This window comes from Desulfurobacterium pacificum, assembly GCF_900182835.1.
GTDB classification, from domain to species: Bacteria; Aquificota; Aquificia; order Desulfurobacteriales; family Desulfurobacteriaceae; genus Desulfurobacterium_B; species Desulfurobacterium_B pacificum.
In genome coordinates this window covers 221,643-279,313 of the sequence record NZ_FXUB01000002.1, presented here as the reverse complement: position 1 = coordinate 279,313, position 57,671 = coordinate 221,643, and the positions used below count along the sequence as shown (strand labels likewise).

At 38.4% G+C, this 57,671-nt stretch carries 55 protein-coding genes and 6 tRNA genes (2 of these 61 cut by a window edge); 22 read left to right on the top strand and 39 right to left on the bottom strand.

The features are described 5' to 3' along the window. Window positions 1-622: the 5' portion of a porin gene (locus QOL23_RS05215; RefSeq protein WP_283400533.1), read on the bottom strand. 605 nt of this gene lie to the left of the window's left edge; 622 of the gene's 1,227 nt are visible here — the first part of the coding sequence; its start codon is at window positions 620-622; the stop codon falls past the left edge of the window. 324 nt (window positions 623-946) lie between these two features. On the opposite strand from QOL23_RS05215, the gene QOL23_RS05210 reads away from it, so the two are divergent. Continuing rightward, a tRNA-Leu gene (locus QOL23_RS05210) sits at window positions 947-1,033 on the top strand. Window positions 1,034-1,138: 105 nt separating this feature from the next. Here the strand turns inward: QOL23_RS05210 and QOL23_RS05205 are convergent. Both QOL23_RS05205 and QOL23_RS05200 read right to left on the bottom strand, forming a co-directional pair. After that, window positions 1,139-1,624 (bottom strand): hypothetical protein, encoded by a 486-nt coding sequence (locus QOL23_RS05205; protein ID WP_283400532.1) that lies wholly within the window; start codon window positions 1,622-1,624, stop codon window positions 1,139-1,141. Window positions 1,625-1,628: 4 nt separating this feature from the next. After that, window positions 1,629-1,931, bottom strand: a complete 303-nt coding sequence (locus tag QOL23_RS05200; protein WP_283400531.1) for a hypothetical protein — start codon at window positions 1,929-1,931, stop codon at window positions 1,629-1,631. 170 nt (window positions 1,932-2,101) lie between these two features. Here QOL23_RS05200 and smc point away from each other — a divergent pair, with 170 nt between their 5' ends. The 10 genes from smc to QOL23_RS05150 are packed head-to-tail and all read left to right on the top strand — an operon-like array spanning window position 2,102 to window position 15,048. After that, window positions 2,102-5,614, top strand: a complete 3,513-nt coding sequence (smc, locus tag QOL23_RS05195) for a chromosome segregation protein SMC (RefSeq protein ID WP_283400530.1) — start codon at window positions 2,102-2,104, stop codon at window positions 5,612-5,614. Between the two features lies 1 nt (window position 5,615). Then, on the top strand, window positions 5,616-6,848 hold the full coding sequence (locus QOL23_RS05190) for a type II secretion system F family protein (protein ID WP_283400529.1): 1,233 nt from the start codon (window positions 5,616-5,618) through the stop codon (window positions 6,846-6,848). Then, window positions 6,841-8,094: a hypothetical protein gene (locus QOL23_RS05185; protein WP_283400528.1), complete on the top strand. Its 1,254-nt coding sequence runs from the start codon at window positions 6,841-6,843 to the stop codon at window positions 8,092-8,094. The genes QOL23_RS05190 and QOL23_RS05185 overlap by 8 nt, the downstream gene beginning before the upstream one ends. Then, window positions 8,078-8,620: a hypothetical protein gene (locus QOL23_RS05180; RefSeq protein WP_283400527.1), complete on the top strand. Its 543-nt coding sequence runs from the start codon at window positions 8,078-8,080 to the stop codon at window positions 8,618-8,620. Before QOL23_RS05185 ends, QOL23_RS05180 begins: the two co-directional genes overlap by 17 nt. Then, window positions 8,607-8,951, top strand: a complete 345-nt coding sequence (locus QOL23_RS05175) for a hypothetical protein (protein ID WP_283400526.1) — start codon at window positions 8,607-8,609, stop codon at window positions 8,949-8,951. Before QOL23_RS05180 ends, QOL23_RS05175 begins: the two co-directional genes overlap by 14 nt. A 9-nt stretch (window positions 8,952-8,960) precedes the next feature. Next, window positions 8,961-10,475: a secretin and TonB N-terminal domain-containing protein gene (locus QOL23_RS05170; protein WP_283400525.1), complete on the top strand. Its 1,515-nt coding sequence runs from the start codon at window positions 8,961-8,963 to the stop codon at window positions 10,473-10,475. Window position 10,476: 1 nt separating this feature from the next. After that, on the top strand, window positions 10,477-11,481 hold the full coding sequence (locus QOL23_RS05165) for a tetratricopeptide repeat protein (protein ID WP_283400524.1): 1,005 nt from the start codon (window positions 10,477-10,479) through the stop codon (window positions 11,479-11,481). Beyond that, window positions 11,456-12,277 carry a type II secretion system protein gene (locus QOL23_RS05160; RefSeq protein ID WP_283400523.1) on the top strand — a complete coding sequence of 274 codons (822 nt, stop codon included), beginning with the start codon at window positions 11,456-11,458 and terminating at the stop codon, window positions 12,275-12,277. Before QOL23_RS05165 ends, QOL23_RS05160 begins: the two co-directional genes overlap by 26 nt. Continuing rightward, window positions 12,274-13,377: a type II secretion system protein gene (locus QOL23_RS05155; protein ID WP_283400522.1), complete on the top strand. Its 1,104-nt coding sequence runs from the start codon at window positions 12,274-12,276 to the stop codon at window positions 13,375-13,377. Before QOL23_RS05160 ends, QOL23_RS05155 begins: the two co-directional genes overlap by 4 nt. 9 nt (window positions 13,378-13,386) lie before the next feature. Beyond that, a complete protein-coding gene (locus QOL23_RS05150; RefSeq protein WP_283400521.1) occupies window positions 13,387-15,048 on the top strand; it encodes a GspE/PulE family protein in 1,662 nt (553 codons plus the stop codon). A gap of 74 nt (window positions 15,049-15,122) precedes the next feature. On the opposite strand, the gene QOL23_RS05145 is transcribed toward QOL23_RS05150, so the two are convergent. The 15 genes from QOL23_RS05145 to QOL23_RS05075 all read right to left on the bottom strand — a co-directional run bounded on the left by QOL23_RS05145 (window position 15,123) and on the right by QOL23_RS05075 (window position 28,838). After that, complete coding sequence (locus QOL23_RS05145) at window positions 15,123-15,731, bottom strand: prepilin-type N-terminal cleavage/methylation domain-containing protein (protein ID WP_283400520.1); 609 nt, start codon at window positions 15,729-15,731, stop codon at window positions 15,123-15,125. Window positions 15,732-15,826: 95 nt separating this feature from the next. Further along, the gene (locus tag QOL23_RS05140) at window positions 15,827-17,035 is read right to left on the bottom strand and encodes a cytochrome c3 family protein (protein ID WP_283400519.1); all 1,209 of its coding nucleotides are present in this window, start codon (window positions 17,033-17,035) and stop codon (window positions 15,827-15,829) included. 123 nt (window positions 17,036-17,158) lie between these two features. Then, complete coding sequence (locus QOL23_RS05135) at window positions 17,159-17,839, bottom strand: class I SAM-dependent methyltransferase (RefSeq protein ID WP_283400547.1); 681 nt, start codon at window positions 17,837-17,839, stop codon at window positions 17,159-17,161. Between the two features lie 60 nt (window positions 17,840-17,899). Beyond that, window positions 17,900-18,049, bottom strand: a complete 150-nt coding sequence (locus QOL23_RS05130) for a hypothetical protein (RefSeq protein WP_283400518.1) — start codon at window positions 18,047-18,049, stop codon at window positions 17,900-17,902. 13 nt (window positions 18,050-18,062) lie between these two features. After that, window positions 18,063-21,020, bottom strand: coding sequence for a cytochrome c3 family protein (locus tag QOL23_RS05125; RefSeq protein WP_283400517.1), 2,958 nt, complete (start codon window positions 21,018-21,020; stop codon window positions 18,063-18,065). Next, window positions 21,020-21,811 (bottom strand): NHL repeat-containing protein, encoded by a 792-nt coding sequence (locus QOL23_RS05120; RefSeq protein ID WP_283400516.1) that lies wholly within the window; start codon window positions 21,809-21,811, stop codon window positions 21,020-21,022. Before QOL23_RS05120 ends, QOL23_RS05125 begins: the two co-directional genes overlap by 1 nt. 10 nt (window positions 21,812-21,821) lie before the next feature. After that, window positions 21,822-22,541: a multiheme c-type cytochrome gene (locus QOL23_RS05115; protein ID WP_283400515.1), complete on the bottom strand. Its 720-nt coding sequence runs from the start codon at window positions 22,539-22,541 to the stop codon at window positions 21,822-21,824. Further along, on the bottom strand, window positions 22,541-23,473 hold the full coding sequence (locus QOL23_RS05110) for a formate dehydrogenase subunit gamma (protein WP_283400514.1): 933 nt from the start codon (window positions 23,471-23,473) through the stop codon (window positions 22,541-22,543). Before QOL23_RS05110 ends, QOL23_RS05115 begins: the two co-directional genes overlap by 1 nt. Further along, window positions 23,473-24,564, bottom strand: a complete 1,092-nt coding sequence (locus tag QOL23_RS05105; RefSeq protein WP_283400513.1) for a hypothetical protein — start codon at window positions 24,562-24,564, stop codon at window positions 23,473-23,475. The genes QOL23_RS05110 and QOL23_RS05105 overlap by 1 nt, the downstream gene beginning before the upstream one ends. 10 nt (window positions 24,565-24,574) lie before the next feature. Beyond that, window positions 24,575-25,435, bottom strand: a complete 861-nt coding sequence (locus QOL23_RS05100) for a hypothetical protein (protein ID WP_283400512.1) — start codon at window positions 25,433-25,435, stop codon at window positions 24,575-24,577. Beyond that, a complete protein-coding gene (locus tag QOL23_RS05095; protein WP_283400511.1) occupies window positions 25,432-26,028 on the bottom strand; it encodes a cytochrome c3 family protein in 597 nt (198 codons plus the stop codon). Before QOL23_RS05095 ends, QOL23_RS05100 begins: the two co-directional genes overlap by 4 nt. After that, window positions 26,025-27,272 (bottom strand): hypothetical protein, encoded by a 1,248-nt coding sequence (locus tag QOL23_RS05090; protein ID WP_283400510.1) that lies wholly within the window; start codon window positions 27,270-27,272, stop codon window positions 26,025-26,027. Before QOL23_RS05090 ends, QOL23_RS05095 begins: the two co-directional genes overlap by 4 nt. Before the next feature lie 93 nt (window positions 27,273-27,365). Then, window positions 27,366-27,713: a rhodanese-like domain-containing protein gene (locus QOL23_RS05085; RefSeq protein ID WP_283400509.1), complete on the bottom strand. Its 348-nt coding sequence runs from the start codon at window positions 27,711-27,713 to the stop codon at window positions 27,366-27,368. Between the two features lie 37 nt (window positions 27,714-27,750). Next, complete coding sequence (locus QOL23_RS05080; RefSeq protein ID WP_283400508.1) at window positions 27,751-28,482, bottom strand: sulfite exporter TauE/SafE family protein; 732 nt, start codon at window positions 28,480-28,482, stop codon at window positions 27,751-27,753. Continuing rightward, window positions 28,479-28,838, bottom strand: a complete 360-nt coding sequence (locus tag QOL23_RS05075) for an ArsR/SmtB family transcription factor (RefSeq protein WP_283400507.1) — start codon at window positions 28,836-28,838, stop codon at window positions 28,479-28,481. Before QOL23_RS05075 ends, QOL23_RS05080 begins: the two co-directional genes overlap by 4 nt. A 142-nt stretch (window positions 28,839-28,980) precedes the next feature. Between QOL23_RS05075 and QOL23_RS05070 the strand changes: the two genes are divergently transcribed. The 3 genes from QOL23_RS05070 to QOL23_RS05060 are packed head-to-tail and all read left to right on the top strand — an operon-like array spanning window position 28,981 to window position 34,563. Further along, window positions 28,981-30,264, top strand: coding sequence for a TolC family protein (locus tag QOL23_RS05070; protein ID WP_283400506.1), 1,284 nt, complete (start codon window positions 28,981-28,983; stop codon window positions 30,262-30,264). Further along, window positions 30,261-31,442 (top strand): efflux RND transporter periplasmic adaptor subunit, encoded by a 1,182-nt coding sequence (locus QOL23_RS05065; RefSeq protein ID WP_283400505.1) that lies wholly within the window; start codon window positions 30,261-30,263, stop codon window positions 31,440-31,442. The genes QOL23_RS05070 and QOL23_RS05065 overlap by 4 nt, the downstream gene beginning before the upstream one ends. Beyond that, a complete protein-coding gene (locus QOL23_RS05060; RefSeq protein WP_283400504.1) occupies window positions 31,435-34,563 on the top strand; it encodes an efflux RND transporter permease subunit in 3,129 nt (1,042 codons plus the stop codon). Before QOL23_RS05065 ends, QOL23_RS05060 begins: the two co-directional genes overlap by 8 nt. Here QOL23_RS05060 and QOL23_RS05055 read toward each other — a convergent pair. Further along, the gene (locus QOL23_RS05055; RefSeq protein ID WP_283400503.1) at window positions 34,541-35,737 is read right to left on the bottom strand and encodes a M20 metallopeptidase family protein; all 1,197 of its coding nucleotides are present in this window, start codon (window positions 35,735-35,737) and stop codon (window positions 34,541-34,543) included. The two genes, QOL23_RS05060 and QOL23_RS05055, sit on opposite strands and share 23 nt — an antisense overlap. Before the next feature lie 96 nt (window positions 35,738-35,833). Here QOL23_RS05055 and pyrE point away from each other — a divergent pair, with 96 nt between their 5' ends. Together pyrE and QOL23_RS05045 are read left to right on the top strand one after the other, a co-directional pair. Next, the gene (gene pyrE / locus QOL23_RS05050; RefSeq protein WP_283400502.1) at window positions 35,834-36,424 is read left to right on the top strand and encodes an orotate phosphoribosyltransferase; all 591 of its coding nucleotides are present in this window, start codon (window positions 35,834-35,836) and stop codon (window positions 36,422-36,424) included. Between the two features lie 8 nt (window positions 36,425-36,432). Beyond that, window positions 36,433-37,407 carry a polyprenyl synthetase family protein gene (locus QOL23_RS05045; RefSeq protein ID WP_283400501.1) on the top strand — a complete coding sequence of 325 codons (975 nt, stop codon included), beginning with the start codon at window positions 36,433-36,435 and terminating at the stop codon, window positions 37,405-37,407. Here the strand turns inward: QOL23_RS05045 and dxs are convergent. After that, the gene (gene dxs / locus QOL23_RS05040) at window positions 37,404-39,260 is read right to left on the bottom strand and encodes a 1-deoxy-D-xylulose-5-phosphate synthase (protein WP_283400500.1); all 1,857 of its coding nucleotides are present in this window, start codon (window positions 39,258-39,260) and stop codon (window positions 37,404-37,406) included. The genes QOL23_RS05045 and dxs overlap by 4 nt on opposite strands. 20 nt (window positions 39,261-39,280) lie before the next feature. After that, window positions 39,281-40,165 (bottom strand): polyprenyl synthetase family protein, encoded by an 885-nt coding sequence (locus tag QOL23_RS05035; protein ID WP_283400499.1) that lies wholly within the window; start codon window positions 40,163-40,165, stop codon window positions 39,281-39,283. A 73-nt stretch (window positions 40,166-40,238) separates the two neighbouring features. Here QOL23_RS05035 and QOL23_RS05030 point away from each other — a divergent pair, with 73 nt between their 5' ends. Continuing rightward, window positions 40,239-40,778 carry a Uma2 family endonuclease gene (locus QOL23_RS05030; protein WP_283400498.1) on the top strand — a complete coding sequence of 180 codons (540 nt, stop codon included), beginning with the start codon at window positions 40,239-40,241 and terminating at the stop codon, window positions 40,776-40,778. Window positions 40,779-40,780: 2 nt separating this feature from the next. On the opposite strand, the gene plsY is transcribed toward QOL23_RS05030, so the two are convergent. The 6 genes from plsY to thrB form a co-directional block, all read right to left on the bottom strand. Next, window positions 40,781-41,365 (bottom strand): glycerol-3-phosphate 1-O-acyltransferase PlsY, encoded by a 585-nt coding sequence (gene plsY, locus QOL23_RS05025; RefSeq protein ID WP_283400497.1) that lies wholly within the window; start codon window positions 41,363-41,365, stop codon window positions 40,781-40,783. Window position 41,366: 1 nt separating this feature from the next. Further along, on the bottom strand, window positions 41,367-41,888 hold the full coding sequence (gene pgsA / locus QOL23_RS05020) for a CDP-diacylglycerol--glycerol-3-phosphate 3-phosphatidyltransferase (RefSeq protein ID WP_283400496.1): 522 nt from the start codon (window positions 41,886-41,888) through the stop codon (window positions 41,367-41,369). After that, window positions 41,888-42,982 (bottom strand): DNA polymerase III subunit beta, encoded by a 1,095-nt coding sequence (gene dnaN, locus QOL23_RS05015; protein ID WP_283400495.1) that lies wholly within the window; start codon window positions 42,980-42,982, stop codon window positions 41,888-41,890. Before dnaN ends, pgsA begins: the two co-directional genes overlap by 1 nt. Window positions 42,983-43,252: 270 nt before the next feature. Next, window positions 43,253-44,605 carry a chromosomal replication initiator protein DnaA gene (gene dnaA / locus QOL23_RS05010; protein ID WP_345782580.1) on the bottom strand — a complete coding sequence of 451 codons (1,353 nt, stop codon included), beginning with the start codon at window positions 44,603-44,605 and terminating at the stop codon, window positions 43,253-43,255. Further along, window positions 44,574-45,665 (bottom strand): glycosyltransferase family 4 protein, encoded by a 1,092-nt coding sequence (locus QOL23_RS05005; protein WP_283400493.1) that lies wholly within the window; start codon window positions 45,663-45,665, stop codon window positions 44,574-44,576. Before QOL23_RS05005 ends, dnaA begins: the two co-directional genes overlap by 32 nt. Next, window positions 45,662-46,552 (bottom strand): homoserine kinase, encoded by an 891-nt coding sequence (gene thrB, locus QOL23_RS05000; RefSeq protein ID WP_283400492.1) that lies wholly within the window; start codon window positions 46,550-46,552, stop codon window positions 45,662-45,664. The genes QOL23_RS05005 and thrB overlap by 4 nt, the downstream gene beginning before the upstream one ends. 137 nt (window positions 46,553-46,689) lie before the next feature. Here thrB and QOL23_RS04995 point away from each other — a divergent pair, with 137 nt between their 5' ends. Next, window positions 46,690-48,693 (top strand): EAL domain-containing protein, encoded by a 2,004-nt coding sequence (locus tag QOL23_RS04995; protein ID WP_283400491.1) that lies wholly within the window; start codon window positions 46,690-46,692, stop codon window positions 48,691-48,693. Here the strand turns inward: QOL23_RS04995 and QOL23_RS04990 are convergent. The 7 genes from QOL23_RS04990 to ispE all read right to left on the bottom strand — a co-directional run bounded on the left by QOL23_RS04990 (window position 48,658) and on the right by ispE (window position 51,105). Continuing rightward, on the bottom strand, window positions 48,658-49,761 hold the full coding sequence (locus tag QOL23_RS04990; RefSeq protein WP_283400490.1) for a glycosyltransferase: 1,104 nt from the start codon (window positions 49,759-49,761) through the stop codon (window positions 48,658-48,660). The genes QOL23_RS04995 and QOL23_RS04990 overlap by 36 nt on opposite strands. Window positions 49,762-49,782: 21 nt before the next feature. Then, window positions 49,783-49,857, bottom strand: a tRNA-Cys gene (locus QOL23_RS04985). Window positions 49,858-49,861: 4 nt separating this feature from the next. After that, window positions 49,862-49,937: transfer RNA gene (locus QOL23_RS04980), tRNA-Gly, on the bottom strand. A gap of 6 nt (window positions 49,938-49,943) precedes the next feature. Then, window positions 49,944-50,029: transfer RNA gene (locus QOL23_RS04975), tRNA-Leu, on the bottom strand. 12 nt (window positions 50,030-50,041) lie between these two features. Beyond that, window positions 50,042-50,117, bottom strand: a tRNA-His gene (locus QOL23_RS04970). A gap of 12 nt (window positions 50,118-50,129) precedes the next feature. Continuing rightward, window positions 50,130-50,204: transfer RNA gene (locus QOL23_RS04965), tRNA-Gln, on the bottom strand. Window position 50,205: 1 nt separating this feature from the next. After that, window positions 50,206-51,105: a 4-(cytidine 5'-diphospho)-2-C-methyl-D-erythritol kinase gene (ispE, locus tag QOL23_RS04960; RefSeq protein WP_283400489.1), complete on the bottom strand. Its 900-nt coding sequence runs from the start codon at window positions 51,103-51,105 to the stop codon at window positions 50,206-50,208. On the opposite strand from ispE, the gene QOL23_RS04955 reads away from it, so the two are divergent. Genes QOL23_RS04955 through QOL23_RS04940 form a run of 4 tightly spaced genes read left to right on the top strand, consistent with a single transcriptional unit; the run spans window position 51,079 to window position 54,232 of the window. After that, on the top strand, window positions 51,079-52,128 hold the full coding sequence (locus QOL23_RS04955; protein WP_283400488.1) for a polysaccharide deacetylase family protein: 1,050 nt from the start codon (window positions 51,079-51,081) through the stop codon (window positions 52,126-52,128). The genes ispE and QOL23_RS04955 overlap by 27 nt on opposite strands. Then, on the top strand, window positions 52,125-52,886 hold the full coding sequence (locus tag QOL23_RS04950; RefSeq protein WP_283400487.1) for a glycosyltransferase family 2 protein: 762 nt from the start codon (window positions 52,125-52,127) through the stop codon (window positions 52,884-52,886). Before QOL23_RS04955 ends, QOL23_RS04950 begins: the two co-directional genes overlap by 4 nt. Beyond that, window positions 52,861-53,916, top strand: a complete 1,056-nt coding sequence (locus QOL23_RS04945) for a glycosyltransferase (RefSeq protein WP_283400486.1) — start codon at window positions 52,861-52,863, stop codon at window positions 53,914-53,916. Before QOL23_RS04950 ends, QOL23_RS04945 begins: the two co-directional genes overlap by 26 nt. Continuing rightward, window positions 53,840-54,232, top strand: a complete 393-nt coding sequence (locus QOL23_RS04940; protein WP_283400485.1) for a hypothetical protein — start codon at window positions 53,840-53,842, stop codon at window positions 54,230-54,232. The genes QOL23_RS04945 and QOL23_RS04940 overlap by 77 nt, the downstream gene beginning before the upstream one ends. Here QOL23_RS04940 and smpB read toward each other — a convergent pair. The 5 genes in view from smpB to QOL23_RS04915 are tightly spaced (at most 48 nt apart) and all read right to left on the bottom strand, a layout consistent with a single transcriptional unit that may run on beyond the window. Continuing rightward, window positions 54,229-54,687: an SsrA-binding protein SmpB gene (gene smpB / locus QOL23_RS04935; protein WP_283400484.1), complete on the bottom strand. Its 459-nt coding sequence runs from the start codon at window positions 54,685-54,687 to the stop codon at window positions 54,229-54,231. The two genes, QOL23_RS04940 and smpB, sit on opposite strands and share 4 nt — an antisense overlap. Beyond that, complete coding sequence (locus QOL23_RS04930) at window positions 54,663-55,679, bottom strand: 30S ribosomal protein S1 (protein ID WP_283400483.1); 1,017 nt, start codon at window positions 55,677-55,679, stop codon at window positions 54,663-54,665. The genes smpB and QOL23_RS04930 overlap by 25 nt, the downstream gene beginning before the upstream one ends. Beyond that, window positions 55,630-56,532: a 4-hydroxy-3-methylbut-2-enyl diphosphate reductase gene (gene ispH, locus QOL23_RS04925; RefSeq protein WP_283400482.1), complete on the bottom strand. Its 903-nt coding sequence runs from the start codon at window positions 56,530-56,532 to the stop codon at window positions 55,630-55,632. The genes QOL23_RS04930 and ispH overlap by 50 nt, the downstream gene beginning before the upstream one ends. After that, the gene (locus tag QOL23_RS04920) at window positions 56,513-57,169 is read right to left on the bottom strand and encodes a lysophospholipid acyltransferase family protein (RefSeq protein WP_283400481.1); all 657 of its coding nucleotides are present in this window, start codon (window positions 57,167-57,169) and stop codon (window positions 56,513-56,515) included. The genes ispH and QOL23_RS04920 overlap by 20 nt, the downstream gene beginning before the upstream one ends. A 48-nt stretch (window positions 57,170-57,217) precedes the next feature. Continuing rightward, window positions 57,218-57,671, bottom strand: partial view of an outer membrane beta-barrel protein gene (locus tag QOL23_RS04915; RefSeq protein WP_283400480.1) — the 3' end only. It continues 557 nt past the right edge of the window; the window shows 454 of its 1,011 coding nt (coding positions 558-1,011); its start codon lies beyond the right edge, outside the window; it ends in the stop codon at window positions 57,218-57,220.

Genomic DNA, 57,671 nt, shown 5'->3' with positions numbered 1-57,671 from the left:
GTCCTTTCATAGGCTTAAAGATTGCTCTTACACCTACATCCCTATCATGAGAATCAAGGTCTCTCACAACAATTGGTCTTTCAGGAAACTTGATTTTTGGACCAGGCCTTAAGTAGGAAAGAGAAACAGGTATTTTCTGCTGACCCATTCTCAGTTTTAGTGGAATAGCATCAAACTTGTAATCAACAAAAGCATCCCATAGTCTTACACCGGTTCCCCTGTCTGCCCTGATGTGAATCTTGTAGCTGAAGTTTCTGTTCAGCTTACCCTGAAACTGAACGCGAGCTTTCCTAACAATCATACTGTTAGGAGTATCTCCATAAAAGTCTTTGGTATTAATACTGCCATCACTCTTGTAAACAATTTCATCTCTCTTGTCCCACGTAGCTCTTAAAAGCACTCTTCCCTTAACAGTAAGCTTCTTAGTTCTCTTTCTTGGAACAACTCTTACACCTTTTGATGCTCTTAAAGCCTCGTTCTCAGCTTCAAGCTGAGCTACTTTTTGCTCCAACTGCTGGAGCTTTTGCATGATTTCATCCATGCTGTAATCTTGCGCAACAGACGCAGACGCTAAACCAACGGTTACCATAAAGACAGTCGCTGCGCTTAGGAACTTCTTCATCGTTACACCTCCTCTGATTTTTCTTAAATAGCTTATTCTCTTCAGAAAAGAAAAGTAGCAAATCACTTGTTTGATGTCAACAGAAAAAAATAATTTAAGAAAAAATTAATTTACGATTTTTATAAAAGTTAATCTAAGTATAAGAATTCCCCAAAGAAAAGAAATTTTTTATAAAGAAATAAATATGTCAAATAAAGCATTTTCTCTTATTTAAAGCTCTAAGAAAAATCCTCCCTCTTCCCCCTCCCTCCTCCTCTAACACCTAAAAATCAGAAAATAAGTTTTGAAATTTCAACTCCTACGCCTATATTTCTAAAAACAACTGCCCGGGTGGCGGAATTGGCAGACGCGCAGGACTCAGGATCCTGTGGGAGCAATCCCGTGCGGGTTCAAATCCCGCCCCGGGCACCAATTCCTCAAATCAACTCTTTTCAACCATAAAAAGATAAAAATTTTCTATTCTTGCATAAGAACTTTTTATTTCTTATCTCGCAGTTTTTTCTAAATTAGTGGGGTTTACACAAACTTCAAAATTTTTACCACCTTAACACCAAATCTCCTCTCTATTTCTTCAGACTTTCCAAGAAAATCCTTATCATTTGTCCATAACAAAACTTCAAATCCTTCTTTAACAAGAACAATGGCAAGAGCCAATGCCTGAGCATCCTCTTTTTCAAAATCTGAATCAAAAAGAACCTCATCCGCTGCAAAAACTTCACACAAATAAAACCTTTTAGGAACCACTTTATCCAAAAGTAATTCAACTTCTTTAACGTAAAGTTTCGCTACTTCTCCAATAACATCTTTCTTCCCTTTCTTTTCTAATTCTCTAATAAAAGACTGCAGTGCTCTTCTAACATTTGTTGTAGTTGAAACAAACCTCCAGCCCTTTAACTTCCCCTTAAGAAAAACTTCCTTTATTTCCCCTCTACAGGATACACAAAATCTCGCCAGCTGATTTAACTTTGAAGAATCCACTACAACTATTGTCTCTTCTTCCATAACACTATCCCCTCAAAAGATACTTACATCCTATAACATTCAAAGTCATGAAAAGAAAGGCTTGCAACTCTGGAGGAAGTTTATTAGCAGCTTTCAAACTAATATACACACCTGTAGGTTCTTTTCTATCCGTTACAACTACAACATTCTCTTTAAAAGCCTTTGATGGATTCTTAACAATCTCCCTTTTCCCCTTTACCACAACATTATTTTTTAACCACTCTTCTAACTCTTTCAAGTTCTGAAATGATAACCGTTCACTTTTCAACAGCTCTTTAATAGAAGTCTCTTTCTGTAAAACCTTCATAACAATTCCTCCTTTTAATCGCATTCCTCGGATAAAAATATAATTTAGATTTACACTTTTGTCCAACAAAAACTAAATATCGTCCTACAAAGTTGTTATTCCTCTTATCTTCAAAACAAAAATCAACTCTGGTAAACTTTTTCTGTCCACAAAACAAGGAGAGGAACTAAATGCTCATAAAATCCCTCAAACTTAAAGGCTTCAAATCCTTCGCCGATGAAACCGAAATCAAATTCTCAGAGGGCATAAACTGCATCGTAGGACCGAACGGCTGCGGAAAAAGTAACATAGTTGACGCTCTCAAATGGATAGTAGGAGACAAATCAGCCAAAGGAATCAGAGCAGACAACCAGAAAGACGTAATCTTCAAAGGTTCAGAAGGAAGAAGAGCTGCCAGAAGCGCCGAAGTCACAATAACCTTATTAAAAAACGACCTTTTTGACGTCGGCGAACCAACGATAGAAATAAAAAGAAAAGTCAAATCTACAGGCGACAGCGAATTTTTCATAAACGGCAGAAAGGTTAGATTAAAAGACATTCAGGAATTCTTCGCCTCAATAGGTCTTGGCAACAGAGACTATGCCTTCTTTGAACAGGGACAGATAGACAAAATCCTAAAGATAAAACCTCACGAAAGAAGAGAACTAATAGACGAAGCAGCAGGAATAACAGTATTTAAAGAAAAAAAAGAAGCTACACTCAAAGAATTAGAAGAAGCCGAACAAAACCTTGAAAACGTCAGAGGTGTAATTGAAGAAGTTGGTAAAAATCTAAAGCAACTCAAAAGTCAGGCAGAAAAAGCAAAGAAATTCAAAGAACTAAGAGAAAAAGAAAAGAACTTAGAAACCCTGCTCTACGGAATACAGCTCAAAAACTTACGCGCCACAAAAGAGCTAACGGAAAACACACTCAAAATCCTAAGAGAAGACAGACATTCCTTAGAATCGGAAATAGCAGCCCTGCAGGTAGAGATAGAAAATTTAAGAAAAGAGTTAGATGAAACCACTAAACTTATAGAAGAAACGTCAGAAGAACTTTACGAAGTGGAAAAAAGCAAAAAAGAAGCCTCTGTTAAAAAAGATTTCCTTTCAAAAGAAATCGTTAGAATAAACACCGAAATCAGGGAAAAACTCCACGAAAAAGACGCAAAGCAGAAAAAGATAGAAACCCTAAACAAAGAAATAGAAGTCCTGAAGCAAGAAGAGCAACAATTAAAATCCAAAATCACAACGTTAAAAGAAAAGAGAGAAAAGTTAGAAACCGAACTCAAAAACTTAGAAGAACAGCAGCAAAACCTAAAAAAAGAGCTTGCTAAACTACAAAACACCATCTCCCAAACTACAACTTTCATAAATAAACTGAATCTTGACATCGCAAGAGAGGAAGAACGTTATAAATCCCACAAAAATGCCCTTGAAAAACTCCCCCCCCAACTCAACACACTCCAAAAAGAAAAAGAATACTTTGAATCTCAGGTCTTAAAACTTGAAGAAACCCTACAAAAACTCAAAGAGAGAAAAACCAATATAGAAACCTCCATCAAAGAGGAAAGAAAGAAAAAACTGGAAAAAGAAGAAGCTATCCTTTCTCTTGAAGAAGAAATCAGCAGAGTATCCCACGAAATAGCAGCTCTAAAATCAAAAATAGAAAGTACCGAAAGAATTCTCTCCACCCTCAATTTAGACAAATTAGAAGAAAAAATCGTAGAGAGCGGAAAACAAGGTAAAGTTAAAGGCTACATAGGACTCCTCATAAACCTATTAGACGTAGAATCAGGCTGGGAAAGAATCGTAGAAACCTACATCAAAAAATTCGGCGCAGGAATAATCCTTAAAACCTTTGAAGACGTAATCTGGGTGAAAGAAAGGATAAAAGGAAACGGCAGAGTTCTCCTCTTAAGCGCCGACGTTGAAGAAGTAAAAGGAGAATACATACCGGAAGCAACACCTCTCACTGCCCATGTCAAACCGAGAGACACCAGAGTTAAAAACTTAGTTAATCTCCTCTTTTCAAACGTCTTTTTCGTTCAAAGCGGAGCAGAAAAGTTAGCTAAAAAATATCCCAAATGTACGTTCATTGACAAAGACCTCAACATCTTCTCCGGCGAAGGTTCATACGTAGGAAAGCTTAAGCAGAACAACTCTCTATTAGAATTAGAAAAAGAATTAATCAACCTCAAACAGCAACTTGAAGAGAAAGAAAAACACCTCTCCGAACTAAAAGAAAAAACCAAACCTTTAAGGGAAGAGCTTGAGTTTATTGAAATAGAGATTGAAAGACTTAAAGATGAAGCCCGTTCCATTGAAATGGAAACGTTCCAAACAGAGTCAAAACTCAAAGAAGCAAAATCAAAGGTTCAAGAAACAGAGAAAAAGATAAAAGAATTGCAGGAAAAAATTGACAATTATCGCAAGTCAGTAGAAAGTTTTTCCTCAAAGATGGAACTTTTCAATAAAAAGCTTAAAGAGTTAGAAAACCAGAAAGCAGAAATCATTAAAGCCTTAAAAGAGAAAGAACAGGTGTTAGAAAACCTGCAAAAAGAAATAAACAGATACAAAGATGAACTGTCTACCGTTCGCTCCGAAGAATCGGTTCTCAAAGAAAAGCTCTTTAACCTTCAAGAGAAGATAAAAGGAAAGGAGCGCTTTCTTAAAACACTTCAACGAGAAATTACAGAAACTGAAAACAAAATAGAAGAACTCTACCAGCAACTGAAAAACGCAGAAGAAAACCTTTCAAAGGCAGAAGAACTCCTCTCTGGTGTTGATGAAGCGATAGAAGAAATCAGGAAAGAGCTAAAAGAGTTAGAAGAAAAAAGACGTTCTCTCTCAACAATAATAAAAGATAAAGAAGAAGCTCTCAAATCCCGCCAAAAAGACCTTTCCGAAGTTGAAAAGAAGTTAAAAGAAAACGAGATAACTTTGGCAAAATTAGATGCAAAAGAAGAAGAACTGATAGAAAAAATCCTCTCCCTCAACAAAACAATAGGCGAAGCGTTAGAAAGTGCTTCTCTCTGCGAAAAACCCGAAGAAGAAATCAAAAAAGAGCTGATAAACATAAAAGAAAAAATTTCACGCATAGGCTCTGTAAATCTATTAGCAATTGAAGAGTACGATAAAGTAAAGGAACGCTACGGTTTCATATTAGAACAGGAAAAAGACCTTTTACAATCCATCAAAAACTTAAAAGAAGCCATAAGGAAATTAGACGAAGAAATAGAAAAGAGATTCAACGAAACCTTCAAATTAGTCAACAAACACTTCCGTAAAACGTTCAAAACAGTATTTGGCGGAGGAACAGCAAAGTTAGTCTTGGTTGGAGACAAAATATCCGAAGCCGGCATTGAAATTGAAGCCAAACCACCTGGCAAAAAACACAACAATATCAATCTCCTTTCAGGAGGAGAAAGGACTTTAGTAGCACTTGCCTTTCTATACGCCCTCTACTCAGTAAGACCAGCTCCTTTCGTTGTTTTAGACGAAGTAGATGCAGCATTAGACGATGTCAATACAGCAAGGTTCGTAGAACTACTAAAACAGATGGCAACAGAAACCCAGGTAATAGTTGTAACTCATAACAAAATTACGATGGAAGCAGCCGACGTCCTTTACGGCGTAACAATGGAAATACCAGGAGTATCAAAGATATTAGGCGTGTCTTTTGAAATGTTAGCGGCGGTATAAAATGGCAAAGTACAGGGTTACCCTACTCACCCCCGAAGGTGAAGTAATTGAAGAAACGGTGGAAGTAGAAAATGAGCAGGAACTTTTGACTTTATATTCCCACGGAGACACACTACTCATAGATTATAAAAGAGACTGGCTAACTGCAATAAAAGAATTCTCACTGCTTGATTTTTTAAGCCCCAGAAAAATAACAAAACAAGAACTGGCTGACTTCTGCTTCTACATGGGACGTTCCTTAGATATGGGAATATCCCTTTTAGAAACCTTAGATGACATAAAAGAAACTACCAAAAATCCTTACTTCAAGAAAGTTATAGAACAGATTAAAAACAGCATTACCGCAGGAAGTTCTCTCTCAGAAGCAATGAGAGAAACTGGGGCGTTTCCAGGAGAACTTATCGGTTTGGTAAAAGTAGGAGAAGAAACGGATGCATTGCCTCAAGTATTTTCTAACTACGCCGAATATTTAGACTGGGCAATCCGGTTACAAAAAGAAGTAAAACAGGCACTTGCTTATCCTGCTTTCGTCACAGTAGTTGTTGCATTCACTATAGCCATTATGTTCGGTTATATAATCCCTCAGGTTCTTCCTGCAATTAAAGCCTTAGGATTAAAAGAATACCCTCTTCCCACCAAAATATTACTATGGACAGGAACGTACGTTAAAGCATTCTGGAAACAAATAGTTACAACCCCTATCCTTCTAATAGTAATAATAAAACTATCACTAAAGAAATCCCGAAAACTCCGTTACATGTTTGACAAATTTAAGCTCAAACTCCCCATTTTAGGAGAAATCTTCACCAAGTCATCTTTAGCAAGAGATATGCGCGCAATAGCAGAAGTCTACAGAAGCGGAGGAACACTTCTCAACGCAATAGAACTCATAATAAACTACGTAGAAACCAACCTCTTTTTAAAAGAGGTTTTCTCTCAAGTCAAAGAAAATCTCCTTAACGGAGATATGCTTTCAGAAGCAATGAGGAAAACAGGCTTCTTCGAGCATCCAATAATTAGAATGGTAAAGTTAGGAGAAGACACCGGTGCCTTAGATAAATCCCTACTTCGACTTGCAGAAATTTATGAAGATGATATGCGTAGGAAAATACAGGCAATGACAATGGTAATAGAACCAACCTTACAGCTCATACTCGGAACAATATTAGGAATTATCGCACTTGGTATACTAATGCCTGTATACAACGTTATATCGAGGATGGGTAGTGGCTAAATTATTCGGAGAAATTGACCTTAGCAATAGAGCAAGAGTCCTGCTTAAAAAAAGATTTAAAAATTTCTATCAAGAAACTTCGCTTTCCCAAATTCAAACCCAAAGTCTTACCGCCTCTTTAACAGATAGCTCCATAATGGACAGGATATACGTCCTCCCTAAACTGAGCTCAAAGCAGATAAAAATCGCCATTCAACAAAAGATAAAAAAAGACCTTGAATTTATCGCAGATATCTCAGAAGTCGATTGGATATACTCTGTTTTCCCCGAAGGAAATAACTACAGAATCCTCGCTTCCATAATTAAAAAAGAAAAAATCGCCCCCCTCCCCCAATTCAAAGCTCTAACAACAACATCACAGGTACTCAGCAACTTTCTACACAACAAAGTAAAAACGGATTTCCTTTTAGTCCACTCTTTCTACAACGACTACTTAGTCTTCGTCTTCCGAAACGGACACGTTGACTATATAAGAGGATTTACAACCGAAAGCGCAATTACAGACTCTATAGAACTTACTCTTGAATACTACAAAGAACAGCACAAAGTAGAAATAAAAACTATCGTCTACTCAGGAGATATAACAGAGCTACAGCAACCAGGCAGAAAAGTAATACCTCTAAACGAATTCATTAAAGAAAAAATCCCCTCCCTCAAATTCCTAATTCCCGCCATCCTACCTTCCACAAAAGCTCCCTTCTTCTACGAAAAGAAACTCCTTAAACCAATCCACGCCACCATACCGATATCCATAATTTTCTTAGCTGCAAGCGCTGGGATACACTACAAAGCTACAGAAATAAAGAATGACTTATCCAAACTACACTTCCTAAAATCCTCTCTGGAAAAAAACATCCAAATTAAACAGCAAAAACTTTCCAAACTGACAGAAAAAGAAAAAAACATCCAAAACTTCCTTAAAAAACCAGAAATTAACCTACTCCTCTCAGCTAAAAAACCTGAAATCTACAACTTCATAGAAAGCATGAAAAAACCTCTGAAGAAAACTAACAGCTACTTTCTCACTATAAACGGTAACGGAAAGTCTTTCATCTTATCAACAATTACCTTCTGCCACTATCTTAAAAAACCACAAGAATTCCACGACCTAATCGCAGCTTTAAAAGAAAACAATTACATAACATACTTCAAACTCTTAAACGCAGAAAAACTGAAAAATATAAAAGCAATATCAGCCACCTTTGAAATAAACTTAAGGGCAGAAAGCTATGTTAAGAACCAATAAAGAAATGATAGTACTTACGACTATAACTTTACTATCACTAATCCTGTTTCTTTTTACCGTTTACAGATACATTTCTTTCTCCGAAAACTACGATTCTCTCCAAGCCGAAATATCTCGTCTGCAGAGAGAAAACACAAACCTTCAGTACCAAATAAAAACAAAAGAGCAAGAAATAGTTCAATTAAAGGAACAGAAAGAAAACATCATCAAAAGTATTGAAAAATTCCCCCCTTTTAACTCTCCCGAACTCATAGGCAAAAGGATTTCCGAAATATGCGTCACCGACAACATGCAAATACTTAATCTTAACTCTGCACTAACACCAAAAGAAAACTTCTCCTTAACAACATCAGTAGTTTTAAAAGGAAAGGAACAAAACGCTATTAAAGCAATAAAAGATATATTAAACAGCTTCCCTCTTTCTCTAAAAGCGATAAGCTTATTTAACAACAACGGAACAACGCTTCAAATGTCCTGGAAAACTCCTATCATAAATCTCCAGGAGTTGGGAAATGAAACGGATTAGACTACTATTAACGCTAACTTTTCTCCTATTTTTTCTTCAAAGCGCTAAAGGAGGACTCTTTTACCCTTTAAGTAAACTCAAACAAACCGATAAACAACAAAATACAACAAAAAGAAAAAAGAAACAGACCTCTATCCAATTACCACAATTAACACTTTCAGCAGTAATCACCTCAAATCACAAAAAAATAGCCTTAATCAACGGACTATATCTGAAAGAAGGAGATAAAATAGATATATGTACTGTTAAAAAAATTACAGCTTCACCACCATCAGTTATACTTAACTGTAAAGGCATTAAGCTAACTCTTAAAATCAACCTAATAGATTAGAGGGCTTAGATGAAACGAAAAGCGTTAATACTTTTAAGCACAGCCATCCTATCTTCCTGCGCGTATCAAAACTCCAATGTAAAAACTACTATCCCTCAACCCACTAAAAAGATTTCCCAACCTAAAAAAACGCCTACACTAACGATTAACGTTAATCCTCTACCCTTAAAACCAAAAACTTTAACGGAAATGGAAAACATAAAAACAGAAAATACTCACCCTGTAAACGTTAACCTTACATTTAACGACATACCTCTAAATAAAGCCCTGCTGATGCTTGCAAAAGCCACAGGATACAACGTAATTATTCCGCCAGACATAAACGGAACTGTAACACTTGAACTGAAAGAAGATTCCTTGGAATCTTGCCTCAACGCTCTATTAAAGCCTTTTGGATACTCTTATAAAATAGACGGTAACAATATCTATGTAATCACAAAGTTAACTAAGGTCTTTCATCTCAACCTACCACAAATAAACAGAACGCTAACCTCCTCAATCCAAGCCACTATAGGAGGAGAAAGCAGTAATACAGGAGTAAACACTTCAACAAGTAGTGCTACAATGTCAATTTCTAACAATTATTCATCAGAGTTCTGGAATAACGTTAAAAGCGCATTGGAAACATTACTGAAAGAAGACAAAACAGCTTCTTATTCTATTGAACCTTTAACTGGGACCATAGTAGTATCAGCTAAACCCAAAACGATGAAAAGAATAGAAAACTTCATAAAAACACTGAACAAAGAAACTGAAAAACAAGTACTGATAGAAGCAAAAATTGTAGAAGTAAAATTAGACAAGAAAAATCAAACAGGTATAAACTGGAAATACTTAACGTTCAGTAACTTTCTAGGTTCTGGAGGAGAATATTCCACAATCACATTTAACTCTGGAAGTCCTTCATCAATGCCCTTTCAGTTAAGCGTAGTAAAAGTCAACAACACTTTCTCAGCTTTACTAGGACTTCTATCCCAATTCGGTAAAGTAAACGTCCTATCTTCTCCAAGAATATTAGCAATGAACGGACAACCTGCAATGATAAAAGTAGGTAGAGACTACATCGTTATATACAAAACTCAAACAACTTCTACTACATCTACAGCAGGAGAAACAGCATCTACACTGACAACAGAAGAAATAAACACCGACACCATACTTACAGAAGGCGTTGTTTTAACTATTGTTCCCCATATAGATGATAAAGGTAATGTAATACTGAATATAACACCAGCCATTAGTTCTCTTGATACTCCTATAGTTAGCGGCTTCACAAACACTACAGAAGACCTTCTCAACAAAATTTACGCAGTTAACATCAGGCAGCTTAACACGGTGATAAAAGCCAGAAGCGGTCAAACAATCATATTGGGAGGTCTAATAGCAAAATCCAAATCAGAAACTAAAGAAGGAGTTCCTTTCTTCCAAGATTTACCTCTTATAGGTAACGCATTTAAATCAAATACCCAAACCTCTTCTAAAACAGAATTAGTAATAATGCTTACTCCTTACGTGGAGAAGTAAGATGAAAGCACTACTATATTTGCTAATAACAACTCTCCTGATTTCATTACCTGCCCAAAGCAAGAACTTTTGCTTCATACAATTGCTGTCCGGAACAAACGAAAAAGAAATAGAAAACATCTTTAACCAAATAAGAGAATATCCCTCCACGTTTCTATTGAAATATAATAAATTTTATACAATCAGAGTAGGACCTTTTAAAAACATAAAAATATGCAGATTTAGAAGAAATTATTTAGAAGAAAAATACCGAAACTTGCACCTAAAACCCATAACTTTGATTAGAACGTACAAAATCCCTACTTCCAATCATTTAATCAAAACATTTAATCCCACGAACCAGACAAGAAACGCTAGTATTCACAAACGTCTTACGAAACATAAAAAACAAAAGGAATACCTCTTATACCTTCAAAAAGCAAAAATATGTATGGGCAAAAAAGATTGTACAAACGCCATAAAATATCTTTCTTTAGCCATAGCTAAAAACCCCCACAACCCCCTCCTCTACACCTACTTAGGCTACGCCTACTCCCATATAGGAAACTACACAAAAGCCTTAGAATCTTTCAAAAAAGCATTAGAAATTAATCCTAAATTTGCAGAAGGCTATGCAGGAATGGGATATCTATACCTTCAACTCCACGCTCCAAATGCTGCTGCTTTAGCCTTTAAAAAAGCCCACGAACTAAATCCCAAAGATATCGTCTATAGCGTCAACTACGCCATATCTCTATTAGAAGCAAAAAAATACAAAAACGCTCTTAAAGTATTTAAAGAACTAAAAGAAAAATACCCCTTCCTTCCAGAAATTTACTTCAACGAAGCAATACTACTAATCAAAACAGGAAACTACACCGAAGCCAAAAACGACCTAAAACTCTTTTTAGAAATGACGAAAGCCAACCAATATTACACTCCATATCGGAAAACAGCCCAAAAACTTATCCAAGCCATTAACTCTATAACTAAAGGAAACAATGAAAAAGGAAAAAATACTAAATAGAAAAGGGTTCTCACTCGTAGAATTAGCCATAGTTTTAATTATAACCGGGCTGATAATGGGAGTAGGAATAAAAAGTTGCATCTCTGGAATAACAACTGCAAAAATAGATAAAACCAAGGATAATTTAAACACACTTTCTATTTTTATCCAACGTGAAATATGCAAATATGGTAAATACTCCTTTTCAATTCCTGAAAACCTTTTAACAGATGGCTGGAACAGAAAAATTAAAGTACTTTCTTTTGGTAATTTAACAAGCGACCCCGTATGTAGCATTCCCGACGCAAATACTGCAGTTAACTTATACAACGACACACTCGTAACAAACGTAGCCTTTTTGCTTCTTTCTCCAGGAGAAAACGGAAAAATAGACTCTTTAATAACAACAAATCCAATAATAATCAAAGAAGATGATATAGCAGAAATAATAACTCTATACCAACTCAAAGCTAACTGCTGTAATTCTTACAAACTACAAATACTTACCTCCTTCTTACCTCCAATAACAGAAGGAGAAACTTACAATACTACATTAGTAGTAAAAAATGGTTCTCCCCCTTATACATTCTCTCTTACAAGCGACAATCCTACTTTCAATTCTATAATCAATACCCATTTTCCAGTAAAAACAAACAACAACTACTGTTTTCTCAATCTATCAACGAACGAAACAGAAAGCATTGTGCAAAACACTTTAAGTAGTGAAATTGGAATAAAATTAAAAGTAACAGATAGATTAGGAAACTCAGCAGAAAAAACTTTCTACATAACCTTAATAAAGAGGAATTTACGTTGAGAAAAGCATTCACTCTCATAGAAATGGCTATCGTTTTAGTAATATTAGGACTCATTATTGGTATAGGCACTGGCGTAATGATTCAATTCATTAAATGGAACAAACGGCAACAAACTGCAAAAACTGTTAATTCTGCAACAAGTGAAGCAATCGGCTTGTCCTCTGAAGGAAGCATCAACCCAAACTCATTACCTACTATAACCGACGCTTATTCTCAAAAAATAGTTTACATAATAGCTCAAAAACTAACCTCCTCTTACTTACAACCCCTTAACGCAACTATATGCGACGTTAAGGACACACAACTTTTCCTACAAGATAATGCAACAGGAGCGAAAATCAGTAACATTGCTTTTATAGCTTTTTCCAAAGGCTCAGATTACACATCCAACACCTACTGTAACGAAAAGCAAGTTAACGAAAATACTATCTGTACAGACAACGTAACAACAGACACAACTAAAGATATCGTAAAATACGTAACTCTTCCAGAACTAAAACAATACCTCGGCTGTCCTAGCAACCCTCTCCACATACTGAACAACCAACTCCCAATAGCATATGTAAATGAAAGCTACAACGCAACTTTATACGCAAGTGGTGGGATAAAGCCATATAAATGGAACATAACAGAGACAAACTGCTCTTGGATTAAGACAAAACAAATCAACGACTCTTTTACGCTTTCTGGAACTCCAACACAGCAAGGAAGTTGCCTTATAACTGTAAGTGTAACCGACAACAACACTCCAACACCATTCACAGACATAAAAACTTTCAGCATAGATATTCTACAGACAAGTAACAATACTTCTACAGGAGCTTGTTCATCTTATAATTTAACAATAACTGTAAGCTCCCGCCCACGCTGGAAATATCCAATAAGTATAAGCATTTTCGGTGAATGTGTTAAAACACTGACAAGAGGTAGTTACACAGAATCATCACTACAACCATCCACAACAATAACTTTATATGAAAATTGGTGGTGCATAGATGAAAACACCGTAGTTCTTTCAGGTACCGTATCTTCCTTGGACAAAAATGGCGATTGTGAGACAGTAATAAATTGCACAAATGGAGAATGTACATCTCAATAGGAGCATGCAATGACAGAAAAGCAAAAATTAGGCAAAAAAGAACGCTTAGGCGACAAATTAGTTAGACTTGGACTTATAACTCCTGAACAACTTGAAATAGCCCTTAAAGAACAGAAAAGAACAGGCGAACTTCTAGGAGAAGTTCTTTTAAGGCTCGGATTCATTACAGAAGAACAATTAATGAACGCTCTTTCTGAGCAAAAAGGAATAGAAAGAATAGAAATCTCCTCTTACTTAATAGACCCAGAAGTCATAAAACTAATTCCTAAAAAGATGGCTGAAAGATACAAAGTAATTCCTCTCTCCAAAGAAGGAAATACCCTAATCTTAGGAATGGTGAATCCCTTTGACATAGAAGCTATAGACGTTATCTCAAGATTTACAGGTCTCAAAATAAAACCGGTAAAAATAAAAGAAAAAGAGTTTGAAGACGTCTTCTCAAAATACTACGGAGAAACCAAAAGTATAGAAGACCTAATAGAAGAACTACTATCTGAGGAAATCCCTCCAGGTGAAAGAGACACAAGAATAATCCAATTAGTAGACTACATAATCTTAAAAGGAGTAAAAGATAAGGCTTCCGATATTCATATAGAACCAGCCGAAGCCGTTACGAGAATCCGCTACAGAATAGACGGCGTTATGATGCTCGGCTTTATTCTCCCCAAACAGTTACATTCTTCCATTGTAACAAGAATAAAACTGATTTCTAACTTGAACATCTCCGAAACAAGACTTCCTCAAGATGGAAGGACAAACTTTAAAGTAGGGGAGAAAGAAATTGACCTTAGAGTTTCTACTCTTCCCTCCATCTATGGTGAAACAGTAGTAATGAGACTATTAGGTCTAAATGAAGCTTTACCAAAGTTGGAAGAATTAGGATTTGAGGATTACAACTATAAAACAATACTAAAGAGTATCCAAAAACCTTACGGAATTATATTAGTAACAGGACCTACAGGTTCTGGTAAAACAACCACTCTTTATGCAGTTCTGAACAAAATATTTACCGTTCAAAAAACGATAATAACAGTAGAAGACCCGGTAGAATATAAATGGGAACTGATAAGGCAGGTACAAGTCAACCCAAGAATCGGGCTTACATTTGCAAGAGCATTAAGAGGAATTCTCAGACAAGACCCTGACATTATTTTAATCGGTGAAATCAGAGATGAAGAAACAGCCAAGATAGCTACACAAGCAGCTCAAACAGGTCATCTGGTTTTAACCACTCTACATACCAACGATGCAATATCTTCCATAACAAGACTTTCCGATTTAGGAGTCCCTCCTTTCTTAATAGCAAACTCGCTAATCGCTATTTCCGCACAACGATTAGTAAGGAAAATCTGCCCCTACTGCAAAATTTCATATGAAGCATCAGAAGAGGAAAAAAGATACTTAGGTATCCCAATAGAGGAAAAACTAACTCTATATAAAGGGAAAGGTTGTGAAAAATGTAAATTCAGAGGATACTTGGATAGAACAGTAATAGCTGAAATACTTTACGTGGATAAAGAAATTGAAGAACTAATATTAACTGAAGCACCTATTACAAAAATAGAAGAAGTAGCATTAAAGAAAGGTTTCAAACCAATGTTTGAAAGTGGAAAGGGAAAAGTACTAAAAGGAATAACAACAGTAAGCGAACTAAAACGTGTTATTGGATAACTTACAACAGCGAAAATAGGAATTTCTATAATAGATATGACGGGAAGTTCCCGTCATATCTTCGAACTTAAATCTTAGAATTTATAAACAAGAGCTTTAATACTCGCAGTTCCGTTATAACATTCTACAAGAGTAGGGTTTGAAGTCAAAGTAGCTATCCACTTTGTGGAACTTCCCGCAAAACTACTACTTGTACAGAAAACATTCCCTCCGGTTCCAACACTTCCATCTACAATCCTGTCTATAGATGTAAGATAAGGAAGTGTATCGTTATCAAATGAAGCAGAACAGTCAGAAGATGCACAAAGAATTAAAGCATTATGGTCTTTCCCATCAGTTCCATTGTAATAACCATAAAAAACATAGAAAGTATTAGAACCAGAAGTTATAGCATTAGTATCAGGAGGATTTATAAAATGAGCATTCTCAAGATCTGTCTTGGCATTATCAGTAGTACTATTATCTCCAATAATTCCACTCTTATCTTGATCTCCTGCATACCTTCCCATTCTGTCATAGAAAGCCCATTGATACATTTCCCATTGTTTTACAGCCGTTGCAACTTTTTTAATTCTTGCATTTTCTATCAAATCTTTACCTTTTAGAACAGCACCCATAATAATTCCTATAATCACAAGAACTATAGCCAGTTCAATCAATGTAAAACCTTGTTGTTTCCTCATAGCTACCTCCAGTTAAATATTGGTAATACCACCCTAAATAAAGAATACCTCAAAAGTCCTAAACATTCAAGTCATGATCTGAAACTATTTACTTTTTAGAACGTAGAACCATGAACATGACAACTACTACACTTTTGCCCAGCATTATGACCAATTTCCGAATCTATATCTACAGGCAATCCTAATCCATTAACCGGTGAATAACTCTCTGTTCCATCATGGCAAGCAGCACAAAGAGAAGAAAGAGTTTGCCTTTCAATAATTACATCCGTAGAATTGTTCTCAATAGGTAACTGTATATAGGATAAAAATGATGTTTCGTTAGAAAGGTCATAAATTTTACCTTTAGCGTAAACTATTCCTTCATAGTCACTCTCACTATCGGGGTCTATCAGCACCGTTTTAACACTCGCACTATTATCTTCCTGCTTCACTTCCTCTTCAACAGTTAAAGTCTCTCCAACTCTTTCCACTATTAAGGCATCATTTTTAGAAGCATGAGGGTTATGACACACTATACAAGCAAGTGCAGAATGCGGATTATAATAGAGCAATTGTCCTTGTAAACTTATATTTTTAAATTCTATCTGAGTTACATTAAATGGCTCGTAACCATGAAAATCTCTATAATCTCCTATATCCTTAGGTTGAACATCAACTTCTACTCTACAATCCGCCATTCCATATCCTTTAGTATCTGCCAAAGCTTCTTCCTTTAAAGTATTCCAATTAGAAGAATGGCATTCCAAACAGAATTGTTCAACAGAAGCTACAGGAACACCATTAAACCTTGCAAAATCCGTATCCAACTCAACAAGTCCATCCATATCAGGTTGCCAATGGCAAACTACACAGTCAAAATTATCTATCTTACCGTTATCGTTAAAATCATGAAAATATTTCCTCCCAGAGGTTCCTTTGTAAAAATGCATTAAATCCATATTATCATGACAAACAAGGCAATCTCTGCCACCAAAATCAGTAACACCATTAGCTCCATGACATGCGGAACACACTCTTATGGCGTTATTAACTCCAACTTTAGATACAGCATCTTCTATCAACTTCTGATATTCTTCAGGAGGATATAATTTCGTTCCCATCGTATGTTTAAAATTCTGATGACACAACAAACAATCCTTCTTTCCCCACCCATCCTTATGGTTCTCAGGAGTTAAATAAGGAGCAGCTCTTTCAGAAACATCTATGCCAAAATCCCTATAATGAACGTCAGATTTTCCAAGTCCTCCTCCACAAGAGTAAAGAAATAACATGCACCCAACTATGCCTAACAGCTTTCTCACCTCTTACCTCCCGGCAGGAAAATCAAAGAAAATTCTAATACACTTATTCCAATATTGCAAAAATAAGCCATTACGAAAGAAGAAAAATGCAGAAATACAGATAAGTAAATTTATCTTGCCCCCTCACTTAACAAACCTATACACTTTTACTAAACCCCTTGAAAAATCCCCCCCAACCACCACTTCACTAAAACCAGATTTCTTCACAATCTCTTTAAACCTTTCACCGTGCGGAAAATCCACCACACTCCCATAAAGATGCCTGACTACATCCTCCTTAGAACGCAACCTGGCAAAAGGCACTGCGAACCACTTAAAAAACTTTTCAACAACTCCTCTCCAAACGCCCCTTTCAGGAAAAGCCAATTCCATAACTCCAGCTTTTCCACCTCTTTTTAGCACTCTATAGATTTCTCTTAAAGAATCTTCAATATCATCAAAATGTCTCAAAGAAAAGGAAACAAGAACGGTATCAAAAGAACCACTTTTGAAAGGAAGCTTCAAAGCATCACCACAAACAAACGGAACTTCAGGAAACTTCCTTCTGGCAACTTTCAACATAGAGATAGAATAATCAAGACCTACCAAAAACGGAACGTTCCCGTACAAAAATTTCTCTAATGCCCCCGTCCCACAAGCTATATCAAGAACTCTTCCTTCAGGCTCAACAAAATCAACAAACCTTTCTTGCCACTTACTTATCAAACCAAAAGAAATCACATTGGAGATAAAATCATACCTATCAGCCGACTTCTCAAAAACTTCAACGCTAACAGGTAAACTTTCACGTCTTTTTTGGAGAATAAGTAGCCCCCTAGAGAAGAATACCTAACAAAAGAAAAACTCCCAAAGCGATTAAAAGCCCTACAACCACATAAAGAACGACTGAGAATACCAATGAACAAACTTAACGAACCAAACACCCAAAATAGGTAAAAGCAATATTGAAAGCGTAGCTATAAGAACAATCCAAGCTTCTTTTTCTATATCCCTTGAAGACACCTCTTTAGCCATTTAAACCTCCTAACTACTTTGTAAACGGATGTTTGGCATGTACTTCTGCATTATGGAACAACTTATACCTCAGTAAAGCCTCTACTCCATGACAATCTACGCATATACTTCCCTTCAATGTATCATTTCTTAAGAAACTATTCCTTATATTACCTTCAACCAACTTTCCTGGTCCCCTATCTGTCCATCTGCTCCACACGTGAGGGTCATGGCACGTTTCACAAACGATAGCACCACCCACTTTCACACGTCTTCCAGAATTATCATAGATAGGCCAGTCTCCGTGTCTTCCTGGTCTGTCAACAGAAATCGTTTTTATATCCCTATACGGATGGAAGTAATACTTCACGCTTTTATTTTGCGCCATACCACCTTCAGAATGGCAAGTTAAACACAAGTCATTCATAACATTACTGGAAACTCTCTTAACTTCTACGTTCCATAAGTAAACGTCCTTAGCGTTATGAGGTGTATGGCAACCGGAGCAAACGCCTTCCTCTGCAACCTTTTTATCGCCTAATACTCTAAAGTCATGGTCTGTTCCTATCACTCTCCCTTTCCTTTCATGACATGAAAGGCAAAGCTCACTATCGCCAGAAACAGTCTTTCTCGTCAAACGAACTCTATCCTTACCGCCGTGCGGATTGTGACAGGTTGCGCAATCTATCTTTCCTTCTATCAAAGGAAGACCAGAATATTTAACGTAAACATTCGTAATATCACCAATCGGATGCGAATGCTCTCCTATCTTCTCTGCAAAACCACTTTTACCGTGACACGTTAAACACAACTTCTCGTCCAAAGTCTTCCCAGAAACAGGCTCCATAGACCAGAGAAACTTAAACTTAGGATTATGCGGTGTATGACACAAAGCACACTTGCCAAACTTAGCTACAACCGCTTTCTCCTTAGCCGGCAAATCAACCTGCGTAAAGTCGTGAGAAGAATGCGTAGTATCTTCCTTCTTATGGCAAGTCAAGCAAAGTTCGGAGTTATTAGAAACTTTTATCCTTAAAAGATACTCAGTCATTGTATGTGGGTCATGACAGGTATAACAAGTAATTTTCTTACCAGGTAAAACGTTTACAGGGTTCTTAATACCCATAGGATGGTCATGATACTTAGATTTCATAACGTCGTTACTATGACATACAAGACAGAACTCCTTCTGTTTTCTTGTTCCCACTCCTCTCAAGAAACTACCAACAGCTTTATGAGGAACGTGGCACGCTGCACAGACTCCTGCCTCATCCGGTGTTTCTCCCAATACGTTCTTATCTTTAATGGATGCGTGAACGTTGGACAGAGCCCCAATCTTATCCGCATGACACTTAAGGCATAGACTCCATTCAGGAACTCTTAAAAAGCTTGCTGCTGCCCTATTTTTATTCAACCCTACTGCGCTCCACTTATGGGGGTCGTGACACGTACCGCAAGTAACGATTCCACCCTCTCCAACAGGAAGGTCTACTTTTACTCCCAACTTCTTACCAGTCGGGTGTGTAATTTCCCCAACATCTGCAGCTATCCCACCAGGATAGTGACAAGTTAAACAAGTTTTACTTTCCTTATCACTAACACCTAAGCTTTCAATATATTTCTTAGCCGAAGTTGTCTCCTTAATACCCCACAGAAAAGCACCTACTGCTCTATGTGGAACGTGGCAAGATTCACAGAGTCCAGCCTTATTTACAGGCGTTCCAAGCGCATTTCTTACTTTTATATCCTTACCTCTTAAATCGTGGAACGTACCTTCAACGCTTCTCTTACCGTGACACGTTACACAGAGCTGCTCTCCAGGCATAATCAGGAAGCTATTTTCAGGTGTTCCCTCTACTTTTCCTTTTACAACCTCTTCAGGTTTTTCAGGATTCCAAATGTGAGGATTATGACAACTAACACACTCACCTTTGTGTGAGTTTGCAGCACTTCCCACAACGTGAGAAGAAACTCCACCATTATGACAAGCTATACATTCCTTACTCTCAACAGAATATCTATCAAATCCACCCTTAGAAGAAGGTTTTCTAGCAAACAAGTCTTGGTCTGTTTTTGCGTTATGAGCAAGGTGACAACTTAAACAACCTTCTCCTTTAACGTTATGCGGTGAGAAAAGAGCTGGCTTTTCTGCAGTATGACAAGCGGCACATATAGTTTCAGGTTTTTCAACCGTTAAATATCTATTCTCTTCTTTGTGCATTTTGTGACACGTTAAACACTCAACCTTACCATCAACTAACCTGTTTCCAATTAAACCATCAGCATTCATAAAAGAAGTCAAAGCAACATGTATCCTATGATTTCTCTTTCCTATCTTATTTTCATGACAAACAAGACATAACGCCGAATTCTTAACACCCGCTATCAGCGTCCTTCCGCCTGTAGCCTCGTGAGCAGAGTGACATGATTCACATTCCACCCTGTTATCAGAAGAAACTCTTCCATGTAAAGCTAATACCTTCTCCACTTGTTCAGGAGATAAAGGTTTTGTATCAGACAGAACAGGATGGTTTAAACCATGTTCCCCATTCTCTTTATGACAAGCAATACATAAAGCCGAATTAACGTTAGGAACTCTCATAAATGCGTAGTCAATCTTATTTTCACTCCCCGTTTCAGTGTGCGGAGTATGACACGTACCACAATAAAGTTTTCCATCTTTTAAAGGAAACTGTTTAGGTAAATGAAAACTCTTAGGAACTTTTACATTAACAGGATGAGAAAAATGGTTGAAATTGGTAAAAGCCAACCTATCATCAGCTAAAGAACCATCATGACATGAAAGGCACATCAATTCATCAGCTGCAGTTATAGAGGTATTTAGAAGAAGTTTCTTTGATTCTTTTTTTGATTCCAGGAGCCAGTTCTCATGACAAACAAGACAATCTTTTTTCATACTTTTGACTAACCTGGCTTCCGAACTACCCGAAAAAGTCAAGAAAAGTGCAACTAAAACCAGGCTTTTTCTCATTATTTTACTCCTTGCACTCTAAATGTAAGAACTTTTCCTTGGCGAGGTTCCAGAACAAACACCTTTTCTCCATCAGCAGCTACTGCTATTGGATAATCAACTCCTTTGGCAATCACTTTAAGAAAAGCTCCGTACTTATTAAAAAGCTGAACAGCACCAGTTATACAATCAGAAACAACTACATCTTTGCCAAGAATAGCTACCCCTTTAGGTCTAAACAAATCTCCTTCTTCTATACCAAAAACGCCGAAAACTCTCACAAACTTTCCTTGCGGAGTAAACTCCTGAATTCTTCCATTTATAGAATCCACAACGTAAAGAACGCGACCATCTGTAGCTATAGAAAAAATCCCCACAAACTCCCCTGGCGCCGAACCTTTACTACCAAATTTCTTTTCCAAATTTCCTTTCAAATCGTACACATCAACAGACTGTGTCTTTCCATCAGTAACGTAAAGCTTACCGTCAAGTTCAACAACATCAATAGGTCTTCCTTCCACCTTAAACTTCTTAACTTCTCCATCTTTAACCACATAAACGTAGCCTTTTTGGCTCGTTAAAAAAATCCCCTTATCGTTAACGTAAATCCCATAAGGAGATGGAACTCTAATCTCATTAACTTCTCTACCATCTTCTGTATATACCAAAACCCTATCGTTCAACCCATCAACTACATAAACCTTTCCTTCGTATGCAGCTATATCGGAAGGAAACTTCCAGTCACCCTTTATGTCAGCAAAAGCGTTCAACCCGCCCAAAACAAACAGAATAACGGCGAGAATTAATCTCATTTTCTACTCCTTACCACACGAATTTAGGAAAATGAATTACTTTATACTTGATAAGACCGTTCACAATATCGTTATGTTCAAGGTCTTTTACCCTCTCGGAACTGAAGCCAAGCTCTACAAAATCCAACTTTCCATCAGGCTTATGACAATCAAGGCACTTTAAAGGTTTATCCGTTAAAGCGTTATGCATAGAAGCAACCGCCTTGACGTCCTTTAAAAGAGATTCATTTCCTTTCAGCGGAATCTCAACAGGTACTCCATTATCTACCGGTACTATCCTTGCATCGCTATTCATTCCTGAAAGCATAACCTTACCGTCAACTTTTACATACTTTACACCGTAGAAATTGCCGAACTTCTTTAAAGAAATCTTTCCATCCTTTATCTCTTCCCATCTGTACTCAAGACCACTCTTAACGAAATGGCAAGTGTTGCAACTCAAAAACGTAGAGTGAGCGTTATAGAACGGAGAAAACTTTTTATCCTTTTTATGAGGAGCATACGTATGACAAGCTACACAAACGTCCTGGACTTTATAAACATACTCGTTCTCTATATGGAAAGGCTTAGGATATTCCTTCCCCGTTTCAACTTCGGGCTTTTCAAACTCCTTTATTTTCTTCTGCCATTCACTTACATTGTTAGCAGGAGCAGAAAGTAAAGGATTTGTAGCCGCATAAGCACCAGCAGCAATCAACCCTGCAAACGTTATGGTTAAAAACCTTTTCATTACGCAGTCCTCCCCTCAACTTCCTTTTCAAGAAGGTGATGAGCATACTCGTGCATTCTTTCTATCATCTCTTCTTCAGGCAATTGCTCAACCTCAAGAACAAACTGATAACGTTCTTTCAAGAATGGATACTTTTCCAGAAGATGAGGCTCATTCTCAGCAACAGCTTTAATAATTCTTCTATAACTACGAGGACGCTCCTCTATCCACTCTATTTCAGTAGCAGTTCCAGAAAGCCATATCCAGTCCATCGGGAACTTATGAGGACCGTAGTGAACCATGTACATATGCGCCAATGCAATCCAACCTAAAGCCAAAGTAGCTTCATCAGAGTGCATCAAGTAAGCAATCTGTATAGTCTCTGGAGGAAGTCCTAAAAATCCCGTGAACACTTCAGGAAGCCAGAGTATCCATCCAGTAATACCAATGGCGAGCATACCCCAGCCGACCGCCCAGAAGTCAAACTTGTCAACCCAGATATATTCATCCCAATCTGGCGGAACTTTCCTGAATCCCAATAAATACTTAATGTAATGAACAAACGTAATGTCTGTAGGACCAGGAACAATCTTAAAGTATCCAAAGAAATCCTTCTTAGCCAAATCCCAGTTTGCTATTAAAATGCAGATAACGTAAACAACTGTCAGTAAAAAGTCAGCGAACATGATAAAACCGGAAACTCTGTGTATCGTCATCTCTCCAGTAATACCGCCTAACATCTCTATAAGCGGTCTCGCCCATGCAGTATCGTAAAACTTGAGAGGATATCCAGTTATAACCTGCCATATAAAGGTCGCGAACATTCCAACGTGAAGAAGACGCTGATATAGGGTGAACTTCTGTATCATTATCTTCTCACCATCAACGATGAGAAGCTTATCCTGCTCAGGTCTTAATCTAAATGTCCTCTTAAAAGCTTCCCACAATCCCATTAGTGTTTCCTCCTCAGAGTTTTAAAGAGGTCAAGACCTACAATAATTACACCAAGCAATAGAACCGAAGTTGTAAGCCAGAACATAAAGTCTTCCATAAACTTAACAATTTTCTGTCCTAAGGTATCAGGAACAGGATGCATATGAACCCACTTAGTTGTAGCGAAGTTCTCCATATGGTCTTTATAAGCAAGAGGGTGACACTCCGTAGAACGTCCACACGTTAACTCTATATTCTTAGCGTTGATAGAAGAACGAGGGTCATTCTTATGGAAGATATCGTGGAAGTTTCCTCCCTTATTGGTATGACAATCAAGACAATCTGGAGCCCTTGTATCATTTCTGTCAAGGTACAGCATCTTAGAATGCATAGTAACTTTATAAGCCTCAACAGCCTTCAGAATTCTTTCTCTTTCATATTTATTGTAGATACCTTCAACTTCTAAAGCTTTTTCCATCTTCTTCTCATTTTCGTGACAACTTGCACAAAGCTCTACAATTTCCCAACCATCTCTTCTCGTTTTTATAAACTGATGGACAAATCCATTCTTTATCAAAGGAATATCTTCTCTACTTGCGACGTGTGCCAATCTATCTTCTGTCCAATCTTTATTCTGGTGACATATAGAACACCTCTCAAAACTTCCCTGTAGAGTTTCAAACTTCTTTACATCAACAAGCAATCTGTTCGTATGACAATAGGTACAATAAGGATAAAGGTCAGGTGCTCTATCGTAATTCTTCCCGTGAACGCTTTCTTTCCAGGTTTTGTAAACATCAGCGTGAGAAAACGGCTTATTTGTAGAAGGGTCTACAACGTGACACTGAGTTGCGCAGTTAACCTTCTCATTTCCCGGTTTATGAGGATATTGCTGTATTTTTACGTGACACTCTGTACAAGCAATATCCCTATGAACTGAATGAGCGTAAAGCGCCTCATTAATACTACAATCCTTTATTTTGTTATCTTCAACAACAGCCAAGCCTTTAAGTCTGTGACACGACAAGCATCCATCATCAGTAATACCCATTCCCCAAGATGCTGACACTAAGGCTAATGCACCGGTTATTCCTAATATGAAGGCTTTCACTCTGTACCCCCTACTTAAGCGAATTAATGGAGTGACATACTAAACAAAGCTGCCCTTTGTTCGTAGGTTTAACCATTAAATCAACAACTTTTTGGTTAATAGAATAATACTCTAATTTTCCGTAAAATTTACGAAGTTTATATACAAAATCCTTATCCTCAATTTCTTTCCATTTAACAGAAATATTTCCACCTTTGGCAGCTGTCATAGGATGAGGATTGTGGCACGTAATACAGGTAATCTTTCCATTAATCAAGATTGGTTTCCCATCCCTATACCATAGTAGTCTTTCCTCTCCACCCTTATCAAAATCTTTTACGTTAAGAACCGTTCCCTCCTTAACGTATGGTTCTAAAGATTTCGTCGGAGCTATTAAGTGTTCGTAAGCACCTACATGAGGAGCTTTCGTATGACAACCAACGCACAACTCGTAAGCTTTCCTATGCCAACCCATACCGTGGCAATAGATACATACCTTGGCGTTATAATCACCAGAAGAAGTTAACATAGACCTGTGAGGATTAAATTTTTTATAACAGCTTCTAACGTGACACTCAAAGCAAAAATCAAGTTCACTTTTTATTCTGTTTCCATCAGTTCTCAAAAAGAATTTATTTTTTGAGCTCATGTCATGGCACGTCGTACAGGTCAAATAACCGTTATTCAAAGGAAATCCAACAGGCACTTTCAAACACTCTTTTTCTATAACTCTTATCCCTCTAACAGGATGAAGTATAGAACAACCTTCCTTATGACACTTTAAACAAAACTCTTCAGAAACACCTTTATAACCGATACCGCCACACTGAACAGCATAAACAGAAGAAGTTAAACTAACTAAAATTCCTAAAATCAAAGCTATCCTTTTCATCTTGCCCATGTCCCCTTTGTATGGCATTCCATACAGAATCCTATATGGTGACATTTACTACACTTTCCTGGGTCAGCAGCCGCTTCTATAGAATGGGTGTACTCGTAGTTTCTTGGATGAACTCTATGTTGAATAACGTCCCTACGAATATGACAGTCTATACAGAACGTTTGTTTATGGCAGTTACTACATTCTGCAGGATTGGCTTCATAAGCCACTTTGTGAACTTTCATCCAGTTACCATTCTTGTGGCTTGCAGGTTCAAGCTCTTTCATATTGTAGTGACACAAATAACACTGGGTCGGAGCATTTTTAACAGGTGATTTAGGATTATTATGACAATAATGACAGGTAACTTTTGAAGGCATATCAAGCTTATGAATACCCCTATCAACTTGCTCTAACTCTGTCCATTTTATCTTTATATTCATCTGGTGACACGGAATACAGCCGTGCTTCTCAATAAACTCCTTATGATAGGAATGCTTAAATCTAACAGTAGCTCCCAACTCTTTGGAATAATTAACTTCCGTTTTCTGAACGCAAGAAGCCATAACTACAGAAACAATCACAACAGGTAAAAGTCTTTTCATTTTCGCGCCTCTTTAGCCTTTATTCCTGCTCCCCAGAAAAGACAGTTATATCTAAGCATAACTCTTACATCTCTATCAAAATCCTCGTTCTTTCTATAATCAAGCCCAACCTCAAAAGAGGAAAAGTCAGTAGCTCTATAAATGCCTTTCAAATAGAAAGCATTAGCCCACTGCTTGCCATAAGTTACCTTATCGTAACGAGCAAGGTCTGCTGTTCCGATAACGGAAAACTTCTTTGACAACCATTTATTAAAAGAAAACTCTAAACCTCTTAGAATTCCCATCCAGCTATTTTGGTAGATAACTGCTCCCGAGGTTCTTAAACCATAAGTAAACCACTTATCATTAATAAATCCCACTTTCAATAGGTGACCGTTATCCTTACCTTCGGTTTGGATATCAGAAAAAGTGTACCTTTCAAAGAGTTGCCACTCATCCGATAAAGTGTAGTAGGCACTCTCAGTAAACCTTAACTCTCTTCCTAAAGGAGAAAACTCTGCAAAAATAGAATCTTCTACTTCATTGTTATCAAAAGTGTAAACTGAATTGTAGAACTCAGTTTCAAAGTTGAATCTCCATTTACCAGGATAGTAATTAATGCCTCCAACAAAGTCGGTCAGTTCACCATGAGCAACGTCAACTTCAAGTCTTGAATAGTAAGCTGCATTGTAGGAAAAAGGTCTGTACGTTCCAAACACGAAAGAACTCTTTTTTACGCTACCATCATCTCTTAAATGTTCAAAACCTAAATAAAAACCTTTGTAATCAAACTTAAAACCACCTAAAAGGTCATCACCAGAGTAAGTGTTAGGTTCAAAGTATCTCGGCTTTCCTATGTAAAAGGTAGAACGGATTCCTGAATCAGAATAGTAGGTAAACTTAACAGCATCAGCAGTATAAGTTTCAAAACCCTCAGATATGAACTGCCTACCAACAGTTAAGAATGAATGAAGATAAGGAACACGAGCGTACAACTGATAGAGGTTTAAATCCCAGTCAGTTCCATAGCCAAAATCTTTCCACAACCTTCCGTAAAAATAGAGGTCTGTCCCGTTAGCTATATCCTTTATATCCAGTTTTAAGTAAGTATCAAAAGGCGTTGAGTCATGGTCATAAACGTCTTCCTTAAACTGTATCTGTGACTTAATTTCCCCTTCATACGAAGGTAATATGATAGCAGCATGAGCTGTTGACGTAATCGCCGTAACCGCAGCCACCAGAAAGCCAAGTCTTGCTATCCCCACGTTAGCCCTCTCTCGCTAAGCTGTACAAAGGATAGTACACCATTAATATTTCCAATGTCAAGTTTTAAAGAAAATATTTGAATTTAAATTCTGTTATGGTGCAAGATACTTTCCGAAATCGTCAAACGTCGCAGTTAGAACTCTTGCTTTATAGCCTTCCGTTACCAAATAAACGTAAGCAACTGTAGCCCTAATTCTTCCTGGACAGAATACAGCTATAATCTTATCCTTCGGAAGCTCATTAACTCGTTCAGGAAGTTGGTTTAAAGGTATTTTTATACTATTTTTTATGGATATAAACTCAAGCTCTTCTTCTGTTCTAATATCTAATAGAACAGCTTCTCCACTTTCCCACAACTTAAAGAACTTATCTGCTCCTATCTTAAATTCAGACTTGATGTAATTTCTATCCATTCTCTTCAACAAATCTCTTACTTCCATACTTCCTCCATAATCAAATTTTTGAGAAATTCTATCATTACATATACTTCATCAAGAACTTGAAACCTAATACAAAGAAAATAATTCCCAATATCCGTTTTACATGAACCGGTTTAAGATACTTATGAGTAATGTAAGCTGCTAAATAACCAGCGATAATTGCAGGAACAGCAGCACTTAGAGTAATACTCCAATCTACCTTTCCCAATTTCCAGTAAGCTAAAAATCCTGTAATTGAAGAAAAAGGAACCGCAAAAGCCGTCACCGGAGCTACTTTTTTGGGATTAAACCCCAATACTATTAGAAGTGGAGATATTAAACCACCACCACCGACTCCCAAAAAACCTGAAACAAAACCCGCAAGAGCACCTATCACAACAGGAAAAATAATTGAAGACTCTTCCTTGAAGACCCCTTTCTTAGGTATATAAACCATCAAGCCTGCAAAAAACAGGAAACAGGTAAAAGCAATACCAACCACTCTTTCTGGCACAAGGTTTGAAACGTAAGCACCTACTGGGGAAAAAAGTATAGAAGAGATAACTATCGGCAACGCTAATTTCAAATCTACTATTCCTTCCTTTAGATTATGAATAGTTGCTGAAGCCGTAGATATAAAATTGGTAAACAAACCTGCAGGTCGCGCAACAGGAAAAGGAACGCCCATGAAAACCAAAATGGGAATAAGAGCTACCGCAGAACCCATACCTCCAAGCCCGAATATGAAAGAAGTAATGAAAGAAGCTAAGGAAATTTCAAGTAAACTCACCTTTTATCCTCCTTATCCTTTGATGGACACACTTCTTCAAGCTTAAGGGAATCAAGTTGTTTCCTATCACTCTTAACAATTTTCCAGTTCTCACCCAACTTCATAAACATGTCAAATATTAGCTTCTTCTCTCCCTTAGGCTCTGTAAGGAAATACTTTATTTTGTTACCTTCTCTCTCCGAAGACACTATTCCAAACGTTTTCAACTTTGAAAGGTGGATGGAAACTGTAGCCATAGTCAAATTTAGAACGTATGTAATTTCACAAACAAAAGCAGGTCTGTGTTGAAGCATTTTAAATATCCTAAAACGTGTAATGTCGGACAACAGCTTTATCATTTCTAACTCTTTTTCCATAACTATCTCCTCGCTTGATTTAAATCAATTCATTTTCTTTCAAAATTGTTCATACTTACAGAATATCAACATTGTTTATACCATTGACTAAATTGATGACTTAATATATACTCCAACTACGATTAATGCAACGGAGATAACAATGAAGAAGGCATTAACCTTAATAGCATTACTATTAACAAGCATTCATAACTCCAGTGCTATAACCTTAAAGCAAGCAGAAAACCTAACAGTTAAAAACTATCCACTAATAAAAGCACTCAATAAAAGAAAAGAAAGTTTCTTAAAGAAAAAAGAACTTATAAAAAAAGAACGCTTTGGAACAGCAAACATAACTGGAAGTTTCTTACACTACAACAGAAAAAATATGCTTGTTCCCATGTCCACACTCCCTTCACCTCTCAACCCACCACCTTTTGACCAAGACAAACTATCTTACGGAATAGAATACTTTGCACCTATATATCAGGGCGGCAAAATCCCCCTCACCTCCCTCCTCTTCTCCTTACGCGCCAAATCCGTTGACACCCAAAAAAGCTACCTAAAATGGACCTTAAAATACCAGGTTGACACGGCATACCTCACCTACCTCGCCCTTAAAGCACAGGAAAATTCCCTAAAAAGCTACCTAAAAAGCCTTGAAAAACTCAAAAGTGACGTTGAAACAGGCATAAAAGCTGGAAAATTTGCCAAGGTTGACCTCTTAAAAGTTGAATACGACATAGCAAAAGTTCAATCCGAAATAGAAAAGGTAAAAAGCGAAGAAAATACGATGCTAACCATACTTCAAAACCTGACCGGAATAAAAATCAGCTCAGTAGAACCGGTAACCATAGCTCAAAAGCCTTTACCACCTGAAAAAATCCTCTACTCTCAGCTTCTCAAAAACAACAAACTAATAGAACTCAAAAAACAGGAAACGGAAATATCCAAGAAAGAAACGGTTCTTACAAAAGCAAAGTACGGACTCAAAATAACCTTTAAAGCTTCCTATACAAGAAATTACGGATTTGACTCATCAGAAAACGAACCTTACGGCTTCGCAGCTCTATTTGTTTCCTTTCCCATTTTCACAGCAGGCAAAAAATACAAGGACATAGAAAGCGCCAAACTAAACGAACTAGCCAAGAAGCAAGAAGTTAAAGCTGAAGAAATCAACCTTAAAAACCAGCTGTCACAGGCAATTTCCGAATACAAATACACCCAATCTGAAATAAAAGCTCTTAAAAAAGAAGTAGCCTTAGCAAAAGAAACAGAAAGAGTAGAACAGCTTAAATACGACAGCGGTAAGGGAAGCATGGAACACCTTCTATTAGCTAAATCGAAAAGGTTTATGGCAGAAGCAGCACTCAAGGCTGCCATTTACAAAGAAGAAATTATCAGAAGAAAAATAGAAACCATCATAAACGGCGGAGAGATAAGATGAAAAGTAGAATAGCATGGATAATCTTTATCTTAATAGTAGTCGGCGGAGTGATTTTAGGAGCTACAGCAATAGCAAAACGAAAGCAGGAAATAGCTTCTACTCCCACACCTCAAAGACCACCAATACCAGTTGTGGTAGCAAAAGTAAAGCAGGGAGCACTAATTCAAAAAATAAAGTATTTAGGCAAAGCCGAAAGTTACAGCTACGCAACCATTTCAACAACAATAGCCGGAACGGTTGAAAAGGTTTATAAAAAAGAAGGCGACACCTTCAAAAAAGGCGAAACGCTGGTAAAAATAGACGACTCTCAAATAAAGGAATCAATTAAATCTCTTAAGGCAAAACTCAAAACGATAGACGCAGAAATCAAAGCTGCCCTGATAGATAAAAGAGCTGCTGAAACGATACTCAAAAACGCAAAAACAGAACTTAAAAGAGAACAATTCTTATATTCAAAAGGTGCAGTGCCCCACACAGCGGTCGAAAAGGCTGAGAACGCTTACGCTACTGCAAAGGCAAAGGTAGAAAGCCTTGACTATAAAGTAAAAGGCTTAAACGCAGAAAAATCCTCCATCCTCCACCAAATCTCCTCCCTCCAGTCAAAGCTCAAATACACCACAATAAAAGCAGTAGAAAACGGCATAGTAGCAACAGTTTTAGCTCACGAAGGTGACCTGGCAGCTCCAGGCAAACCGCTGTTAAAAGTCTTCTATCCAGAAAAAGGAATGCGCGTTTTAGTAAACCTCCCGCCTTCAGAAGCAAAGTCGGTTGAAATAAATAGCACAGCTAAATTTGAAAACGGCGCCGAAGGCGTAGTCACAAAAATCTATCCGGCAGCCAATCCAGTAAACGGACTCTATACAGTAGAAGTAAAAGTAACAAAAGGGACAGTAAAGCCGGGCGAAAACGTAATCGTTACCCTAAAAGGCAAAAAAGCCAAAGGCACAGTAGTTCCAATAAGTGCCCTGCTTCACCTGAAAAATGAAGTAGTTGTTATAAAGGTAAACAACAGAAAAGTTCAACCCGTAAAAGTAAAAGTCTTGTTAGAAGCAAACGGAAAGGCAGTTGTTAAAGGAAATCTAAAACCCGGCGATATCGTTGCCACAGGCAGAGAGAGCAAGCTTTTAGAAATCTTAAGGTTCAACAAAGTTTTGCCAATAGAGGGAAACGATGAATAAAATCGTCAAGTGGTACATAGAAAAACCCCACGCCGTTTTAGCGTTTCTCCTGCTATTTTCCGTAATAGGAATAATCGGATTTAAAGAAATACCCAGAAAGTTCTTCCCAGATGCCAACAGACCGACGGTAGCAGTGGTAACCGTTGAACCTGGTGCATCAGCTTCAGACGTTGCAGCTCACATCACCCGCCCGATAGAACAGCACCTCAAAACCCTTTCTCTCGTAAGAACTGTAGATTCGGTATCAAAAGACGAAGTTTCCGTAGTAACTGTCGAATTTTCCTACAAAAAAGATATAGACGCGGCAGCAACGGACGTCTCAAACGAACTATCAAAAATAATCTCAAAACTCCCCAAAGACATCCTTCCCCCTCAGGTTTACAAGGTAACGGATGCAACAAAGCCGGTAATGATATTAGCCGTCTATCCCAGAAAAGGAAGCGGTTTAACGCTCGCACAGGTAAGAGAATTAGCAGAAAACGAAATAAAAGACCAGCTACTCAACCTTCCAAACGTTTCAGATGTAGAAGTATTCGGCGGATATGAAAGAGAAGTTGAAATCCTGCCGGATTATTTGAAAATGGCTAAATACGGAATAACTCTCAATCAACTGCTTAAAGCTGTAAGAGACAACAACAGAAACTTTCCGACAGGGTTGATAATCAACAAAAACGGTATGGTAGTCCTGAAAATAAAGGACGAAGCAGAAAGGATAGAAGACCTTAAAAACATACTGATAAAACCAGGCGTTTACTTAAAAGATGTTGCAAAAGTTAAGTGGGGATACGCAGAGAGAATGTCTGCCTACCACGGTAACGGAAAACCAGCAATAGGTATCTCTATACTGCGCTCACCGAAAGGTTACGAACTCCCGGCAATAGAATCGGTTATGCATTTCCTTCCAAAACTTGAAAAAGAATACCCCTACCTGAAGTTTGAAATCCCGTTCACTCAAGAGTGGATGATTAAGCTATCAAACAAAAACATGCTTGAATCGTTAAGAGACGCAATAATAATGACCCTTTTAGTCATATTTCTCTTTTTGGCAAATATCAGAATGCTCATAGTGTCCTTCTTCTCAATTCCGATTACCTACCTGATAACGATTGGTTTAATGTGGCTCTTCGGATTTAACTTTAACATCGTTACGCTCACGGCAGTAATATTAGCGTTAGGAATGCTCACAGACGATGCCGTCGTTGTTCTTGAAAATATAGAAAGACACTACTTTGAGCTGAAGAAAGACATAAAAACGGCGTGTATAGATGGAACGCAGGAAGTAATGTTAGCGGTTCTCTCCGGAACCTACACGACTGTAGTAATGCTTCTTCCGATAGTATTTGTCGGCGGTTACGTTCAAAAAATCCTCCGCCCCCTCTCCCTCACTCTGATTATTGCTCTTTTAGTTTCCTACGTGGTGGCAATGACGATAATCCCCATAGTAGCCCCTTACATACTGAAGAAAACGCCCGACAAGAACTTCTTAGAAAGGAAAGTTTACGACTACTACGTCAAAGGCTTCGTTTACAGGTTGAGAGACTTCTACGTTTCTCTGGTAACGCCGCTACTCAAACTCAAGAAACCCTTCTTCAGAATGCCGTTTATAATGATGTTTTTCATGCTCTTCGTCCTAACGATGAAAAACGTTATTCCCATATTAGGTAGAGACCTGATGCCCCCTATGGATACGGGAATAGTCATAGTCAGAGCAGAAGCAGATTCAAACACATCACTGCAAAAAACGGAAGATATTCTCTCCAAAATGGAAAAAATCCTCTACTCAATGCCCGGAATAATAAGAGTATCCTCAACTATAGGCTCTGAACCAGGCGTCCTGTCTTTTGGAAGCGGAAAAACGCCTCAGCAAATAGAAATGACCGTCCAGTTTATAGATAGGTTTCACAGAAAGGAAACGATATGGCAGATAGAAGACAAATTAAGAAAGAAGTTCTCAAAAATACCTGGATTAAGATACGTAAACGTAATGGACTATGGCGCTACACCTCTTTCTTCCATTAAAGCAACAATAGATGAAATGATTTATGGAAAAGACCCTCACATACTTGACCAGATAGGAAATAAACTGCTTTCCCTTATGTATAAAGTAAAGGGTCTAACGTCTGTTTCAAGAAACTGGTATATGGACAAAAAAGAACTAATACTTCAAGTTGACTCCCACAAAGCAGCCCAATTCGGACTCACACCACTGCAAATCGCAGAATACATCGGTGGATTTGTAAAAGGCATACCTGCTTCATCATTCGTTGTTCCCATGGAAAACGGACTTACAATAAAACTTATACTGCCAAAGAACAAAAGAGATGCAGTAGAAAAGCTTCAGAACCTTCCGATACCTACAAAGAAAGGATTCATTCCGCTATCTTATTTTGCAAAAGTTAAAGAAGAAAGAACGCAGAGCGTAATTACACATAAAGACCTTAAGAATACTTTAGACGTTGAAGGATACAGGTCAACAACGCCAACAACGATACTGCAGGAGCAGGTCAACAAGTTAGAGAAAAAGTTTATTAATCTGCCGCCAGGCTACGGCATATCTCACGAAGGCGAAATTAAACAGATGAACGAAAGCTTCAAGCGATTGATGAAATCCCTGATAATCGGAATTATCCTTCTTTACTTCTCGCTGGTTCCTGCGTTTTCCTCTTTCGCGTATCCAATCTCAATCATTGCAGCAATTCCGCCTGCCCTTATAGGTGCTGCGTTCTCAATGCTCATAACTCACAAACCGCAATGTATGCCCTCATTTATGGGAATGATTTTACTGGCAGGAATAATCGTTAAAAACTCCATTTTGCTCATTGACTTTATAAAGATGGCAAAGGAAAAAGGACTGGAAACAAAGAAAGCAATTATTGAAAGTATAAAGATAAGAACGCGTCCTGTTCTTATGACAGCGTTTGGCACAAGCGTTGGAATGATTCCAATAGCACTTGGTTGGGCTTTAGGACTTGAAAGGCTCGCACCATTAGCAGTCGTAGCAATAGGCGGTTTACTTATAGGAACATTTATGACCCTCGTCTTCGTCCCGGTAGTTGTTTCCGTAATAGAAGACATAAAGCAGATAGGAAAAATGCTGATTAAAGGCTCATCAAAAAACTAACGGCAAAAGCTGAATAAAGAGCAGTGCCAACCCACAAAGCATCTTCATCAATGTCAAACTTCGAGCTGTGAAGGGGATAGGTAGTCCCCTTCTCTTTATTTCCCGTTCCGAGCCTGATGAAGACGCCGGGGATTTTTTCCAGATAAAAGGCAAAATCCTCCCCTCCCATAGAAGGTCTCTCAAGCTCAACGACACCTTTTTTAGAAAACATATCAATCGAAATCTTTTTAACTAACTCAATTAAACGGTCATCATTCATAAGAGGCGGATTACCCTCTTTAATTGTCAAACTAGCTTCTACCCCATAAGCAACAGCCAATCCTTTAACGATTTCCTCCAATTTTCTGGCAATCAGCTTTCTAACATTTCCAGACAAAGTCCTGTAAGTTCCTTCAAACTCAACAGAGTCAGGAATCACGTTTTCTGCATAACCGCCGGCTATCTTTCCAACAGAAATAACAGCAGGTTCAAGAGGGTCAATAAATCTGCTTACAACGTGATAAATGGAAGAAACCATCTCGCAGGCCGCGACAATCGGGTCTCTACCTTTGTGTGGTTTTGAAGCGTGAGCACTTTTTCCTTCAACTCTAACGTTAAAAAAGTCAGCAGACGCCAAAACAACACCTTTTTTTATTCCCACAATACCGGTTTTTAACTCCGGTGAAACGTGAAGACCAAATATCGCCTCAGTCTCAGGCGTTAAAACGCCGTTTTCAATTAAAAACCTCGCTCCGCTACATTCACTCTTTTCCTCACACGGTTGAAAAATAAGTTTTACGCTACCTTTTAAATAACTTTTAATTTCAACAAGAGTCTTCGCAGCACCCAAAAGCATAGCCGTATGAGCGTCATGCCCACAAAGATGAGCAACTCCTGAAACGCGCGAAGCGTAAGGCTTCTCTATTCTACCTTCACCGGCAAGAGCGTCCATATCTGCCCTTAACGCCACTTCTTTTTTTCCACTTCCTTTGATAATCCCAACAACAGCCGTAGAACCAGCAAACCCTTCTATTACTTCATCAACTCCAAACTCTCTTAACTTTTTAGCTACAAACTCCGCAGTTTCATACTCCTGCCCGGAAAGCTCCGGATACATACGCAAATGCCTTCTCCAGGCTACTGTATCTTCAAAAATATCTTTAGAAATCCTCAATATTTCCCTATTTATATCCATAACGCCTCCCAAACACCAAAAGTATTTTCCTACACAACTGGAAGTTTTCAAAAGATAGAATAAATTTATCCAGCAAGTTTTCGGGTGGAGGCACAAATGACAGAAGACCAGATAAAAGAAATATTTTTAAAGTCAAACGCTTTTTTAGAAGGTCACTTTCTCCTATCAAGCGGACTTCATAGTCCCTATTACTTGCAGTGCGCAAAGGTTCTCCAATATCCCAACTACGCTGAGATCTTATGCAAAGAACTGGCAAAAAAACTAAAAGAGCTAGAAGTAGAATACGACTTAGTAATAGCCCCTGCAATAGGCGGAATAATCGTTTCTTATGAAACTGCAAGATATTTAGGCGTTAGAGGAATCTTCGCAGAAAGGGTAAACGGTAACCTTACCCTGAGAAGAGGATTTGAAATAAAAGAAGGAGAGAGAGCAATTGTCGTTGAAGACGTGGTAACGACTGGAAAATCTACAAAAGAAACAATAGAGGTTGTTAAGCAACACGGTGGTGAAGTCGTTGCCGTAGGCAGTTTAGTTGATAGAAGCGGCGGTAAAGTCAACTTCGGCGTTCCTTTTACTACTCTCTGGCGTCTCGAAGTTCCAGTTTACGAGCCCTCTTCCTGTCCGCTGTGTAAAGAAGGTAAAATAGAACTTGTAAAACCAGGAAGTAGAAACATTCCAGTTAAGTAGGAAACTGCATGAAGATTTTTAAACCTTTTGAAGTAATAAGAAGTGAATTAGAAAAGGCAGAAAACTACTCTAAAGAGTTAATCAGTTCAGGCGTTGAGTTAGTTCTTAAAGCTGGCGGTTACATATTAGATAGCGGCGGTAAAAGAGTAAGACCCGGCTTAACAATAATAGCAGGGAAGCTACTCAACGCCCCAGAAGACAGGCTAATTCCTGTTGCTACAGTTATGGAATACATGCACACAGCAACGCTTCTACACGACGACATCGTTGACGGAGCAAAACTCAGAAGAGGAAAGCCGTCTGCAAATGAAGTTTTTGGCAATGACGTTGCAGTATTAGTAGGCGATTACATGTTCGCAAAAGCCATTTATATTTTGGCCGTTTACGGCGGAAGTGAAGTCTTAAAAACTGCTGCAAAAACTGTTCAAGATATGGCAGAAGGAGAACTCCTTCAACTTGAAAAGATAGGAAACGTAAACCTAACTGAAGAAGAATACTTTGACATTATTTACAGAAAAACAGCCTCTCTACTAGCTACGTGCTGCGAGTGCGGTGCAATCGTAGGAAACGCAGAAAAAGAGCAGAGAGAAGCTTTAAGGAAATACGGTGAATATATAGGTTACGCCTTTCAGTTAATAGATGACGCTTTTGACTATACTTCAGATGAAAAAACGATAGGCAAGCCGGCAGGAAACGACATAAGAGAAGGAAAAGTAACCTACCCCTTACTATACGCACTTAAACATGCTTCAGAAAGAGAAAAAGAAGAAATATCTGAAATCCTTACTACAACAGAACCCACTCAAGAACAGATAGAGTTTGTCCGCCAGTTTGCACTTGAAAAAGGGGGAGTTAAAGAAACGATTAACCTTGCAGAAAGCTACATCAACAAAGCTAAAGAAGCGCTATCTGTATTTCAGGATTCACCCTTAAAATCTTCCCTATATGAAATTGCCGACTTTATAGTTAAAAGAAGCTGTTAACTTTTAACAACAGAAACAACTTCCTTCACTTTTCTATAAATACCTTCGCTATCTATTCCAACTAACTTTCTCAAAAGATTTTGATTGCCGTGCTCTATAAATCTGTCAGGAATGCCAAGATTAAAAATTTTTATTTCCTCTCTATCGGCAAAAAACTCATCTACGGCAGAACCAAATCCTCCCTTTACTACGTTCTCTTCAACGGTCAGAAAGGTAGAAAACTTCTTTGAAAGCTCTTCTAATAACTTTTCATCAAGAGGCTTTATAAACCTCGCATTAACGACACAAACGTTCACACCTTCTTTTTCAAGCTTTTTTGCAGCTTCAAACGCCTGGTAAACAGTCCAGCCGATTGCAAGGATTACTAAATCCTTACCTTCTTTCAAAACTTCCCAGCTACCTATCGGAATTTCCTTCAAAGGCTCTCTTATCCTTACGCCGTAGCCTCTACCTCTTGGATATCGAACGGCAAATGGTTTATCACTCTTAACTGCCGTATATAAAAGATGACGGAGCTCCTCTTCATCTTTTGGTGCAGCAATCACCATGTTGGGAATGTGACGAAGGTAAGAAAGGTCAAAAGCGCCGTGATGGGTGGCACCGTCCTCACCTACAAGCCCTGCCCTATCTACTGCAAAAACTACGGGAAGTTCCTGAAGGGCAACATCGTGAACTATCTGGTCATAAGCTCTCTGAAGAAAAGTGGAGTAAATTGCGACAACCGGCTTTAAACCCTTCTTAGCCATTCCGGCAGCGAAGGTAACAGCGTGCTGTTCTGCTATACCAACATCAAAGTATCTATCGGAAAAAACTTCCTTAAACTTATCAAGACCTGTTCCAGACGGCATTGCAGCAGTGATTGCAACAACGTTTTCGTTTTCTCGCGCTATTTCTATAAGAGTTTTTGAAAAAACTTCCGTATATGAAGGCGGCAAATTCTCTACTGGCTTTGAAATCTTTGGAGAAACGCCGTGGAACTTTTCAGGCTTTTCCTCGGCAGGCGTGTAACCTTTCCCTTTTTTCGTTATAACGTGAACAAGGGTAGGACCTTTCATTCGGGAAACGTTTTTTAAAGTAACAGTAAGAGTTTCTATATCGTGACCGTCTATTGGACCAACATAACGAAATCCCAATTCTTCAAAGAGCATCCCAGGCGGAAACAGTCCCTTAACGATTAAGTCTTCAACGCGCTTTAACGTTTTGTAAACTCTTTCGCCAAATATTCTTTTCGTAACTTCCTCTAACCTTTCTTTAGCTTTCCTCAAATTTTCGCCGGTAGCAACCTTGGTCAGGTAATTGGAAATAGCCCCTATATTCTTTGATATAGACATCTCATTATCGTTAAGGATAACTATTAAATCTTCCTTCAGTTGACCTGCATTGTTTAATCCTTCGTAAGCTTCACCGGCAGTTAAAGCACCATCACCGATAACGGCTATAACGTGACCCTCCTCACCTCTCAATCTCTTTGCCACCTTTAAACCTAAAGCGGCAGAAATAGAAGTAGAACTATGGCCGGTGCCAAAAGCGTCATAAATACTTTCCTTAATAGAAGGAAAACCGGATATACCGCCAAACTGCCTTAAAGTGTGAAACTTTTCTTTTCTATCTGTAAGAATCTTATACGGATAAGACTGATGTCCCACGTCCCAGACTATTTCATCTCTTGGTGGAGAAAACACTTTAAGAAGAGCTATCGTTAACTCAACAACGCCCAAAGAAGAAGCTAAATGTCCCCCCGTTTTTTCTACAACTTCTACTATAAACTTTCTTACCTCTTCTGCAAGCTGCTTTAACTCCTCCGTTGAAAGCTTTTTTAGGTCCTCCGGCGAATTAACCTTTTCAAGTATCAAAAATCCCCTCCACCTTCTCTCTAATACTCTCTCTCTACTATAAATTTAGCAATTTCTACCAAAGGCTCTACCTTATCAGCAGGAAAAACAGAAAGAGCTTCTACTGCCTTCTCAACTTCTTCTCTTGCCTTCTTTTTTGCACCATCAACGCCGTAAAAAGTAACAAACGTTACTTTACCCTTCTCCGCATCAGAACCAACGTTTTTACCTAACTTTTCTTGGTCACCAACAACATCTAAAACGTCGTCTATTATCTGAAAGGCAAGTCCTATTCCGTCACCATATTTCCTCAAAGCTTCTATTTCTTCTCCATTTCCCAATCCCGTTATACCGCCCGCAACGACAGAGGCAGTTATAAGCCTACCAGTTTTGTGCCTGTGTATAAAAAGCAGCTCCTCTAGAGAAACATCGCTTCTACCTTCAGCATCCATATCACACTGCTGACCCAAAACCATTCCGAGCATACCAGAAGCCTTTGATATCTCCTTCATCACCTCTATTTTAACCTTACAGTCAAAATCCCACTCTGAAAGAACCTCAAATGCCCTGTTCAAAAGGGCATCGCCTGCCAAAATCGCAGTAACCTCATCAAACTTATACCACACGGTAGGATGGCCACGGCGGAGCGTATCGTTATCCATAGCTGGAAGGTCGTCGTGAATCAAAGAATAGGTGTGAATCATTTCAATTGCACAGGCCGGTGTAACTGCATTACGGTAATTTCCGCCAACGGCTTCGCAACCTGCCAAACAAAGAATTGGCCTCAACCTTTTTCCACCAACAATCAGAGAATACTTAACCGCTTCATAAAGGCGAAAACCAAACTCTGGAAAAGGCGGAAGATACTTTACTATCTCTTTATCTATTAACTTTTTCCTTTCTACAAGGTAACTTTTTAAGTCCATAGTCCTCCCCATTTTTGCCCGTAAGCAAGGATAATTATAATTTAAAGGAAATGGTTTCTAAAGGAAATAACTGATGAATATTGCAGAAAAATACCTACCTCATTATACAGTTGAAGACTACTTTAAGTGGGAAGGTGATTGGGAGCTAATAGAAGGTGTTCCATACGCTATGGCACCTTCGCCATTCTGGAAACATCAAAGAACAGTAAGCGTTCTGGTAAGACAGATAGAAGAGCAATTGGAAAACTGTCCGAAAAATTGTTTTGTCTGTCAAGAACTTGACTGGATAGTAAATGAAAATACTGTAGTAAGACCAGATGTAGTTGTTATATGCAAAAAGATAGAAGACTACATAAAATCGCCGCCGGAAGTTGTTTTTGAAATAGTTTCAAAATCAACAGCAATAAAGGATGAAAATTTAAAATTTGAACTCTACGAGAGAGAGAAAGTTCAATACTACGCTCTCGTCTATCCAGAAATCAAAAAAATGAGGGTATTCAAACTGAAAAACAACAAATACGACAAAGTATTTGACAGCGACAGCGGAACGTTTACCTTTGAAATAAAGTGCAAGTTTACAGTTGATTTAGATAGGATGTGGAAAAGAGTCTAAATCTACCGATATTTCTTTTCCTCACCTTTTAAAAGTCTTTTAATGTTCTGGTGGTGCTTTGCCACAACGGTAAATGCAGTTAAAAAGAGAAGAAGAGAGACAGAAGGAGGAGGAGCTTTAAGAATCTTAAAGATTATGGGAAATGAGAGCGCTGCTATTATTGAGGAAAGGGAAACGTAGCGAGTAGTAAAAAATACAGCAAAGAAAATCAAAGCAGCAATCAAAGTAACTAATGGAGAAACGACTAAAAAAACGCCAAGACCAGTAGCAACACCCTTACCGCCTCTAAACTTCATAAATGGAGAGAAACAATGACCTAATATCGCCAAAAAACCAGCAAGAACCTGATATTCAAGCGGATAGCCAAGTAATTTAACTATTAAAACAGGAACTGCACCCTTAAGAGCATCTAAAAAGAGAACGAAAGCCCCCCACTTTTTACCTAAAACTCTTGAAACGTTTGTTGCACCTATATTACCACTTCCATGCTTCCTGACATCAACCCCTTTCAGCTTACCAATCACGTAACCAAAAGGAATAGAACCTAAAAAGAAAGAAAAAACAGCAATTATTACGAAAGTACTCAATTCATTCCTCCTTTAAAGCCTTAAAAAATCTGTAAAAATAGCGAACACCTGTAAAAAGAGCTATAACGGCAGAAACGATTAAAAGGCTTTCTCCTTCAATCTTACGTCCTGCCAGGAGCAAAACGATTGAGGCAATTATAAGAACAGTTTTTAGCTTTCCTCCCTTTGAAGCGGGAATAACCATCCCCCTTGAAGCGGCAATAGCCCTCATACCTGTTACTGCTTCTTCTCTTCCAACTATAGCTATAACAGAGTAAGGGTCGCACAACTTAACGTAAGCTAAAGAAATTAACGTTGAAGAAGTCAACAACTTATCTGCAACCGGGTCAAGGAGCATTCCTAAACTGGTAACGCTTTTAAAACGCCTAGCCACATAACCATCTAAAAAATCCGTTAGAGCTGCAAAAACAAAAAGAGAAAGGGCAACTATGTAAAACTTATGAACCACAAAAAACACAATAAAAGGAATAAGGAGAACTCTTAAAAGAGTAAGAAAATTGGGAAACGTTTTTACCCTTCCCATTACACCTTCATCGGCATTATAACGTTTTTCAGTTCAGGTTCTTCATCTGAAGTAATTAGCACAGGAGATATCGGCTGGTCCATCAATATCTTTACTGATTCTGCATCGTAGGAGCTAACAGCTTCTAAAAGGTAATTTACGTTAAACGTAATCTCAAACTCTTCTCCGTTATACTCAACCGGAACGTTAACTTCAGCCTCTTCACCTGATTCTAACTCAACCTTTTTTGCAGTCAATTTCAGATTGCCAGGTGTAAAGTTCAGAATAACAGCCCTTACCTCTTCTTTATCGTAAATAACTGAAACCTCTTTTAAAGCGTTTACTATCTCGTCTCTATCTACAACGCATTTTAGAGGATTGTCTTCAGGAATAACGGCTAAGTAATCAGGGTACTCACCTTCAATAATGGAGGTCCACATAACGGTATCACCGATTCTGAAGTAGAGTTTATTCTCCGAAAGGAGCATTTCAGTTTCTTCACTTTCTCTTAATAGTTTTTTAAGCTCCGATAGAGAACGTCTTGGAACGATAGCGGAAAACTCTTCAGCTTCTGCTTTTATTTCGTACAGAGCAAGTCTGTGACCGTCTGTAGCAACAGCGTGAATCTTATCACCGAAGGATTTTAAATAAACACCTGTCAAAATATAACGGGCTTCATCTCTGCTAACGGCGTAAGAAACTTTCTTTATCGCCTTATCAAGTTCAGAAGTTAAAAGTTTTACGTTGTATTTTTCTGGAAGTTCCACTTCTGGGAACTCTTCTGGAGGAAGCGTTGCAAGAGAAAATCTGGAATTCACAGACCTTACAATTAGCTTGCTATCGTCAGTTTCAAGTTCCAATTCCTCTCCCGTCAAGCTGGCAACCAATTTTGAAAGTTTTAAAGCGTTAACCGTTGTTTTTCCAGATTCAACGGTTTCACACGAAATTAACGTTGAAATGCCAACCTCAAGGTTTGTTGCAGTAAGACGCAAGGAATTATCTTCAGCTTCAAGTAAAACGTTTGAAAGTATGGGAATATTTCCACGCTTGTCAGCAGCAGTTGCGACGTTTTTCACAGCTTCTCTTATTGTATTTCTATTTATCCTTATTTTCATTTTGTACCTCCAAGTTAAACCAGTTTAATTAGTAGTAATAGTAAAATGCATCAAATTTGTGCAAAAGCTTTTAAGTCGTTTAATTCTATAAAAATTTTTTTGAGGTGTGTGGAAAAGGGTGTGGATAAGTATGTGGATAAGTACTAAGTTTTCCACAATTCAGTACGGTATCTGTGGATAATTTACGAGCAATTTTTGTTTTCCACATCTATAAAACTTTTCCACAACGTTATCCACAAGAGTTATCCACAACACCTGTGGATAAGTAGTTTAGGTTCTTGAAATAATGGCGTTTAGCCGCTCTTCAAGCTCAAGGATTATCTGGTTCAGTTCCTGGTTTGTTTCTCTCAGGTCTTCAATTTTTGAAACGGCGTGCATTACAGTTGTGTGGTCGTTTCTGTTGAACGCTGCAGCGATTTTTGGGAACGAGTAGTTACCGACTTTTCTTGCTAAATACATAGCTACCTGGCGGGCTAACGCTATCTGCTTTTTTCGTGAAGAACTTTCTATCTGTTCTATGGTAACGTCAAACTTCTTGCAGACTAATTCTTTTATTTCATCTATTGGGAGGTCGGAGCGGGTGGGATTTTCCACTTTAACAGAGCTGTCTATGCTGAACATATCTCTAACTAACTCTTCGTCTATTGGTCTTCCTTCCAAACTTGCTTTTGCCTTTAGCTTTATAAGTGCACCTTCAAGCTGTCTTATGTTGGATTTAATAATTGTGGCTATGAGTTTTAGAACGTTATCATCTACGTCTATCCCTTCAGCTTCAGCCTTCCTTCTCAAAATAGCTATTCTCGTTTCAAAGTCCGGCGGTTGAATGTCTGCTATAAGTCCCCATTCAAACCTACTTCTGAGCCTGTCTGTTAACGTTGGAATGTCTTTTGGGGGTCTATCGCTGGTTAAAACTATCTGTTTTCCTGCATCGTATAGGGCGTTGAACGTGTGGAAAAACTCAATCTGCGTTCTGTCTTTGCCGCTTATGAATTGAATATCGTCTACCAAAAGAACGTCAACGGTTCTGTATTTCTCTCTGAATTGAACCATTCTGTCGTTTCTTAAGGCATCTATGAGTTCGTTCATGAAGCTTTCTGTAGTTACGTAAACTACGGTTTTTGATGGCATCATTCTTTTTATGAAGTTTCCAATTGCCTGCATAAGGTGTGTTTTTCCAAGTCCCACGCCTCCGTAAATAAACAGAGGGTTGTAGGACCTTCCAGGGTTTTCTGCTACAGCCATAGCTGCTGCGTGAGCAAACTGGTTGCTGGAACCAACTACAAAGTTTTCAAAGGTGTATCGTGGATTGAGGTTACTTTCTATTTCTTTCTTTTTCGGTAAGCCTTTAAAAAGGTTAAGTTCTGGTTGTAAGGGTTTGTGAGCTTCTTCCGGTAGTAGGATTTCAACGTCAACGTATTTTCTAAACTCTTTTGCTGCTATCTCTTTTATGAGGGGGAGGTAGTGCTTTTCAAGGTATTCCTTTACGATTCTATCTTTTGCTTTAAGTTTAAGGGTGTTTGATTCAAGAGAGACAACTTTTAAGTCCTGAAACCAGGTTTTGAATAGCTGGGGTTTGATTTCTTTTTTGATTTCATTTAAGCACTTCTCCCACAATGCTTCTATCACCTACTACCTCCCCATACACCTTGATGTATGCATCTACCATTCTATCAACTGTGAAGTTATCCACAACCTTTTGGTAAGCGTTTGAAACTATTTTGCTTTTGAGTTCTTTATCGTCTAAAAGCCTTAAAATTGCGTGCGCCAATTTTACAGGATTACGGCGCGGAACTAAAAGACCGGTTCTTTCGTTTTCTACAATTTCTTTTGCGCCGCCGGCGTCTGTTGCTATTACGGGGACCTTTAGTAGCATTGCGTTTAGAATTGAACCGCTGAAGCCTTCATTATCTGAAGGTAGGACGAAAACGTCTAACGCTTTTATGTAGTTGTTTATGTCTCTTTTGAATCCTTCAAAGAAAAAGTTGTTTTGTAAACCCAATTTTTTGACTAAGTTTTCCAGTTCACCTTTTAGGTGTCCTTCACCGAACACTACAAAAATGACATCTTTCCTTTTTTCTGTAACGATTTTTGCTGCTTCTATGAAGTTTGGAATATTTTTTTCGGGAGTGAGGGCGGCGGCGGTACCGATGATAGTTTTGCCTTTGTACTTATTTCGGAAAGAGTTTACAACGTTATTGTCTACGTTTCTTTCTATTTCTGTGGATGTTACTGAATGTATGACTTTCGTTTTTAGGTTAGTTAATTGTTCTTTTATTACTCTTTCAACTTTTTGTGAGACGCAGATAGTGATGTCTGTAAGTTTATACTTGTATTTTGTAAGGGGGTCTCTTTTTGGAGGAAAACTTACTCTTCTTGTATATACCACTTTTTTCTTGTGAAATGGCTTTGAAAAAGCGGCTAAAGTGTGGGCTTTTGCTGAATGGGCGTGTATTACGTCAAACTTTTTTCCGATAATTCCTAATCTTAGTATGTCTGTAGTCTGGTTTCCTTTTAGAGGAACTGTAGGAATTCCTTCCTCTTTACATCTCCTTTCTAATTCTTCTCCTTTTCTGCAGGCAACTGCCGTATCAATTCCTCTCTCTATTAGACCTTTTGCTAAGTAGAATAGTTGTTGTTCTCCTCCTCTCCAGCCTTTTTCGGTGTTGATGTGGAGGATTTTCACTCTTTTATCTCCGCTCCGTTTTCATCTACATCTAAGACCATGTATCTGGATTCTATTCCTAAAGCGTCAAAGACGCTTGTCATAGCCTTTCCTATTTCATCAAAGTTTTTATCTGCTATTGCACCTATGCAGCTGCCAGCTCCGGATAGATAGACGGCGTACGCACCTGCTCTGTACCCTTCTGATAGTACTTCCCAGAAGGAAGGAATCAGGTCACATCTATAGGGTTGATGTATTCTGTCCTTAACGGCTTCTTTTAGTAGTGAGTAGTCTTTCTTCTGGAGCGCTCCTAAGAGTAGTGCAACTCTTTGAATGTTGAAAATTACGTCTTTTCTTGGATACGTTTCTGGAAGAACCGAACGGGATTCTTCCGTTGAAAGGAATAGCTCAGGTACAACTATTATTATTTTTAATTCTTTGGGCCAATCCAATTTAAGATATGTTAAATCGCCGTTGGTGGCTGCTACTACAAATCCGCCTGTATATGCCGGTAGAACGTTGTCAGGGTGGGGTTCAAACTTAAAAGCTATGTCTATGACTTCTGGTAGTGAGAGCTCCTTTCCACTTATCTTTTGAGCTGCTAAGATACCGCCTACGATTGCCGTTGCGGAACTTCCCAACCCTCTTCCTAAAGGAATTCTGTTTATCTGTTTTACTTTTATAGGTTGGTTTTTTCCTAAATATTCCATCGTACTTCTGTAAGCTCTTATGAACAGGTTCTTTTCGTCAGTTGGTAGTTCCTCTTCTCCTTCCCCTTTAATTTCTGCTGAGTAGAAGTCTGCTGGTTCTACTATAAAATCGTTGTAAAGTTTTAAAGCTAAACCTAACGCATCAAATCCTGCTCCTAAGTTACTTGTGGAGGCTGGAACGGAAACTGTAAATTTCATAACTTACCTCTGCGTTTTTTTGCTAATTCTACCTGAAAAGTTCTCGTGGGAAAATCGGCTTGAAAAGGATTATATTGATACAATATTTTAAGCGCTAATTTAAAACGTATTAACATTATAAAGTGAGGGGAATTTCCTTGCAGCTGTTTGTTAAAAAGGTTTTAGAAGATGAGAGGATTTTGAGGTTTGTTATAACTCTTCAGGAAGCTTTCACTGCAGTTGTTCCTTACATTTTGCTTACTTACGTGATATTCTTTGCTTATTTCCTTCTGGACTATTTCGGGATAGAAATTCGTCTGCTCAGTACTCTTTCTGACGTTTTGGAGAGGTTTCTACCTGTAGCTATAGCTGCTTCTATCAGCTACTTCTTTGCTGTTAGGCTTAAGGTTAGTCAGATAATGGCGGTTTTTCTCTCTCTTGCCGTTCTACTTACCGTTTGGACTGTTGAGGCTACTAACCAGTTTATACTTCCCAAAGGAGCTACTCCGGGAGTTTTGATAGTTCCGTTTATATCCACCTACTTCCTTAAAAAATTGTATCCTTATCTTTCCCTAAGATTGAAAGAAGAAGATGGAAATTTTCATATCTACAGACTTGTTAACTATTTGCTTGTTTTTGTTGGTGCATTTGCCGTTTCGCTGATTTTATATCTTCCTTTGAGCTTTTATATTAATTCGGTGGAAAGCTTTATCCGTAACGGGAGCTGGATAGAAAAGGTTCCTTCTGTTCTCCTGTTAGCCTTTAGGGATTTCGTAATCCAGTTTTTCTGGTTTTTTGGAATTCACGGTAGTCATATAGCTTTCTCTATTTTTGGAGCGGAGCCGTTTTTAAAAGAGATTTTTCCTGGTTTGAAGGCTATAGAGTTTCATAGGATGTTTGTAAATGTGGGAGGGGATGGTTTAGGGCTTCCTATGGCTATTGCTTTTTTATTTGCATTGAGGGATAAACCTTTTAGAACGATAGTTAGAGTTTCCTTCCCGTTTACGTTTTTTAACATAAATACGTTGCTTATTTACTCTGTTATCGTTTTAAATCGTTTCTTTTTGATTCCTTTTATTTTTCTTCCTCTTTTTAACCTTTTTGCTGCATATGCGTTTTTGTCCATTTTTCCTGTTCACTTTACCAATTTTACGGTTGTATGGACAACGCCGCCCTTTCTGGATGCATATCTGAAGACTGGTGGAAATTTAGGAGTGGTTGCTTTTCAGGTTTTGCTTGTTTGTTTTGATTCCGTTGTTTATTACCGTTTTGCTAAGAAGTTTTCAGAGCAAGTTTTTCTCCTTTCAAGCAAAAAGGTATTAGAGAAGAATCTTGAAATTGGGGAGGAGATTCAGTCTCAGGAAGGTATTTTAGCTTATAAGGCGCAGAGGGAAATTATTTTAGCCCAGTCAAGACTTAATGAGTTGGTTCGTTCTTTGAATGCGGAGACGTTGAGGATTTTTTACCAACCAAAAGTTGACGTTAGGGAAGGTAGTTGTAGTAAGTTTGAGGCGTTGTTAAGGTTTAGACAGGGAAATAGATGGGTAGGTCCGGTTTTTTTATGTATGATTGAGCAAGCTGGACTTGCTCCTATTGTAGATGTCTGGGTTTGTAAGCAAGTAAAGAAGGATATTGAAACCTTGGAAAGAGAAGGTTTGAACCTTGAAATTAGCGTTAATTTACATCCAGATACTATTAGGAACAAGGATGCCATAAGGAGAGTGGTTTCTATTTTAGAAGGAAAAAACGTTGTGTTTGAGATAGTTGAGAGAAGTTTTCTTTATGGTTCTATTGCTGAGGAAAACGTTAAAAGTCTTAAAGATGCAGGTTTTAAAATTTCCATAGATGATTTTGGAACAGGTTATTCCAGCTTTGAAATTATTACTAAGTTTGATATTGATGAGATAAAACTTGATAAATCGTTAATTGATATAGTGGATACTCCAAGGGGGTTAGCTGTTTGTAAACACGTTACTAAGATGTGTCATGATATTGGTTGTGATGTAGTGGCGGAAGGTGTAGAGACCAGGAAGCAGTTTATGATAGTTAAACGTATAGGTGTTGATTACGTTCAGGGATTCTTTTTCTCCAGAGCTGTTCCATTTGAGGAAATGAAGGAATTATGTTTAAGAGGTTTTGATACTACTATAGAAATCTCGTAGTTTAAGTACGTAGTTTTGGATTGTGTACTGATGCGCTATTTTTTTTGCTTCCTTTGAAAAGTTTTCTCTTAATTTTTTGTCTTTTATCAGTTCAAGGATGCCATTTGCTATAGATTGAGGTGTTGTGTCTGTTATTACTGAACACTGGTTGGCTATTTCTGCAGATGGGACGTTTTTTGATATTACTGCTGGTAGTCCACAGTACATTGCTTCCAGGTGCGCTATTCCAAATCCTTCTACTTTAGAAGGTAAAACGAAAATATCGCTAATTTTCATATATTTTATCGGGTTAGGGTCAAATCCGGTAAAGATAACGTTGTTAAGTTTTTGAGCTCTTGCATAATTCTGTAGTTTTTTCTCTAATTTTCCGCCTCCTACTATGATTAAGTAAAAGTTTTGATGTTTAGTGTTTATTATTTTTACTGCTTTCAACAGAGATTCTACGTTTTTATTTTCCGTTAATCTTCCTACAAATAAGGCTACTGTGGCATTTTCTGGAATATTAAGGTCTTTTCTGTTCAGTTTCTCTTTTTTAAGTTCGTTTATTCTTTCAGGAATTATGAAATTGTATAGCGTTATTGCTGGTTTATTTAGGGGATTGTATAACGGGTTAACAGAGTTTTTAACAGCTTGTGATACGTATATAAATCCGTGAAGAAAAGGATTGAGGAGTTTATATTTAAAAATTCGTTTCTTTCCTCCAATAAAGTGAAAATTATGAATATGTGAAATTCTTTTGATAGGTAAATTAAAAGAAGAAAGGCTGCCTATAAATTCACTGGGATATCCGTTGAAGTGAATGATGTCTGGCTTAAAGGATTTAACGATTCTTCTAAACTTAGGATATAGAGAAAAGCTTGAAGTTTTTATTTTTTTATCTTCGTTTGAAAGAATAAATACATCAGAGTTATTTTCTACTTCTTCAGTAAAGCCTGATTTTCTCTTTAATACTAATATTCCCGGTGTTATTCCATAATCAGGATTGGATTTTAAGAATTTATACAAGTCTACAACGAGCCTTTCTATTCCCCCTATTCCTAAAGATACACAGGAAAAGAGAACTTTCATTGGTTATCCTTGGCATTTTAATGGAGGCGGCGGGCGGAATCGAACCGCCGAATAAGGGATTTGCAGTCCCCTGCCTTACCACTTGGCTACGCCGCCTTAATGGAGCGGGCGACGGGACTTGAACCCGCGACCCCAACCTTGGCAAGGTTGTGCTCTACCAACTGAGCTACGCCCGCCCTTTATGGTGCGGGAGGTGGGAGTCGAACCCACACGCCACGAGGGCACTGGATCCTAAGTCCAGCGCGTCTGCCAGTTCCGCCACTCCCGCCTGGCGGATTAGTGGGGTGGGAGACGGGACTTGAACCCGCGACCGCCGGGGCCACAACCCGGCGCTCCACCAACTGAGCTACTCCCACCATAATAATAAATGGCTGGGGCGGCAGGATTCGAACCTGCGAATGGCGGATCCAAAGTCCGCTGCCTTACCGCTTGGCTACGCCCCAGCTATATTGCAGAGAGAAATTTAAACCACCAATGCTTATTTTTCAAGAGGTCTGTGTTTAAATCTCCTGTATCTATGGAGAATACGCAGGAACCACTTCCACTCATTAAGCTCTTTTCTATTCCCAATTCTTTGAGTTCTTCTTTGATTTTTAAAACTTTTTTTACACAATCACTTTCGGATTTTTCAAGGTCGTTCACGAGATTTTCCTTTAATTCTTCAAAATTGCCGTTTATTAGAGGTGAGATTATTAGCCTTTCTGCGTCTTCTACGGATATTTCCCTCTTTATTTGGAGAAGTTTCTGATAGACTTCTGCAGTTGAGCAGGAAAAATAGGGGTATATTAGTAGTATTTTAAAGTTAGCAGGGGAGTAGAATTTTAGTTTCTCACCGCGTCCCCAGGCTATTGCCAGTCCACCTCTTATAAAAAACGGAACGTCACTGCCTAAGTTTTCTGCAAGCTCAAACAATTCTTCTTTAGATAGTGGATTGCCGTATAGGGTGTTTAGTGCTTTAAGGGTGTTAGCTGCGTTTGAACTTCCGCCACCTAATCCGGCGCCTATGGGTATATTTTTTTCTAACTTTATTTTAACTTTAGGGTTTATGCCTGTTTTTTCTCTGAACAGTCTGCACGCTTTTATTATTAAGTTGCTGCTTCCTAAAGGGAGAGTTTGGTTTCCTTCTATGTGAAGTTCTAATCTATCTGATGGTAAAAAGTAGAGGACGTCGTATAGATTTATAGTGTGCATTACGGTGATAAGCTCGTGATATCCGTCTTTTCTTTTGCCTTTTATCCAGAGAGATAGATTAATCTTTGCTGGTGATGGTATTATCAGTTTCATAATTAAGGGATTATAGCTGAAAAGGGGTTTTAAATGAAAGATGTCGTTTTCTTTCTGCATAGGGTTTATCCAGACGGAAAGAAGAAAAGAGACGATATTTCTCTTGATAGTTTTGTTAAGGCTTTGAAGCTAATAAAAAGCAGGTTTAAGGTTGTTCCGCTTCAGGCTCTTTTTGAAGAGAAGAGTAAGGAGAGAAGGGCAGCTATAACGTTTGACGATGGTTATACCGATAATTTTGTTTACGCGTATCCTGTTTTGAAGAAGATGAAAATCCCCGCCCACCTCTTCCTCTCATCCAGCAGAATTAGAAAAAGCGGCGTCAGAAAAACTCTTTTTGACTACTGGAACGGCAACGCTTCTTTTTCTGAACTCTGTCAGCCCGTCTCAATGTATTTTGCCCACGAGGACTTCATAAAGAACGGCAGTTCTGAGGAATTTCTATCCTGGGAAGAGTTAGAAAAAATGAAAGACGTTTTTTCCTACGGCGCACACGGCGTTAATCACTTTTCCTATCCTTATTCTTCAGAGATAAAGGATTTCTTCTCTGGAGAGAAGGTTCCCTGGCAGCTCTACCTTTACCACAACCCGCCCTTTGTCGGTCAGCCTATTTTTCCTACCCGCAGCGCTTTAGATGTTAAAAGGTTTCTTCCTTCTAAGGAACTGTTAGACTTTTGCAAGAATTTCAAAAAAGAGGGAAACTGGAAAGAGTCGCTGCGCTCGGAGATTGAAAAAAGGGGCATTAATCTGGGCGAGTTTGAAACGGAAGAAAACGCCAGAGTTAGAATTAGAGATGAAATGCTGAAAAGTAAAAGAGATATAGAAAGTAATTTAGGAATAAAAGTTAACACCTTTGCCTGGCCCTTCGGACACTATTCGGAATTCAGCAAGCCGATAGCTGCGGAGGTTTTTGACTATGTCTTCACGATAAAGAAAGGATTTATTACGGAAAGTAGCGACCCGAAAGAACTGCCGAGAGTTTCAATTGGAAAGGATTTATTTACCCTCATCGGAAGGCTTATTACTTTTTCCACCGATTTAGGTTTTAAGGTTTACAGAACTTTCAAGCGGGGTAAGGTGCTTTGAAGCTTTCTGTCGGGATAATCACAAAAGATTCTGAAAGGAAGTTAGGAGAAGTTCTTGAAAGCGTGAAAGGTATAGCAGACGAAATTGTTGTTCTTGACAGCGGTTCAACAGATAAAACCGTAGAGATAGCAAAGTCTTTCGGCGCAAAAGTTTTCTACAGAGAATTTGACAATTTCGTAAATCAGAAAAACCACCTTCTAAACCTTTGCAGCGGTGAGTGGATTCTTTTTATAGATGACGATGAGGTAGTTTCAAAGGAACTTGCCAACTCTATAAAAAGAGCTGTTTCAAGCAGAGAGTATGACGGCTTTTACGTTAACGTTTTGACTAATTACTTGGGAAGATGGATAAAGCACGCCTGGTATCCTGACTGGCACCTAAGGTTAGCTAAAAGAGAAAAGGCGCGCTGGGTAGGAAGCGGAGTTCACGAAAGTTTGAAGGTTGAAGGAAAGGTGGGATATTTAAAAGGCGACCTGCTTCACTACTCTTATCCTTCTGTTTCCTACCACCTGAAAAAGATAGACCTTTACACTACTCTTTTTGCCGAAAACGCCTTTAAAAAAGGTAAGCGCTTTTCTCTGGTGAAGCTTCTTTTTTCCCCTTTTGGTGCTTTTGTTAGGCGGTATGTTTTGAAGGGGGGATTTTTGGACGGGTTTGAAGGGTTTGTTTTGAGCGTTATGGCTTTCTACTATACCTTTTTAAAGTATTTGAAGCTGTGGGAAGTGGAGAAAAATGAAAAGAACGCTAATCGTTCTTGACGAACTCTGGGACAGCGCCCTTACCGATTTAGGAATAAAAGTAGCTTCCGTTTGCAGCGGCGAGGTTGCCTGCGCAGTTGTAAAAGGCTCTGCTGCCCACCGAAAGTGTCTTGAAAAAGGCATTAAACTCTATTTCATTGAAAATCCCCGCAAAACCCTTCCCTTCAAGCCGTTTCTTTCACTTAAAAAAGCCGTTTCATCTTTTAAACCTGACGTTGTTCTCACCATACGCGGTGATGAGATGCTCTTTGCTTCCCTTTTGAAGAAAAGTTTTAAATTTCGCTTGTACAGGCTTCATGGAGAGGCTAAAGGCATAAAAAACAACGCTCTTAACAGATACCTACACCGCAAATTTGTTGATGGGGTTATTCTCTCTTCAAGAAAACTTCTAAACGAAGTTGTTTCTGAAGTAAGGAAAGTTTTTATCCCCGGTGCCGTTGACACGGACAAATTTAACTTTTCTAAAGAGGGAAAAGATAGAATCCGCAGGGAACTTGGCATTGGCGATGAGATACTTTTAGGAATTATCGGACGTTTAGACACTGTTAAAGGGCATGACCTATTTTTAAAATCCCTTGCTGCTTTAAAGAAAGAATTGCCCGTTAAAGGATTGATAATAGGCGAAGAAAAAAATGTAAAGCTGTACGATTTAAAGAATTTAGCTAAGAAATTAGGCATTGAAAATGACGTTACCTTTATAACAGAAAGAGTTTCTTCTATTAGCGATTACATGTCTGCCTGTGATGTTGGAGTTGTTTCTTCAAAAGGTTCAGAGATGATAGCGAGAGTTCCTTTAGAGTTTATGAGCTGCGGAACACCCGTTGTTGCGACTAACGTTGGAGTTCTGCCAGAAGTGGTAAACTCAAAAACAGGAGTTTGCGTGGAAGCTTTTGCCGAATCAATTGCAGAAGGCGTGAGAAGATTGGTTAGAGAAAGAATGTGGGAGAGTAGAGATGAAATTAGAAAAGAGGTTTGTTTTAGGTTTTCTCTTGACGCTCTTGGCAGGACTGTTAACGATTTTCTCGTTTAGCTGTGCTACCTGTAAAGATGATTGCACCATAACCTATCCTGCTGCCCTTATTGCCAACCATCCAGACGGCTTTTACGGTTACTACGTAAAGTTAGTGGGAATTTTGACCTATAAAAAGGTGCAGGACCAGTTTCCACCCTTTGCTGCCGACGATCCGCTTTTATGCGATAAGTCTGGCTGTATATACGTTCACGACGATACGGAAGACTTGGGTAAATTTATAGGAAAGAAGGTAAGAGTTTTAGGATACGTTTCCATCAGCAGATTTTACTTTCCCTACATTGATGTCGTAAAAATAGAGCCGGTTAAGGATTAGCGGTAAAACTTCATTGCCTTTTGGGCTTCCCTTTCCAACTCTCTTCTCTTTATCGCTTCTCTCTTATCGTATTTCCTTTTTCCTTTTACCAGGGCGATTTCTACCTTTGCCTTTCCTCTCTTGTTAAAGTAAATGCGCAAGGGGACTATCGTTAATCCTTTTTCCTGCACCTTACCCATCAGCCTTTTTATTTCTCTTTTGTGGAGTAAGAGTTTTCTTTTCCTCGTTGGCTCGTGGTTGAAAAGGTTTCCGTGGGAGTAGGGAGCTATGTAGGAGTTAAAGAGGAACGCCTCGCCGTTTTCTATTCTGACGAAAGAATCCCTTATGTTTGCTTTTCCTTCCCTGAGAGACTTTACTTCTGTTCCTTTTAGTTCTATTCCTGCTTCATATTTTTCTAAAATCTCGTAGTCAAAGTAAGCTTTTTTGTTCTTTATTTCTGGGGATTTTCCTGCCATTTCAGCACTACTCTCCTCTTTTCTTTATCTATCGTGTCCACGATAAATTTATACCTGTGGTGGTATTTTAGCTTTACACCTTTTGGTAGTGCTGTGGCAGGAATGTATCCTGCAACGTCTCCAGGTAGTTCTATCCAGTAGCCTTTTTTGTCCTCTTTTGCTACTGTTCCTTCAACTTCCATTCCCGGCTTGAACAGTTCTTCTATCTTTTCCCAGGGGTCTTCCTTAACGTCTTTCAGACTTAGAACCAACCTTTCTTTGTCGTGTTCTATCTTCTTGATTTTCACCTTTATTCTATCGCCTATCTTTGCCACATCAAAGGGCGTTTTTAAGCCAGACCAAGAAATATCCGTTTTGTGAACCAGTCCATCAACGCCGTCAACGTCAACGAAGATGCCAAAATCAACGATATTTTTAACAGTTCCTTCTACGATGTCCCCTTCTTTTAATTTCTTTATCGTTTCTTTTCTCTTTTTAGCCCTTTCCTCTTCTAACAGTTTTCTTCTTGAAATGACGATGCTCTTTCTTTTTCTGTCAACCGAAAGAACTTTAGCTTCTATTTCTCTATCAAGCCAGTCGTCAGGTTTCGTCACAGGCATTATGTCAACCTGTGACATGGGCAGAAATACGGTTATGCCTTCTTCTATTTGAACCTTATATCCGCCCCTTACCCTTTGTCTTATTCTTCCCCTTACTATTCCTTTCTTTTCTATTTCATCTGCCAACTGTTGCCACTCTTTCAGTGAGCGGGCGCAGTTTACCGAGAGTAGAGCGTAACCTTCTTCGGTTTCTGGTTCAACAACGCAGACGTCTATCTTCTCGCCAATTTGGGGTTTGTATCCTAACTCTTTTATTGGAACAACCCCCTCCGATTTCCAGCCAAAGTCTATGAACGCTTCTCTGTCTGTTACTTTTACTACCGTTCCGGTAATTACCTCGTTTTTAAGCCGGTTGAAACTCTCTTCTAACAGTTTTGCGAATTCCCCTTCCACTTAACTCTCCCCCTTCTGCGATATCTAAAAGGTAATTAACTACCTTTTCTATTACCCACTGGGGCGTTGAGGCACCAGCTGTAATTCCAACTTTCTTTGCGTTTTTGAACCAGTCTTTATCTATTTCTTCCTCCGACTCTACGTGAAAGCTGTTTTCGTTTACCGTTTTTGATATCTGGTACAGCTTTGTAGTATTTGAGCTGTTTTTCCCTCCTACTATCAGCATAACGTCAACGTTTTTGGCTAATTCTTTTGCCTCTTTCTGTCTTATGTAAGTTGCGTTACAAATAGTATTATAAATCTTTATATCTTTAACTTTCAATAAAAGTGTGGAAATTGCCTCTTTGAAAAAGTTTATGTTGAGAGTAGTTTGGCAGACCACACCTAATCTGGAAAAAGAGGGGAGTTTTTCTATTTCGGAGAGGGTGGAGGCGATGAGGGGATTTTTGACGTGACCTGCTATACCTTTTACTTCAGGGTGGTTTGGATTTCCTAATATCAATACTGGGTAATTTTCTCTTTCAAGTTTCATAGCTTTTTCGTGAACGTCTTTAACGAATGGGCAGGTGGCGTCAACTATCTTGAGTTTTTTCTTCTTCAAGTTTTCTATCACAGAAGGGGCAACTCCGTGAGAGCGTATTATTATTGATTCACCTTCAGGAATTTTTTCAAAATCCTCCACAAACACCATTCCCATAGATTTAAGCCTTTCTATTTCCAATCTATTATGTATAAGTTCTCCCAAGCAGAAGACTTTCCCAGATTTTGACGTTTTCAGAGACTCTACTGCCATCTTTACAGCTCTCTTGACGCCCCAGCAAAAGCCTGCGCTTTTAGCCACTACTATTTCCACCCTTTAGCTCCTTTATCTTTTCCATGAGTAAGTCTGCTGCTTTCTGGTAATTTTCTTTTCTATCCTCTAAATCTATGGTAAAAGGTTTGCCAAATCTAATGGTTACTTTTGGAATTCCGGCAAAGAACTTTTCCTTTCCTATCAGTTTCTCACTTCCTTCTATTAAGCAGGGAACTATTGGAGCTTTTGCCTTTAAAGCCACTAAACCTGCTCCCCATTTAGCTTTTAGGAATTTTCCTGCAGGTGCTCTCTGTCCTTCTGGAAATATGCATACCAATTCGCCTTTATCTAAAATCTCAAGAGCCGTTTTTAGAGCCGTTAGGTCTGCCTTTCCCCTCTTTACAGGAAACCCGTTTCCCCAATGTTTTATCAGTGAAGAAAGAATAGGCATTTCAAAGAGTTCCGCCTTTGCCATAAAAAAAACAGGTCTTTTCTTTACCGCATATGCAACTAACGGTGGGTCAAGGTAACTCCTGTGGTTAGAAACTAAAAGAACTTTGCCTTCATCGGGAACGTTTTCTCTTCCTTCAACTTTTAATCTGCACAGTCCCGCAATAGCTCTTGCTACTGTATTTAGCCAGACCCAATAAGCTTTTGTTCTTTTTACCCATGGGTATCTTTTAGTTAAGCTTTCCATAGAATAATTCTATCAAACGAAAAGGGAGGGTGCCCGAAGGCACCAAAGTTAAAACATAAACAGGAGCTGGAAGGAGGCAGTTCCTTTATGGTTAGAACCGTTAAATGCAGTATTGTCGCTACTATAAGCGTAAGAGTATTCAATTCGTATCTTAGAATTATACGATAATTTCCAGGTGGGTGTTAAGGTAACCGAATAGGTAGGTTTGCTGAAGCCGTAAATTCCGGAGTTGTTCGTATCCTTTACGTATTCTACTCTTAGGGGAATGGACAGTTTTCCAAATGTAGGAATGATGTAAGCAGCGATTCCGTAACCCTTTTTATCGTTATCCTTGTCAAGCCACTGATAATCTCCATTTATGGCGAAGGTGAAATTTTTATATTCAGTTGATAGCGTAAAGTCAATTAGGTTTTTGTAGTTTGCGTAGTCAAAGTAGGTAACCGTATAGCCAATTCCATCAACGCTTCCTATAGAACCTACTGCAAAGGCGTGGTTTTCAGGA

What these genes read in the sequence shown, in the direction of transcription:
- QOL23_RS04920 (WP_283400481.1), bottom strand. Translation starts at nt 57,169, where the DNA reads ATGGAAAGCTTAACTAAAAGATACCCATGGGTAAAAAGAACAAAAGCT.
- QOL23_RS04955 (WP_283400488.1), top strand. Translation starts at nt 51,079, where the DNA reads ATGAAAGATGTCGTTTTCTTTCTGCATAGGGTTTATCCAGACGGAAAG.
- smc (WP_283400530.1), top strand. Translation starts at nt 2,102, where the DNA reads ATGCTCATAAAATCCCTCAAACTTAAAGGCTTCAAATCCTTCGCCGAT.
- QOL23_RS05190 (WP_283400529.1), top strand. Translation starts at nt 5,616, where the DNA reads ATGGCAAAGTACAGGGTTACCCTACTCACCCCCGAAGGTGAAGTAATT.
- QOL23_RS05120 (WP_283400516.1), bottom strand. Translation starts at nt 21,811, where the DNA reads ATGAGATTAATTCTCGCCGTTATTCTGTTTGTTTTGGGCGGGTTGAAC.
- QOL23_RS05170 (WP_283400525.1), top strand. Translation starts at nt 8,961, where the DNA reads ATGAAACGAAAAGCGTTAATACTTTTAAGCACAGCCATCCTATCTTCC.
- ispE (WP_283400489.1), bottom strand. Translation starts at nt 51,105, where the DNA reads ATGCAGAAAGAAAACGACATCTTTCATTTAAAACCCCTTTTCAGCTAT.
- QOL23_RS05100 (WP_283400512.1), bottom strand. Translation starts at nt 25,435, where the DNA reads ATGAAAAGGATAGCTTTGATTTTAGGAATTTTAGTTAGTTTAACTTCT.
- QOL23_RS05060 (WP_283400504.1), top strand. Translation starts at nt 31,435, where the DNA reads ATGAATAAAATCGTCAAGTGGTACATAGAAAAACCCCACGCCGTTTTA.
- QOL23_RS05145 (WP_283400520.1), bottom strand. Translation starts at nt 15,731, where the DNA reads ATGAGGAAACAACAAGGTTTTACATTGATTGAACTGGCTATAGTTCTT.
- QOL23_RS05035 (WP_283400499.1), bottom strand. Translation starts at nt 40,165, where the DNA reads ATGGACTTAAAAAGTTACCTTGTAGAAAGGAAAAAGTTAATAGATAAA.
- QOL23_RS05070 (WP_283400506.1), top strand. Translation starts at nt 28,981, where the DNA reads ATGAAGAAGGCATTAACCTTAATAGCATTACTATTAACAAGCATTCAT.
- QOL23_RS05160 (WP_283400523.1), top strand. Translation starts at nt 11,456, where the DNA reads ATGAAAAAGGAAAAAATACTAAATAGAAAAGGGTTCTCACTCGTAGAA.
- thrB (WP_283400492.1), bottom strand. Translation starts at nt 46,552, where the DNA reads ATGAAATTTACAGTTTCCGTTCCAGCCTCCACAAGTAACTTAGGAGCA.
- QOL23_RS05115 (WP_283400515.1), bottom strand. Translation starts at nt 22,541, where the DNA reads ATGAAAAGGTTTTTAACCATAACGTTTGCAGGGTTGATTGCTGCTGGT.
- QOL23_RS05095 (WP_283400511.1), bottom strand. Translation starts at nt 26,028, where the DNA reads ATGAAAAGACTTTTACCTGTTGTGATTGTTTCTGTAGTTATGGCTTCT.
- QOL23_RS05085 (WP_283400509.1), bottom strand. Translation starts at nt 27,713, where the DNA reads ATGGAAGTAAGAGATTTGTTGAAGAGAATGGATAGAAATTACATCAAG.
- QOL23_RS05205 (WP_283400532.1), bottom strand. Translation starts at nt 1,624, where the DNA reads ATGGAAGAAGAGACAATAGTTGTAGTGGATTCTTCAAAGTTAAATCAG.
- QOL23_RS05065 (WP_283400505.1), top strand. Translation starts at nt 30,261, where the DNA reads ATGAAAAGTAGAATAGCATGGATAATCTTTATCTTAATAGTAGTCGGC.
- pyrE (WP_283400502.1), top strand. Translation starts at nt 35,834, where the DNA reads ATGACAGAAGACCAGATAAAAGAAATATTTTTAAAGTCAAACGCTTTT.
- QOL23_RS05165 (WP_283400524.1), top strand. Translation starts at nt 10,477, where the DNA reads ATGAAAGCACTACTATATTTGCTAATAACAACTCTCCTGATTTCATTA.
- QOL23_RS04945 (WP_283400486.1), top strand. Translation starts at nt 52,861, where the DNA reads ATGAAAAGAACGCTAATCGTTCTTGACGAACTCTGGGACAGCGCCCTT.
- QOL23_RS05180 (WP_283400527.1), top strand. Translation starts at nt 8,078, where the DNA reads ATGTTAAGAACCAATAAAGAAATGATAGTACTTACGACTATAACTTTA.
- QOL23_RS05200 (WP_283400531.1), bottom strand. Translation starts at nt 1,931, where the DNA reads ATGAAGGTTTTACAGAAAGAGACTTCTATTAAAGAGCTGTTGAAAAGT.
- QOL23_RS05130 (WP_283400518.1), bottom strand. Translation starts at nt 18,049, where the DNA reads ATGGCTAAAGAGGTGTCTTCAAGGGATATAGAAAAAGAAGCTTGGATT.
- QOL23_RS04990 (WP_283400490.1), bottom strand. Translation starts at nt 49,761, where the DNA reads ATGAAAGTTCTCTTTTCCTGTGTATCTTTAGGAATAGGGGGAATAGAA.
- QOL23_RS05110 (WP_283400514.1), bottom strand. Translation starts at nt 23,473, where the DNA reads ATGGGATTGTGGGAAGCTTTTAAGAGGACATTTAGATTAAGACCTGAG.
- dnaN (WP_283400495.1), bottom strand. Translation starts at nt 42,982, where the DNA reads ATGAAAATAAGGATAAATAGAAATACAATAAGAGAAGCTGTGAAAAAC.
- pgsA (WP_283400496.1), bottom strand. Translation starts at nt 41,888, where the DNA reads ATGGGAAGGGTAAAAACGTTTCCCAATTTTCTTACTCTTTTAAGAGTT.
- QOL23_RS05075 (WP_283400507.1), bottom strand. Translation starts at nt 28,838, where the DNA reads ATGGAAAAAGAGTTAGAAATGATAAAGCTGTTGTCCGACATTACACGT.
- smpB (WP_283400484.1), bottom strand. Translation starts at nt 54,687, where the DNA reads ATGGCAGGAAAATCCCCAGAAATAAAGAACAAAAAAGCTTACTTTGAC.
- QOL23_RS05125 (WP_283400517.1), bottom strand. Translation starts at nt 21,020, where the DNA reads ATGAGAAAAAGCCTGGTTTTAGTTGCACTTTTCTTGACTTTTTCGGGT.
- QOL23_RS05030 (WP_283400498.1), top strand. Translation starts at nt 40,239, where the DNA reads ATGAATATTGCAGAAAAATACCTACCTCATTATACAGTTGAAGACTAC.
- QOL23_RS05055 (WP_283400503.1), bottom strand. Translation starts at nt 35,737, where the DNA reads ATGGATATAAATAGGGAAATATTGAGGATTTCTAAAGATATTTTTGAA.
- QOL23_RS05150 (WP_283400521.1), top strand. Translation starts at nt 13,387, where the DNA reads ATGACAGAAAAGCAAAAATTAGGCAAAAAAGAACGCTTAGGCGACAAA.
- QOL23_RS05175 (WP_283400526.1), top strand. Translation starts at nt 8,607, where the DNA reads ATGAAACGGATTAGACTACTATTAACGCTAACTTTTCTCCTATTTTTT.
- QOL23_RS05045 (WP_283400501.1), top strand. Translation starts at nt 36,433, where the DNA reads ATGAAGATTTTTAAACCTTTTGAAGTAATAAGAAGTGAATTAGAAAAG.
- QOL23_RS04940 (WP_283400485.1), top strand. Translation starts at nt 53,840, where the DNA reads ATGAAATTAGAAAAGAGGTTTGTTTTAGGTTTTCTCTTGACGCTCTTG.